Source organism: Paenibacillus taiwanensis DSM 18679 (assembly GCF_000425125.1).
Taxonomy (GTDB): domain Bacteria; phylum Bacillota; class Bacilli; order Paenibacillales; family Paenibacillaceae; genus Paenibacillus_B; species Paenibacillus_B taiwanensis.
The window spans coordinates 1-55,865 of sequence record NZ_AULE01000004.1; the positions used below are offsets into that span (position 1 = coordinate 1).

68 protein-coding genes, 1 rRNA gene, 1 pseudogene and 1 other annotated feature (1 of these 71 running past the window's edge) are annotated in these 55,865 nt (G+C 45.9%); of the genes and pseudogenes, 68 read left to right on the top strand and 2 right to left on the bottom strand.

The features are described 5' to 3' along the window. The 8 genes from rrf to pssA all read left to right on the top strand — a co-directional run. Positions 1 to 77: ribosomal RNA gene (gene rrf, locus H509_RS28710) — 5S ribosomal RNA — on the top strand; the annotation flags it as partial. A 699-nt stretch (positions 78 to 776) separates the two neighbouring features. Continuing rightward, positions 777 to 1,241 (top strand): CtsR family transcriptional regulator, encoded by a 465-nt coding sequence (locus tag H509_RS0101295; RefSeq protein WP_028543475.1) that lies wholly within the window; start codon positions 777 to 779, stop codon positions 1,239 to 1,241. 97 nt (positions 1,242 to 1,338) lie between these two features. Next, positions 1,339 to 1,893 (top strand): protein-arginine kinase activator protein McsA, encoded by a 555-nt coding sequence (mcsA, locus tag H509_RS0101300; protein WP_028543476.1) that lies wholly within the window; start codon positions 1,339 to 1,341, stop codon positions 1,891 to 1,893. A 50-nt stretch (positions 1,894 to 1,943) separates the two neighbouring features. Further along, on the top strand, positions 1,944 to 3,050 hold the full coding sequence (mcsB, locus tag H509_RS0101305; protein ID WP_028543477.1) for a protein-arginine kinase McsB: 1,107 nt from the start codon (positions 1,944 to 1,946) through the stop codon (positions 3,048 to 3,050). A 51-nt stretch (positions 3,051 to 3,101) separates the two neighbouring features. Next, positions 3,102 to 5,546 carry an ATP-dependent protease ATP-binding subunit ClpC gene (clpC, locus tag H509_RS0101310; protein ID WP_028543478.1) on the top strand — a complete coding sequence of 815 codons (2,445 nt, stop codon included), beginning with the start codon at positions 3,102 to 3,104 and terminating at the stop codon, positions 5,544 to 5,546. Positions 5,547 to 5,776: 230 nt separating this feature from the next. Beyond that, positions 5,777 to 7,144 (top strand): DNA repair protein RadA, encoded by a 1,368-nt coding sequence (radA, locus tag H509_RS0101315; protein ID WP_028543479.1) that lies wholly within the window; start codon positions 5,777 to 5,779, stop codon positions 7,142 to 7,144. Positions 7,145 to 7,160: 16 nt separating this feature from the next. Beyond that, positions 7,161 to 8,240, top strand: a complete 1,080-nt coding sequence (disA, locus tag H509_RS0101320; RefSeq protein WP_028543480.1) for a DNA integrity scanning diadenylate cyclase DisA — start codon at positions 7,161 to 7,163, stop codon at positions 8,238 to 8,240. Positions 8,241 to 8,290: 50 nt separating this feature from the next. Beyond that, positions 8,291 to 9,022, top strand: coding sequence for a CDP-diacylglycerol--serine O-phosphatidyltransferase (pssA, locus tag H509_RS0101325; RefSeq protein WP_028543481.1), 732 nt, complete (start codon positions 8,291 to 8,293; stop codon positions 9,020 to 9,022). 112 nt (positions 9,023 to 9,134) lie between these two features. On the opposite strand, the gene H509_RS0101330 is transcribed toward pssA, so the two are convergent. Then, positions 9,135 to 9,530 (bottom strand): nucleoside triphosphate pyrophosphohydrolase family protein, encoded by a 396-nt coding sequence (locus tag H509_RS0101330; protein ID WP_028543482.1) that lies wholly within the window; start codon positions 9,528 to 9,530, stop codon positions 9,135 to 9,137. A 220-nt stretch (positions 9,531 to 9,750) separates the two neighbouring features. Here H509_RS0101330 and H509_RS0101335 point away from each other — a divergent pair, with 220 nt between their 5' ends. The 4 genes from H509_RS0101335 to gltX all read left to right on the top strand — a co-directional run bounded on the left by H509_RS0101335 (position 9,751) and on the right by gltX (position 13,699). Further along, positions 9,751 to 10,836, top strand: a complete 1,086-nt coding sequence (locus H509_RS0101335) for a PIN/TRAM domain-containing protein (protein ID WP_028543483.1) — start codon at positions 9,751 to 9,753, stop codon at positions 10,834 to 10,836. Between the two features lie 43 nt (positions 10,837 to 10,879). Beyond that, on the top strand, positions 10,880 to 11,596 hold the full coding sequence (gene ispD, locus H509_RS0101340) for a 2-C-methyl-D-erythritol 4-phosphate cytidylyltransferase (RefSeq protein ID WP_028543484.1): 717 nt from the start codon (positions 10,880 to 10,882) through the stop codon (positions 11,594 to 11,596). Between the two features lie 98 nt (positions 11,597 to 11,694). Beyond that, entirely contained in the window at positions 11,695 to 12,177 is a 483-nt protein-coding gene (gene ispF, locus H509_RS0101345; RefSeq protein ID WP_028543485.1) for a 2-C-methyl-D-erythritol 2,4-cyclodiphosphate synthase, read from the top strand. 61 nt (positions 12,178 to 12,238) lie between these two features. Next, entirely contained in the window at positions 12,239 to 13,699 is a 1,461-nt protein-coding gene (gene gltX, locus H509_RS0101350; RefSeq protein WP_028543486.1) for a glutamate--tRNA ligase, read from the top strand. Positions 13,700 to 13,926: 227 nt separating this feature from the next. Here gltX and H509_RS28110 read toward each other — a convergent pair whose 3' ends face one another. Next, on the bottom strand, positions 13,927 to 14,070 hold the full coding sequence (locus H509_RS28110; RefSeq protein ID WP_211234294.1) for a hypothetical protein: 144 nt from the start codon (positions 14,068 to 14,070) through the stop codon (positions 13,927 to 13,929). A gap of 241 nt (positions 14,071 to 14,311) precedes the next feature. Between H509_RS28110 and cysE the strand changes: the two are divergent. The 56 genes and pseudogenes from cysE to rplM form a co-directional block, all read left to right on the top strand. Next, positions 14,312 to 14,953: pseudogene (gene cysE, locus H509_RS23955) on the top strand (serine O-acetyltransferase); the annotation flags it as partial. Positions 14,954 to 15,243: 290 nt separating this feature from the next. After that, positions 15,244 to 16,689 carry a cysteine--tRNA ligase gene (gene cysS / locus H509_RS0101365; RefSeq protein WP_028543487.1) on the top strand — a complete coding sequence of 482 codons (1,446 nt, stop codon included), beginning with the start codon at positions 15,244 to 15,246 and terminating at the stop codon, positions 16,687 to 16,689. Then, positions 16,686 to 17,150, top strand: a complete 465-nt coding sequence (locus H509_RS0101370) for a Mini-ribonuclease 3 (RefSeq protein ID WP_281169712.1) — start codon at positions 16,686 to 16,688, stop codon at positions 17,148 to 17,150. The genes cysS and H509_RS0101370 overlap by 4 nt, the downstream gene beginning before the upstream one ends. Before the next feature lie 103 nt (positions 17,151 to 17,253). Beyond that, positions 17,254 to 17,994: a 23S rRNA (guanosine(2251)-2'-O)-methyltransferase RlmB gene (gene rlmB / locus H509_RS0101375; RefSeq protein WP_028543489.1), complete on the top strand. Its 741-nt coding sequence runs from the start codon at positions 17,254 to 17,256 to the stop codon at positions 17,992 to 17,994. A 5-nt stretch (positions 17,995 to 17,999) separates the two neighbouring features. Then, positions 18,000 to 18,545 (top strand): NYN domain-containing protein, encoded by a 546-nt coding sequence (locus H509_RS0101380; protein WP_028543490.1) that lies wholly within the window; start codon positions 18,000 to 18,002, stop codon positions 18,543 to 18,545. A gap of 334 nt (positions 18,546 to 18,879) precedes the next feature. Beyond that, positions 18,880 to 19,536, top strand: coding sequence for an RNA polymerase sporulation sigma factor SigH (gene sigH, locus H509_RS0101385; RefSeq protein WP_028543491.1), 657 nt, complete (start codon positions 18,880 to 18,882; stop codon positions 19,534 to 19,536). A gap of 63 nt (positions 19,537 to 19,599) precedes the next feature. After that, positions 19,600 to 19,722, top strand: coding sequence for a hypothetical protein (locus H509_RS28520; protein WP_281169713.1), 123 nt, complete (start codon positions 19,600 to 19,602; stop codon positions 19,720 to 19,722). Positions 19,723 to 19,906: 184 nt separating this feature from the next. Beyond that, entirely contained in the window at positions 19,907 to 20,056 is a 150-nt protein-coding gene (gene rpmG, locus H509_RS0101390) for a 50S ribosomal protein L33 (protein WP_028543492.1), read from the top strand. A 38-nt stretch (positions 20,057 to 20,094) separates the two neighbouring features. After that, positions 20,095 to 20,286, top strand: a complete 192-nt coding sequence (gene secE, locus H509_RS0101395) for a preprotein translocase subunit SecE (protein WP_028543493.1) — start codon at positions 20,095 to 20,097, stop codon at positions 20,284 to 20,286. Between the two features lie 24 nt (positions 20,287 to 20,310). After that, positions 20,311 to 20,844: a transcription termination/antitermination protein NusG gene (nusG, locus tag H509_RS0101400; RefSeq protein WP_028543494.1), complete on the top strand. Its 534-nt coding sequence runs from the start codon at positions 20,311 to 20,313 to the stop codon at positions 20,842 to 20,844. A gap of 77 nt (positions 20,845 to 20,921) precedes the next feature. Next, a complete protein-coding gene (gene rplK, locus H509_RS0101405; protein WP_028543495.1) occupies positions 20,922 to 21,347 on the top strand; it encodes a 50S ribosomal protein L11 in 426 nt (141 codons plus the stop codon). 60 nt (positions 21,348 to 21,407) lie between these two features. Then, positions 21,408 to 22,100 carry a 50S ribosomal protein L1 gene (gene rplA, locus H509_RS0101410; RefSeq protein WP_028543496.1) on the top strand — a complete coding sequence of 231 codons (693 nt, stop codon included), beginning with the start codon at positions 21,408 to 21,410 and terminating at the stop codon, positions 22,098 to 22,100. Positions 22,101 to 22,192: 92 nt separating this feature from the next. Continuing rightward, positions 22,193 to 22,358: a sequence feature (ribosomal protein L10 leader region), on the top strand. Between the two features lie 55 nt (positions 22,359 to 22,413). Continuing rightward, the gene (rplJ, locus tag H509_RS0101415; RefSeq protein WP_028543497.1) at positions 22,414 to 22,917 is read left to right on the top strand and encodes a 50S ribosomal protein L10; all 504 of its coding nucleotides are present in this window, start codon (positions 22,414 to 22,416) and stop codon (positions 22,915 to 22,917) included. 68 nt (positions 22,918 to 22,985) lie between these two features. Next, a complete protein-coding gene (gene rplL / locus H509_RS0101420) occupies positions 22,986 to 23,348 on the top strand; it encodes a 50S ribosomal protein L7/L12 (protein ID WP_028543498.1) in 363 nt (120 codons plus the stop codon). A gap of 146 nt (positions 23,349 to 23,494) precedes the next feature. After that, complete coding sequence (locus H509_RS0101425) at positions 23,495 to 24,103, top strand: class I SAM-dependent methyltransferase (protein WP_028543499.1); 609 nt, start codon at positions 23,495 to 23,497, stop codon at positions 24,101 to 24,103. Positions 24,104 to 24,494: 391 nt separating this feature from the next. Further along, a complete protein-coding gene (gene rpoB, locus H509_RS0101430) occupies positions 24,495 to 28,055 on the top strand; it encodes a DNA-directed RNA polymerase subunit beta (protein WP_084159032.1) in 3,561 nt (1,186 codons plus the stop codon). Positions 28,056 to 28,246: 191 nt separating this feature from the next. Then, entirely contained in the window at positions 28,247 to 31,864 is a 3,618-nt protein-coding gene (rpoC, locus tag H509_RS0101435) for a DNA-directed RNA polymerase subunit beta' (protein WP_028543501.1), read from the top strand. 283 nt (positions 31,865 to 32,147) lie between these two features. Then, positions 32,148 to 32,399 (top strand): ribosomal L7Ae/L30e/S12e/Gadd45 family protein, encoded by a 252-nt coding sequence (locus H509_RS0101440; RefSeq protein ID WP_028543502.1) that lies wholly within the window; start codon positions 32,148 to 32,150, stop codon positions 32,397 to 32,399. Between the two features lie 142 nt (positions 32,400 to 32,541). Then, a complete protein-coding gene (gene rpsL / locus H509_RS0101445) occupies positions 32,542 to 32,961 on the top strand; it encodes a 30S ribosomal protein S12 (protein WP_028543503.1) in 420 nt (139 codons plus the stop codon). Positions 32,962 to 33,011: 50 nt separating this feature from the next. Next, positions 33,012 to 33,482, top strand: coding sequence for a 30S ribosomal protein S7 (rpsG, locus tag H509_RS0101450; RefSeq protein WP_028543504.1), 471 nt, complete (start codon positions 33,012 to 33,014; stop codon positions 33,480 to 33,482). 56 nt (positions 33,483 to 33,538) lie between these two features. Then, positions 33,539 to 35,617, top strand: a complete 2,079-nt coding sequence (gene fusA, locus H509_RS0101455; protein WP_028543505.1) for an elongation factor G — start codon at positions 33,539 to 33,541, stop codon at positions 35,615 to 35,617. A 107-nt stretch (positions 35,618 to 35,724) separates the two neighbouring features. Then, on the top strand, positions 35,725 to 36,915 hold the full coding sequence (tuf, locus tag H509_RS0101460; protein WP_028543506.1) for an elongation factor Tu: 1,191 nt from the start codon (positions 35,725 to 35,727) through the stop codon (positions 36,913 to 36,915). Positions 36,916 to 37,158: 243 nt separating this feature from the next. After that, positions 37,159 to 38,514, top strand: a complete 1,356-nt coding sequence (locus tag H509_RS28525) for a globin-coupled sensor protein (RefSeq protein ID WP_084159033.1) — start codon at positions 37,159 to 37,161, stop codon at positions 38,512 to 38,514. Between the two features lie 354 nt (positions 38,515 to 38,868). Next, a complete protein-coding gene (rpsJ, locus tag H509_RS0101470; RefSeq protein ID WP_005544556.1) occupies positions 38,869 to 39,177 on the top strand; it encodes a 30S ribosomal protein S10 in 309 nt (102 codons plus the stop codon). A 47-nt stretch (positions 39,178 to 39,224) separates the two neighbouring features. Further along, positions 39,225 to 39,848 carry a 50S ribosomal protein L3 gene (gene rplC / locus H509_RS0101475; RefSeq protein ID WP_028543508.1) on the top strand — a complete coding sequence of 208 codons (624 nt, stop codon included), beginning with the start codon at positions 39,225 to 39,227 and terminating at the stop codon, positions 39,846 to 39,848. A gap of 25 nt (positions 39,849 to 39,873) precedes the next feature. Beyond that, complete coding sequence (gene rplD / locus H509_RS0101480) at positions 39,874 to 40,497, top strand: 50S ribosomal protein L4 (RefSeq protein WP_028543509.1); 624 nt, start codon at positions 39,874 to 39,876, stop codon at positions 40,495 to 40,497. Beyond that, on the top strand, positions 40,497 to 40,787 hold the full coding sequence (gene rplW, locus H509_RS0101485) for a 50S ribosomal protein L23 (RefSeq protein ID WP_028543510.1): 291 nt from the start codon (positions 40,497 to 40,499) through the stop codon (positions 40,785 to 40,787). The genes rplD and rplW overlap by 1 nt, the downstream gene beginning before the upstream one ends. Positions 40,788 to 40,820: 33 nt before the next feature. Then, positions 40,821 to 41,651 (top strand): 50S ribosomal protein L2, encoded by an 831-nt coding sequence (gene rplB / locus H509_RS0101490; RefSeq protein WP_028543511.1) that lies wholly within the window; start codon positions 40,821 to 40,823, stop codon positions 41,649 to 41,651. A 72-nt stretch (positions 41,652 to 41,723) separates the two neighbouring features. Beyond that, entirely contained in the window at positions 41,724 to 42,002 is a 279-nt protein-coding gene (gene rpsS / locus H509_RS0101495) for a 30S ribosomal protein S19 (RefSeq protein ID WP_028543512.1), read from the top strand. Positions 42,003 to 42,035: 33 nt separating this feature from the next. Further along, positions 42,036 to 42,368 (top strand): 50S ribosomal protein L22, encoded by a 333-nt coding sequence (gene rplV / locus H509_RS0101500; RefSeq protein ID WP_028543513.1) that lies wholly within the window; start codon positions 42,036 to 42,038, stop codon positions 42,366 to 42,368. Positions 42,369 to 42,381: 13 nt separating this feature from the next. Then, positions 42,382 to 43,047, top strand: coding sequence for a 30S ribosomal protein S3 (gene rpsC, locus H509_RS0101505; protein WP_028543514.1), 666 nt, complete (start codon positions 42,382 to 42,384; stop codon positions 43,045 to 43,047). 2 nt (positions 43,048 to 43,049) lie between these two features. Next, positions 43,050 to 43,484 (top strand): 50S ribosomal protein L16, encoded by a 435-nt coding sequence (gene rplP / locus H509_RS0101510; protein ID WP_028543515.1) that lies wholly within the window; start codon positions 43,050 to 43,052, stop codon positions 43,482 to 43,484. Next, positions 43,474 to 43,674, top strand: coding sequence for a 50S ribosomal protein L29 (gene rpmC / locus H509_RS0101515; protein WP_028543516.1), 201 nt, complete (start codon positions 43,474 to 43,476; stop codon positions 43,672 to 43,674). Before rplP ends, rpmC begins: the two co-directional genes overlap by 11 nt. A 62-nt stretch (positions 43,675 to 43,736) precedes the next feature. Next, the gene (gene rpsQ, locus H509_RS0101520) at positions 43,737 to 44,003 is read left to right on the top strand and encodes a 30S ribosomal protein S17 (protein ID WP_028543517.1); all 267 of its coding nucleotides are present in this window, start codon (positions 43,737 to 43,739) and stop codon (positions 44,001 to 44,003) included. Between the two features lie 36 nt (positions 44,004 to 44,039). Next, a complete protein-coding gene (gene rplN, locus H509_RS0101525) occupies positions 44,040 to 44,408 on the top strand; it encodes a 50S ribosomal protein L14 (protein WP_028543518.1) in 369 nt (122 codons plus the stop codon). A gap of 38 nt (positions 44,409 to 44,446) precedes the next feature. Then, positions 44,447 to 44,800 (top strand): 50S ribosomal protein L24, encoded by a 354-nt coding sequence (gene rplX / locus H509_RS0101530; RefSeq protein WP_084159035.1) that lies wholly within the window; start codon positions 44,447 to 44,449, stop codon positions 44,798 to 44,800. Between the two features lie 26 nt (positions 44,801 to 44,826). Next, the gene (rplE, locus tag H509_RS0101535; protein WP_028543520.1) at positions 44,827 to 45,369 is read left to right on the top strand and encodes a 50S ribosomal protein L5; all 543 of its coding nucleotides are present in this window, start codon (positions 44,827 to 44,829) and stop codon (positions 45,367 to 45,369) included. Between the two features lie 101 nt (positions 45,370 to 45,470). Continuing rightward, entirely contained in the window at positions 45,471 to 45,656 is a 186-nt protein-coding gene (locus H509_RS0101540) for a type Z 30S ribosomal protein S14 (RefSeq protein ID WP_028543521.1), read from the top strand. Positions 45,657 to 45,688: 32 nt separating this feature from the next. Next, positions 45,689 to 46,087 (top strand): 30S ribosomal protein S8, encoded by a 399-nt coding sequence (gene rpsH / locus H509_RS0101545; RefSeq protein WP_028543522.1) that lies wholly within the window; start codon positions 45,689 to 45,691, stop codon positions 46,085 to 46,087. A 33-nt stretch (positions 46,088 to 46,120) separates the two neighbouring features. Continuing rightward, positions 46,121 to 46,663, top strand: coding sequence for a 50S ribosomal protein L6 (gene rplF, locus H509_RS0101550; RefSeq protein ID WP_028543523.1), 543 nt, complete (start codon positions 46,121 to 46,123; stop codon positions 46,661 to 46,663). Between the two features lie 62 nt (positions 46,664 to 46,725). Further along, the gene (rplR, locus tag H509_RS0101555) at positions 46,726 to 47,094 is read left to right on the top strand and encodes a 50S ribosomal protein L18 (RefSeq protein ID WP_028543524.1); all 369 of its coding nucleotides are present in this window, start codon (positions 46,726 to 46,728) and stop codon (positions 47,092 to 47,094) included. Between the two features lie 26 nt (positions 47,095 to 47,120). Next, positions 47,121 to 47,618 (top strand): 30S ribosomal protein S5, encoded by a 498-nt coding sequence (rpsE, locus tag H509_RS0101560; protein ID WP_028543525.1) that lies wholly within the window; start codon positions 47,121 to 47,123, stop codon positions 47,616 to 47,618. Between the two features lie 13 nt (positions 47,619 to 47,631). Continuing rightward, positions 47,632 to 47,817, top strand: coding sequence for a 50S ribosomal protein L30 (gene rpmD / locus H509_RS0101565; RefSeq protein WP_028543526.1), 186 nt, complete (start codon positions 47,632 to 47,634; stop codon positions 47,815 to 47,817). Positions 47,818 to 47,907: 90 nt separating this feature from the next. Beyond that, positions 47,908 to 48,348, top strand: a complete 441-nt coding sequence (gene rplO, locus H509_RS0101570; protein ID WP_028543527.1) for a 50S ribosomal protein L15 — start codon at positions 47,908 to 47,910, stop codon at positions 48,346 to 48,348. After that, positions 48,348 to 49,649: a preprotein translocase subunit SecY gene (secY, locus tag H509_RS0101575; RefSeq protein ID WP_028543528.1), complete on the top strand. Its 1,302-nt coding sequence runs from the start codon at positions 48,348 to 48,350 to the stop codon at positions 49,647 to 49,649. Before rplO ends, secY begins: the two co-directional genes overlap by 1 nt. Before the next feature lie 145 nt (positions 49,650 to 49,794). Next, positions 49,795 to 50,439, top strand: coding sequence for an adenylate kinase (locus H509_RS0101580; protein WP_028543529.1), 645 nt, complete (start codon positions 49,795 to 49,797; stop codon positions 50,437 to 50,439). A 5-nt stretch (positions 50,440 to 50,444) separates the two neighbouring features. Then, the gene (gene map, locus H509_RS0101585; protein WP_028543530.1) at positions 50,445 to 51,197 is read left to right on the top strand and encodes a type I methionyl aminopeptidase; all 753 of its coding nucleotides are present in this window, start codon (positions 50,445 to 50,447) and stop codon (positions 51,195 to 51,197) included. 9 nt (positions 51,198 to 51,206) lie between these two features. Continuing rightward, positions 51,207 to 51,518 carry a KOW domain-containing RNA-binding protein gene (locus tag H509_RS0101590; protein WP_028543531.1) on the top strand — a complete coding sequence of 104 codons (312 nt, stop codon included), beginning with the start codon at positions 51,207 to 51,209 and terminating at the stop codon, positions 51,516 to 51,518. A 2-nt stretch (positions 51,519 to 51,520) separates the two neighbouring features. Further along, complete coding sequence (gene infA, locus H509_RS0101595; RefSeq protein ID WP_006676514.1) at positions 51,521 to 51,736, top strand: translation initiation factor IF-1; 216 nt, start codon at positions 51,521 to 51,523, stop codon at positions 51,734 to 51,736. A 98-nt stretch (positions 51,737 to 51,834) separates the two neighbouring features. Beyond that, positions 51,835 to 51,948, top strand: a complete 114-nt coding sequence (gene rpmJ, locus H509_RS0101600) for a 50S ribosomal protein L36 (RefSeq protein ID WP_003333770.1) — start codon at positions 51,835 to 51,837, stop codon at positions 51,946 to 51,948. A gap of 18 nt (positions 51,949 to 51,966) precedes the next feature. Then, the gene (gene rpsM, locus H509_RS0101605) at positions 51,967 to 52,335 is read left to right on the top strand and encodes a 30S ribosomal protein S13 (RefSeq protein ID WP_028543532.1); all 369 of its coding nucleotides are present in this window, start codon (positions 51,967 to 51,969) and stop codon (positions 52,333 to 52,335) included. Between the two features lie 16 nt (positions 52,336 to 52,351). Next, a complete protein-coding gene (gene rpsK / locus H509_RS0101610; protein ID WP_028543533.1) occupies positions 52,352 to 52,747 on the top strand; it encodes a 30S ribosomal protein S11 in 396 nt (131 codons plus the stop codon). A 136-nt stretch (positions 52,748 to 52,883) separates the two neighbouring features. Further along, positions 52,884 to 53,828: a DNA-directed RNA polymerase subunit alpha gene (locus tag H509_RS0101615; RefSeq protein WP_028543534.1), complete on the top strand. Its 945-nt coding sequence runs from the start codon at positions 52,884 to 52,886 to the stop codon at positions 53,826 to 53,828. Positions 53,829 to 53,861: 33 nt separating this feature from the next. Further along, positions 53,862 to 54,227 (top strand): 50S ribosomal protein L17, encoded by a 366-nt coding sequence (gene rplQ, locus H509_RS0101620; protein ID WP_028543535.1) that lies wholly within the window; start codon positions 53,862 to 53,864, stop codon positions 54,225 to 54,227. Between the two features lie 183 nt (positions 54,228 to 54,410). Next, positions 54,411 to 55,187, top strand: a complete 777-nt coding sequence (truA, locus tag H509_RS0101625; protein ID WP_028543536.1) for a tRNA pseudouridine(38-40) synthase TruA — start codon at positions 54,411 to 54,413, stop codon at positions 55,185 to 55,187. Positions 55,188 to 55,445: 258 nt separating this feature from the next. Next, on the top strand, positions 55,446 to 55,865 hold the 5' portion of the coding sequence (gene rplM, locus H509_RS0101630) for a 50S ribosomal protein L13 (protein WP_028543537.1). 18 nt of this gene lie beyond the right edge of the window; only the first 420 of its 438 coding nucleotides appear in the window; it begins with the start codon at positions 55,446 to 55,448; its stop codon lies off the right edge, out of view.

Here is a 55,865-nt window from a genome sequence, read left to right on the forward strand (position 1 = left end):
CGAACACGACCGTTAAGCCCTCCAGCGCCGATGGTACTTGGACCGCAGGGTCCTGGGAGAGTAGGACGTTGCCAAGCAGTAAAGCCCATTGACTTATGTCGATGGGTTTTGTTTTCTCTATTTCAAATACTGTCTTCAGCAACGATGTGTATACCGCTGCTGAAGGATCGCAAGAACTGAATATAGAACGAGATATCCACTGTGTGAATAGTGGGTATTATTTGCGTTTTCATATGTTATCCACATGTGCATAACATATGAAATTTAACGTGTATATTCATTTTGCGGCTTTTAACGAGGATTTTATGCACATTGCTTCATTTTATAGTGCTTAATATTAACGTTATTAAGCTAGTTGTCCACTTTTTGTCCACTACTTGTGGAAATGTCATAGCTTGTTCACAATTTTATAAGCGGGGACTTTTTTTATTTGTCCCCATCCCCTTTTTTTATCCACATATATATTCGCCCTTTCATTAAGATCCCAAATTCTAAATGTAAATGTTACTAGCAAGTGTTATGTCACTTCATTCAGCTTTGCTTCATATGATTTAGAAAAGAATGCTGGATCGTAATGTATATAAGGTACCTCAAGCAGGTGTTCCTAACAAAAGAATGACTTCTAACAAAATTTATAATTGGCAAATGGGAATCGTTTTGATATAATAAATTCAAGGTCAAAGAAAGTCAAAGTCAATAAATGATTAACAAGTCCGAATAATAATACGTCAAAAATGGTTAAACCTAATATAGATGCATAGAAAGGAGGGAGTGAGTTGCGCAATATTTCGGATTTGATCGAACAGCATCTGAAAATTATGTTGTTGGACAGCCGCGAGGGCGCTGTGGAAATACAGCGTAACGATCTAGCTCAACAATTTGCTTGTGTGCCATCACAAATAAATTACGTGATTAGTACAAGGTTTACGTTAGAGAAGGGTTATGTTGTGGAGAGCAAGCGCGGTGGCGGTGGGTATATTCGTATTCAACGCATTGAACTTCCGGCTCAACATGCCATACATACGCACGTGTGTGACACGATTGGTGAATGTATTGGACAAGATCCGGCGGATGGTCTTATCTATCAACTGGAAGAAGCGAAGATTATCTCCCGACGAGAAGCAAGTTTGCTTCGTGCAGCTATGTCACGTGACAACTTAATGTTAAAGCTGCCTTATCGGGATGAGTTGCGTGCGCGGTTGCTGCGCGCAATGCTGGTTGCTTTGCTAGGGAAGTCATAGTTATGATGGTGACATGAAGGACACAGCGTTCATTTTTGCTAGCTCAAGTTTGAAGGTGTGTAAGTGAAGCATACACCTGATTAGGAGGAATGGGACTATGATGTGTCAACATTGCGGCCAGAAGCCCGCAACTTTACATTTTACGAAGATTATTAATGGGGAGAAGACGGAGTCTCATATTTGTGAGGGATGTGCCCGGGAGAAGGGAGAATTTAATGCTGATCCCGCGCATGAGTTTTCTATTCATAATTTACTTTCGGGACTGTTGGATTTTGACTTGTCAAACGGAACGGGCAATCTCAAAAATGGAGTATATGGATTTAAGGCAACACCTGAGGCGATGCGCTGCGACAACTGCGGCCTTACGTTTTCACAGTTCAGCAAGATGGGGAGGTTCGGCTGTGACGAGTGTTATAAATCATTCGGATCTCGACTTGATCCTTTGCTGAAGAGAGTTCATGGCAACATTATTCATGTTGGCAAAATTCCGAAGCGTAATGGTATTGTATTACAACGAAAGCGAGAATTGGATGATCTGCGTGAGAAGCTGCAAGAGAGTATTCGGATGGAGCAATTTGAGGAAGCAGCTCAATTACGTGATCACATTCGAATGCTGGAGAAAGAACTGACCGGCGGAGCAGAAGCGCAATAATATAGAGTGGTGTTAAGAAACGTTTAGACGGGTAAGGAGGAGTAAAGCTTATGTCCAATCATTCCTTTATGAAACAGCCTGTCAGCGATTGGATGCGTGGTACAGGGCCTGACTCGGATATTGTGATTAGCAGCCGAATTCGGATTGCTCGTAACTTGCATGGTATACCGTTTCCGCTTCTGGCGACGAACCAGCAATCGGCCGAATCGCTTACTCGCTTGACTGCTGTGGCTGAGTCGACTGATTTTGCGGATTTGGGTCACTTTTATGTAATGAAGCTGGTTGAGTTAAACGCGACGGAAAGACAGGTGCTTGTCGAGAAGCATCTTATTAGTCCTAATTTGGCTAATGAATCGCGTAATGGGGGACTTCTGCTGAAAGATGACGAATCGATTAGCATTATGTTAAACGAAGAGGACCATCTCCGTATTCAATGTTTGTATCCTGGTCTCCAAATACGGGAGGCGTGGGAGGCTGCCAGCCAACTCGATGATGTATTTGAAGCTAAAGTAGATTATGCTTTTGATGAGAAGCGAGGTTATTTGACCAGTTGTCCGACCAATGTAGGTACAGGGATTCGTGCTTCTGTGATGATGCATTTGCCAGCGCTTGTGTTAACACAGCAAATCAATCGTATTTTGCAAGCAGTCGCGCAAGTCGGACTTGCGGTTCGAGGTTTGTATGGGGAAGGCAGCGAGGCGATTGGCAATCTATTTCAAATATCCAATCAGATCACGCTTGGTCAATCGGAAGAAGAAATAATCGATAACTTGTATGGTGTTGTCAAACAAATTATCGAGCATGAGAAGGCCGCACGTGAGCAATTAAGACAAGAGAACATTACACGTCTCACAGATCGAGTATGTCGTTCCTACGGTATTTTGAAGCATGCCGCTATTATGGAGACGAAAGAAGCAGCACAACGTTTGTCTGATATTCGTTTAGGCGCAGATCTTGGATTGTTGAAGGATGTTTCGCCTACGATGTTGAATGAACTGATGGTAATGACTCAACCTGGATTTTTGCAGCATATTTATAATAAACAAATGAATGCGGAAGAACGCGATATTTATCGTGCCCGCCTCATTCGAGAGACGCTGGTCAGGAAACTGTCCGCACCACGTCAATCGGACAAAAGCAAGAAGTTGCAGGAATGAACCAAGTAATAACGAATTAACAAATAATGAATCATGTGGAGGTGCAAGTCGATGATGTTCGGTAGATTTACAGAACGAGCTCAGAAAGTATTGGCATTGGCTCAGGAAGAAGCCGTGCGCTTGGGACATAACAACATTGGAACAGAGCATATTTTGCTCGGACTGATCCGTGAAGGAGAAGGAATTGCTGCAAAAGCATTAGTCGCATTAGGTTTAGGCTTGGAGAAAATTCAAGACGAGGTCGAGTCCTTGATCGGACGCGGTCAAGAACAGCCGACTAACATTGCTTACACACCGCGTGCCAAAAAAGTTATCGAATTGTCCATGGATGAAGCACGTAAGCTTGGTCATACTTATGTGGGAACAGAACATATTTTGCTCGGCCTTATTCGTGAGGGTGAGGGTGTGGCGGCTCGTGTATTAAACAACCTGGGCATTAGTCTAAATAAAGCACGTCAGCAAGTGCTGCAATTGCTTGGCAGCAGTGAGGCGGTATCCAGTCATCATGGTACCCCGCAAAACGTAAGTACGCCAACGCTGGATGGCTTGGCACGCGATCTCACTTCGATCGCAAAAGAAGGCAACTTAGATCCTGTTATTGGACGCAGTAAAGAAATTGAGCGTGTTATTCAAGTGCTGAGCCGTCGCACGAAAAATAATCCGGTACTCATTGGCGAACCAGGTGTCGGTAAGACGGCTATCGCTGAAGGACTTGCGCAGAAAATTATTCATAATGAAATTCCGGAGACGTTAAGAGACAAACGAGTCATGACACTTGATATGGGTTCCGTCGTGGCAGGTACGAAATATCGTGGCGAATTCGAAGATCGACTGAAAAAAATTATGGATGAGATTCGTCAGGCCGGTAATATTATTCTCTTTATTGACGAGCTTCACACGCTGATTGGTGCAGGTGGTGCAGAAGGCGCAATTGATGCGTCTAACATTTTGAAGCCGGCACTTGCTCGTGGAGAACTGCAATGCATCGGAGCTACAACGCTTGATGAATATCGCAAATATATTGAGAAAGATGCAGCGCTTGAACGTCGTTTCCAACCGATCACGGTAGATCAGCCTACTCCAGAAGAAGCGATTCAGATTTTAAAAGGTTTGCGTGATCGTTACGAAGCGCATCATCGTGTAAAGATCACTGATGAATCGATTGAGCAAGCGGTTAAGCTCTCTGATCGTTATATTACGGATCGCTTCCTGCCAGATAAAGCAATCGATTTGATTGATGAGGCTAGTTCCAAGGTAAGGCTCCACACGTACACCGTACCGCCTAATCTGAAGGAGCTGGAACAGCGTCTTGAGGATATCCGCAAGGAGAAAGATGCGGCTGTGCAAAGCCAGGAGTTTGAAAAGGCGGCTGCGCTGCGCGATACTGAGCAGAAGATGCGTGAAGAGCTGGAGACGTTCCGCAATCAGTGGAAAGAGAAGCAAGGTCGTATGGATTCGGAAGTGACTCCAGAAGATATTGCACAAGTTGTGGCAAGCTGGACGGGTATCCCTGTCATCAAGCTCAAAGAGGAAGAGACGGAGCGCCTGTTGAAGATGGAGGAAATACTCCATGAGCGTGTAATCGGGCAGGATGAGGCGGTTAAGGCGGTCAGCCGCGCGATTCGCCGCGCACGTGCAGGGCTTAAAGATCCGAAACGTCCAATGGGCTCGTTTATATTCCTCGGTCCTACAGGTGTCGGTAAGACAGAGTTGGCGAGAGCACTTGCAGAATCGCTCTTTGGTGATGATAATGCTGTGATCCGTATTGATATGTCTGAGTACATGGAAAAGCATTCTACATCTCGATTGGTAGGAGCGCCTCCAGGTTATGTTGGTTATGAAGAAGGTGGTCAATTAACCGAGAAAGTTCGCCGTAAGCCATATTCGGTAGTACTGCTGGACGAAATTGAGAAGGCTCATCCCGAAGTATTTAACATTTTGCTGCAAGTGCTGGAGGATGGACGGCTTACAGATTCCAAAGGACGTGTTGTAGACTTCCGTAACACGCTGATCATCTTAACATCCAATGTGGGCGCTGAGGCGATTAAGCGTAATTCTACGCTTGGCTTTACGGCAGTAGACGACAATGCGCGCGACTACAACAACATGAAAGATAAAGTCATGGTTGAGCTTAAGAAGAGCTTCCGTCCAGAGTTCTTGAACCGGATCGATGAAATCATCGTGTTCCACTCATTGGATGAGAAGCATATTTCAGAAATTGTTAGCTTGATGGCTGACGATCTGCGCAAACGTCTGAACGAACAAGACATTCACTTCAGCTTAACAGATGAAGCGAAGAAATTTCTGGCGAAAGAAGGCTATGACCCAGCCTACGGAGCACGTCCGCTGCGTCGTGCGATCCAGAAGCATATCGAGGACCGCTTGTCTGAGGAACTGCTGAGAGGTCATATTAGTAAAGGTGACTATGTCACAATTGATGAGAAGGACGGCGGACTGGTCGTTCAGCTTAATACAGAACCAGCTGCAACCAATTAAGGTATGAGCGGAGAACGGGCCCTAATAAGGGCTCGTTTTTTTGTGGCCGCGCCTTTCCACGTCCCCTCAAAAATGGTAAACTTGAGAATATTGAGATTACGGGCAAAGTTGAGCCATCTTCTGCTACAGTCGACATCATCTGTAAACCTTATAAACAGAGCGATATGTCTCACAGCGAGAAGCAGATGAATTGCGTCCGCAGAATGAAAGGTTAGGAGTTGTCGGCTGGTATGGCCAAAGTAAAGACCAAGTTTTATTGCACGGAATGTGGTTATGAGTCACCTAAGTGGATGGGGAAATGTCCTGGCTGTAATGAGTGGAATACAATGGTTGAAGAGCGTGAGACGGTTGTGAAGACGGCTGGCGTACAATCATCGTTTCTTGTGACGAAAGAAAAGCCGCAACCGATCATACATATAGAGAGTGGGCGTGAACCACGACTTAGCACGACGATTTCTGAACTTAATCGTGTGCTTGGCGGGGGTGTAGTTCCAGGCTCCTTAATTCTGGTCGGTGGTGATCCAGGCATTGGCAAGTCAACGCTGCTGCTTCAGACCTCTAATGCGATTGCGGTTAGTGGTTTGAAGGTGTTATATGTATCTGGTGAAGAATCGATGCGTCAGACGAAGCTGCGTGCTGATCGTCTAGGGTCGTTGTCTGAACGGTTGTTTGTATTAAGTGAGACCAATTTGCTCCATATTGAAGAGGCAATCGAACAAATACAACCGGATTTCCTTGTCATAGATTCTATTCAGACAGTCTATCAACCATCGGTTGAATCAGCCCCGGGCAGCGTTGCTCAGGTTCGGGAGTGCACCAGTGCGTTTATGCGTGTAGCTAAAGGTAAAGGGATTGCGACGGTGCTTGTAGGCCATGTAACCAAGGAAGGGGCAATAGCAGGACCTCGGCTTTTGGAGCACATGGTAGACTGTGTACTTTATTTTGAAGGGGAGCGGCATCACTCCTATCGAATATTACGTGCAGTGAAGAATCGTTTTGGTTCAACGAACGAAATGGGCATCTTTGAGATGACCGAAGGTGGGTTAGTGGAAGTCAAGAACCCGTCTGAACTGTTTTTGCAGGAGCGTCCTCTAGGCGTATCAGGTTCTACTGTTGTAGCGAGCCTTGAGGGGACACGTCCCGTACTGGTGGAGATGCAGGCATTGGTCGCTGCCACGAATTTCCCTTCACCGCGCCGTACGGCGACAGGCATCGATCATCATCGTCTAGCTTTAATTATCGCTGTGCTTGAAAAGCGGATGGGGATGTTTTTGCAAAATCAAGATGCTTATGTCAATGTAGCGGGTGGCATGCGTCTCGATGAACCAGCGGTTGATCTGGCAATCGCGGTTGCCATTGCATCGAGCTTTCGGGATATGCCAACTCAGCCGTTTGATGTTGTCATTGGCGAAGTGGGATTGACAGGCGAGGTGCGGGCAGTATCCCGGGCGGAGCAGCGTGTCAAGGAAGCAGAGAAACTTGGTTTTAAGCGTATTATTATGCCTGAGAATAGTCTTCGAGGCTGGACACAGCCTAAACATATTGAGATCATTGGAGTTAATACAGTTGCGGAAGCATTAACAGCGGCGTTAGGTTAGGGGGCATAGATATAGAATGAAAGACGGTCAAAGTCAGCTCGATATTATGAATGATTTATTAAAGCTGGTTGCCCCGGGTACTGCTTTTCGCGAAGGCTTAGAGAACGTCCTTCGTGCGAAGACGGGAGCACTGCTCGTAGTAGGTTACAGTCCGGAAGTAATGGAGGTTGTGGACGGCGGATTCTCCATTAATTGTGATTTTACGCCAAGCTACTTATATGAACTAGCTAAGATGGACGGCGCCATTATTTTGAGCGAAGATATGAAGCGGATTTTGTATGCTAACACGCAGCTGATTCCAGATTCCTCGATTCCATCCATCGAGACCGGGATCAGGCACCGTACGGCGGAGCGAGTGGCGAAGCAGACGGGGAAGCTCGTCGTATCTATATCCCAGCGCCGGAATGTAATTACGCTTTATCAGGGTAGTCTAAGATATGCACTCAAAGAAATGGGTGTTATTTTGACCAAAGCCAATCAAGCCATTCAGACACTGGAGAAATACAAGGCGGTACTGGTTCAAGGTTTGACGAATTTAACAGCATCCGAGTTTGAGGAACTGGTCACATTAGTAGACGTTGTGAATGTTGTGCAACGTACAGAGATGGTATTACGTATTAAGTTAGAGATCAAACGGTATATTAATGAACTTGGAACCGAGGGGCGCTTAATTAGCATGCAGCTAGAAGAGCTCGTCAGCAATACGGAGGACGATGCATGGCTTCTGCTTAAAGACTATGCGCGCGACTCCAGTGACGAGAAGATCCGTGACATTCTTGCCCAACTGAAGAAGTGCACGGCTGATGAACTGCTGGATACACATCATCTGATTCGTATACTTGGATATCCGGCAACCAGCACGGCTCAAGATGAATCCATCTCGCCGCGTGGTTATCGTGTGCTGAACAAGCTCCCACGCTTGCCTAATATTGTCATCCATAATTTAGTTGATACTTTCAGTTCTTTGCCACAGGTTATGATGGCAACCATTGAGGAGCTGGATGAGGTGGATGGAATTGGAGAAGTTCGCGCCCGTACAATTAAAGAAGGCCTGAAGCGAATTCAGGAGCAAGTGTTCATTGACAGGCAGATTTAATGTACCTAAAATGAAAACACGTTGGGCATAGTAAAATTAGAGGTGAACCTATGATTACAAAGTCCATTCCGAACTTGTTTACCATTGGTAACTTGTTTCTCGGAATCATATCCATCATGCTTGCGTTTAACGACGAGGTCAACCTTGCTGCCCTTATGGTTATTATTGCAATGCTGTTGGATGGTTTAGATGGCAGTGTTGCTCGTGCGCTGAACGTACAGAGCGAATTCGGCAAGGAATTGGATTCATTATCGGATGTTATTTCGTTTGGAGTTGCCCCGGCATTTGTAATGTACGTATGTGCATTTAGTGAATTAAACCCTGCGCTTGCATGGGTCGTTACGGCTATTTTTCCGATCTGTGGCGCATTACGTCTTGCGCGGTTTAATGTTGTTGAAGGCATCCCTGGCTACTTTGTAGGTCTTCCCATTCCAGCGGCCGGTGGTGTAGTATGTACGCTTGCCTTGTTCCATAAGAGCATTGCTGCGCCATATTTAATTGTAGCGATGCTGCTCGTATCCTACTTGATGGTTAGTACCGTTCGTTATCCGAACTTCAAGAAGCACGGCATCCCGAAGAAAGCGATTTGGATTACACCTTTTGTTATTGCTGGTGCGGTCGCTATTGCTTTGTGGAAGCCGGAACAGACACCTAAGCTTATATTCGTGCCGCTCGTCTTATACGCGCTGCTCGGCTTAAAAAAAAACGTTAGAATGCTGAACCGCCGTCGCAAAAAGACGGTGGAGGTGGATGACTGGACGCAGCGCAAGCATTCTTCATAGGAACTTTGATGGATTTAACAACAATCTATAACAATTGCTAACTTAAAAAGCACCTGTTCCTCGGAACGGGTGCTTTTTGCATGTTAAGGCATGGAACTGCTATATAAGCGTATTAAGACAAGTTAAAAACGCCCAATGTTGAACATTTGCTGGACTCTTGCTTCACAACCTCATCCAATCGAATATCAAGCAGATTACATAACGCGGACATGTAGAACAGATGCTTGCCCAGTTCCGCGCGGATGACGTCTTTGCAATTCTCACATAGATGGCCTTGCAGATGGCTCTCTAAGCTGTGCTTGGCCTGATCAAGATCCATCTCGGGCTGATAGGGCTGGCGCTTCGCATGAACCTCCAAACATCCGCATTCTGTGATGGCTTTAGTGACGGCACGATTAACAGAAGAGTCCGACTGTCCGCATTTGGAGAGAACGTCTAACAGACTCCGATGTCTGAGTAACAGGTCGGCAACTTGGTCTTGAAACGTTTGCAAATTAGGAGTGCTCATTTCAAATCCACCTCTATTCTTGAAATGGTGCAGTGAAAATGTTCACCACACTTGAACGCTCTTCTTTAAAAATAACGACGTGCATCCGTATTCATTATAAAACTAATAATTCCCATATATCAACCTGAATGAAAAGGAAAAAACAGTTCTATACGGATTAGACCGTCACTCCTTGGGCCATAATTGTAAGGATAAGAAATAATCAAGGAGGTGGACGTTTATGTTCAAACGCGCATTTACGGTGCTGGCTGGTATTTTAGGGGCGTGGTGTGGAATGGAAATGCATGCTGCCCTATACGCCAGAACGATGGAATGGGCATCTGCCGTGAACGGTTGGACTTCAGGTCGGATATGGTGGGCTCTTGGAGGCGCTGTGGTAGCAATGGTACTATGTCATTCACTTGCTGCTCCGGCAGCAAAGCTATGGAACATATGGCGCACTCGAATTACGGAGATGTCCCCGGCACAACTCATTATACATACAAGTGGACTCTTAATCGGTCTTTGCTTTTCAGCGCTGCTTATGCCTTTATTAAGCCACTTTGGACTTATCGGTCAATTGGTAGCCGTTCTATGTACGATGGGGTGTGGCATTATAGGCATAAAGATTGCTGACTGGAAGCAGGATGAAGTGCTGGAGTGGATGCAAGCATGGAAGCGGCCTAAGGCAGAAGAAAACAACACAAGTTTAGGATTTGAAGAGCATAAAATTATGGACACCAGCGTCATTATTGACGGCCGTATTGCAGACATCTGTAAGACGGGATTTATTGAAGGCACTATCGTTATACCTGAGTTTGTGTTGGAAGAGCTACAGCATATCGCAGATTCCTCTGATTTGCTCAAGCGCAATCGCGGTCGTCGGGGACTGGATATATTAAATAAGATTCAAAAGGAGCTAGAAGTAAAAGTACTCATTTACGAAGGTGACTTTGATGAAATATCGGAAGTAGACAGCAAGCTGGTGAAGCTGGCCAAGCTGCTAAAGGGTAAAGTCGTCACAAACGATTATAACTTAAACAAAGTGTGTGAGCTACAAGGTGTATCTGTCTTAAATATTAACGATCTGGCTAACGCTGTCAAGCCGGTTGTACTACCAGGCGAAGAGATCGTAGTACAAGTGATCAAAGACGGCAAGGAGCATGGCCAGGGAGTAGCTTATTTGGATGACGGGACGATGATTGTTGTGGAAGGCGGTAGAGAGTACATCGGAACGACGATGGAAGTGCTTGTGACGAGCGTATTACAGACTTCCGCTGGACGTATGATATTTGCGAAACCGAAACTGTTGGAAAAAGCCCAATAAACAGGTATGATGGGTGTATTACCATCATGGAGGGTTAGCAAAGATGGAGCAGCAATTCGGTGTTATCGTTGTAGCGGCAGGTAAGGGGACTCGTATGGGAATGCAGGAAAGCAAGCAATACTTGCTGTTGCAGGACAAGCCCGTACTGATACATACGCTGGAACGATTTGAAGCTATGGAGCAATGCGCATCCATCGCCTTGGTAACAGGCAGGCACGATGTGGATCGCTGCCGCATTTGGGTGGAACAGTATCAATTAACGAAGGTGCTTGATATTGTGCCTGGCGGGGAAGAACGTCAGCATTCCGTATATGAAGGACTGAAGGCCATTCAGGCGCGCAACTTGAACATTGTGCTTATACATGATGGGGTTAGACCTTTTGTAGAGGCCGAACAAGTGCTTGCTGTAGGAGAAGCGGCAATTACATATGGAGCGGCCGTGCTAGCCGTACCCGTTAAAGATACGATCAAGCAAGTCAATGCGAATGGTGTCATTACAGCGACTCCTGACCGAAGCAGCTTGTGGGCGATTCAGACCCCACAGGCTTTTCGTCTTGAAGATGTGATGCGCGCCCACGATGAAGCGGGTAAAGCAGGACGCATCGGTACGGATGATGCTATGCTTGTGGAGCAGATGGGCATAGACGTGCATATCGTTGAAGGCAGCTATTCCAATATTAAGCTGACAACACCAGAAGATTTGGCATGGGCCGATTGGTGGCTGAGCAGGAGCAGTAATAATAACCCCGAACAAAGGTGATAGGGTATAATTTGAATGGGCAATAGAAGTTGAATACAATGATCACGTTGGTATGTTGGATATGGCAGTTTACTTAACAGATGGGAGCGGGGAACAACATGATACGAGTAGGGCAAGGATTTGACGTACACCAGTTGGTGGAGGGACGTCCATGTATTATTGGCGGCGTGACGATTCCATATGAGAAAGGGCTGCTGGGGCACTCTGATGCAGACGTGCTGATGCACACCATTAGTGATGCTGTCCTTGGTGCGCTTGGACTAGGTGATATTGGCAAGCACTTTCCGGATACAGATCCTGCTTTCAAAGACGCAGACAGTGTTAAACTGATGGCGCATGTATGGCAGATGGCTGCTGATCGAGGGTACAAGCTTGGTAATTTGGATTGTACGATTATTGCACAGCAGCCTAAGATGCTGCCACACATACCTGCGATGGTGGACAATATCGCACGTGTGTTGGATGCTGAAGCTTCCCAGATTAACGTCAAGGCGACAACGACAGAAAAGCTGGGCTTTACAGGTCGTGGCGAGGGAATTGCTGCACAAGCGGTTGTCTGCTTAATTCGTAATATGGTATGATAATGGGATGAATATAGGCTTATATAAGCCGATAAAAGGCATAGTTCGGAGGGACATAACGATGAGTAAAGACATCCGAGTACGGTATGCGCCAAGTCCAACAGGACATTTACATATTGGTAACGCGCGGACCGCGTTATTTAACTATTTATTTGCGCGTCACCATGGAGGAAAGTTTATCGTGCGTATTGAAGATACGGACGTAAAGCGTAATGTGGCAGGCGGTGAAGAGAGCCAGTTCAAATATATGAAATGGCTTGGCATCGAGTGGGATGAAAGTATTGATGTTGGGGGGGAGTTTGGACCCTACCGTCAGACAGAACGACTTGATATTTATAATGAGCATGCACAGGACCTGATGGATCGCGGGCTTGCTTATAAGTGCTATTGTACGGAAGCTGAGCTGGAGAAGGAGCGCGAGGAGCAGACGGAACGTGGTGAGACGCCTAAGTATGCGGGAACTTGCCGCCACCTGACACCAGAGCAGCAAGCAGCGAAAGCAGCGGAAGGTCGCCAGGCAAGCGTGCGGTTTCTTGTGCCAGCGGGACGTTCCTATACGTTTGATGATATCGTTAAAGGGGATATCACTTTTGAATCGGATACGACCGGTGATTGGGTCATCGTTAAAAAGGACGGAATTGCTACCTATAACTTCGCTGTAGTCATCGACGATTATTTGATGAAGATGTCGCATGTTCTGCGTGGCGAAGATCATATTACCAACACGTTGCGACAGCTAATGATTTATGAAGCGTTTGGCTGGGATGCGCCGAAGTTTGGACATATGACACTTATCGTTAACGAGAGTCGCAAGAAGCTAAGCAAACGGGATGAATCGATTATTCAATTTATCGAGCAGTATGATCAATTGGGTTATCTTCCTGAGGCGATGTGCAACTTTATTGCGCTGCTTGGCTGGTCGCCAGAAGGGGAAGAAGAGATGTTCTCCCGCGACGAGCTGATCCGCATTTTTGATGAGAATCGTTTGTCCAAGAGTCCTGCTGTATTTGATACGAATAAGCTGACTCATCTGAACAATTTGTATATGAAGAAAGCAGATCCTGAACGGATTGCGGCGATGTCCATCCCGCATTTGCAGAAGGCAGGCCGCTTGCCAGCCTCATTAAGCGACGAACAGCAAGCTTGGGCGTATGCTCTGGTTAAGCTGTATCAGGAGCAAATGAACTGTGCATCCGACATTGTAGAACTTTCGGATTTGTTCTTCCGTGAAGAGATAGTATTAGACGAGGAATCGTCAGCAATTGTAGCTGAAGAGCAAGTGCCTGCTGTATTAAGTGCGCTGCATACAAAGCTTGAAGCGGCTGCTGATTGGAATGTAGACACAGTTAAAGGTGCAATTAAAGAAGTGCAGAAGGAAACGGGCGCGAAAGGCAAAGCACTGTTTATGCCGATTCGTGTGGCAGTTTCAGGACAGATGCATGGTCGTGATTTAAATGAAACGATCGTTCTACTCGGGCGTGATACTGTGCTGCGTCGATTAAGTCATTACGTTCAAGCTTAACGTTCTTACTAGGATGGTCATCATGATCTTGTTGATCGTGATATGTTAAACCGTCTGACTATTTATTTTAGGATAGATGTATTATTGTCAATATCAGGGGTCTTCCAGTATACTGGTCATAACCAATGTAGATGGTGTGTGTGAGAAGAGAGTTTTCAAGTTTTCAACATCAGGTTCACATACAAGTAATTAGTACAATAGGCAACAGCGTTGAACGGGAGAGCGTATTACAGATAGGTATGCACAGAGAGGACTGCCGATGAAGCGGGTGCTACGACACCACTACTTCGGGGCTGCAAGTAGTCCCATGCCTCGCGATACGCACTGCGCCCGGAAGCTTCATTTTTGAGCGTGGAATATGCAGTCTGCATATTTTTCGGGTAGAGAATGACGAGTCGTTTACGTTATAGAACGATAAAGTGGAGCAATACGGCCATCATGTTGGGTCAAGCGGAGAGAAATTTTCTTAATGCATGGACTATGACATTGGCATTTGTATTGTTCAAGCAGAGTGGGACCGCGCATGGCGTCTCTGCAGCATATCGCTGCGGGGGCGTCATTTTTTGTCATGAGGCGGACTTTCAATTATGAATGGTTCGGGAGGAATTGGCCATGGGACGTATACTGCAACAGATGCGATCCGATATTCGAACAGTATTTGAAAATGATCCCGCGGCACGCAGTCGATTTGAAGTCATCTTTACCTATTCCGGCTTGCATGCGATATGGGGACATCGAGTTGCCCATTGGTTTTTCAAGCGGAAATGGTATACCGTAGCCCGCACAATAGCTCAAGTAAGTCGATTTATGACAGGTATCGAGATTCACCCTGGCGCCACAATAGGCCAACGCCTGTTTATTGATCATGGTATGGGGGTAGTCATTGGCGAGACTTGCGAAATTGGTGATGACGTTGTCATCTATCAAGGTGTTACCCTTGGAGGGACTGGTAAAGAGAAGGGCAAGCGGCACCCGACAATTGGCAATAACGTCGTCATTGCTTCTGGCGCTAAGGTGCTTGGTTCTTTTAGCATTGGAGATAATACAAGTATTGGAGCTAATTCAGTAGTGCTGCGTGAAGTGCCAGGCAATTGTACGGTTGTAGGTATTCCAGGCCGGATCGTGAAACAGGATGGTGTACGTATTGATCGTTTGAATCATGCGCAGCTCCCTGACCCAGTCGTCGATATGTTCCGTCAACTGCAAGGCCAGATCGATAAGCTTGAGCAGGAAGTTCAACACCTACGGTCGCAAACCATCGAGACAATCACTAACTCGTTAGATGAGGCGCGTAGTGATGGCGAAGCGAATAGGGATCAGGATAATGGCCAGCCAAAGGTAATAGACAGTCAAGATAAAGAAATCCGTACAGATCAAGGTAGCGATAAGGAAGATCATACCGGTTTTACACAAAATAGATTTAAAGAAGAACGACAAGACAAAACGGAAGACAAAAACAAAGGTAAAGATAGAGACAAAGATAAAGGTCAAGTTAAAGGTCAAGATAAGGATAAGGACAAAAACTCCAAGGAGGCTATGCGCGCATGACATTAACGATATATGACACAATGACACGCAAGAAGCAGCTTTTTACACCGCAGAAGCCGGGTGAAGTCAGCATGTACGTATGCGGTCCAACCGTATACGGTTATATTCATATTGGAAATGCCAGACCGGCAATCGTCTTTGACGTAGTTCGCCGTTATTTGGAAACAACAGGTTACGATGTTAACTATGTGATGAATTTTACCGATGTAGATGACAAACTGATCACGAAGGCGCGTGAGATGAACCTGTCCGTAGCGGAAGTGGCGGATATGTTTGTTGAAGCTTATTACGCAGATTGCGATGGGCTCGGTATTCGTCGTGCTTCCAATAATCCTCGTGTAACGGATAATATCGATGAAATTATAAGCTTTATTTCGACATTAGTGGAGCAAGACATTGCGTACCCGTCGGGTGGCGATGTGTATTTCCGAACGAAGAAGTTTGCAGACTACGGCAAATTGTCTCATCAGAATTTGGAGGAGCTCCAGTTCGGAATTAGAATTGAAGTGGATGCCCGCAAGGAAGCCGCGGAAGACTTTGTGCTCTGGAAAGGAGCAAAGCCAGGTGAAATTGCTTGGGCAAGTCCGTGGGGTGAAGGGCGACCGGGCTGGCACATTGAGTGCTCTGCTATGGCGCGTAAGTATTTGGGTGATACACTAGACATTCATGGTGGTGGCCAAGATTTAACGTTCCCACATCATGAATGTGAATTGGCGCAATCGGAAGCGGTGACAGGCAAGCCATTGTCGCAAATTTGGATGCATAACGGTTATATTAATATTAACAATGAAAAAATGTCTAAATCTCTTGGGAATGGTGTGCTTGTCAAAGACTTGCTCACACATTACAACCCGGGTGCTATTCGTTACTTTATGCTGTCCACACATTATCGTAATCCGCTTAACTTTACGGATGAGGCGATGCAGCAGGCTGTTAATTCAACAGAACGATTGACGAATGCGATCTTGAATGTGAAGCATGCTTTAAAGGCAGCAGACGTGTCATTGGACGAAGCGGTGCAGGCTGCCTCTACTTTCGGTGAGCCTAATGAAGCACTGCAAGTCAAGCTGGCTGGCATCTTAGAAACGTTTGACACCAAGATGCAAGATGACTTTAACACGGCTGATGCGATTACGGCGATGTTCGATTGGGCGAGTGAAGCAAATGTGTACGTACAGCAGGGGAATAGTGCTGGAACTTTGCGACCTGCCGACCTGCTTGCGTTACTTGATGCATTTGAAGCGATGAATGATGTACTAGGCATTGTAATTGAGCAAGAAGCAGAGCTTCTGGATGAGGAGATCGATCAATTGATCCAGGAACGAACGGAAGCGCGTCAATCGCGCAATTGGGCCCGTGCTGATGAAATTCGTGATTTGCTTACGGAAAAAGGGATCGTATTAGAGGATACACCGCAAGGTGTTCGTTGGAAGCGGGCGTGAAAGGGGCAGAACTCATAACAGTGGCTGAAGAACGTGATAGAAAGAAAGAGGATTGGCTGTTCGACTTTGCGCCTGCGAAAGGAACGAAGTTCTTAAATCCGATAGCGCTTGCCTATATGGGAGATGCTATATATGAGATTGCTGTGCGGCAATATGTTATCTCACAGCCGAATCACCGTCCTCACCATATGCATCAAGAGACAATTAAATATGTATCTGCTAAAGCGCAGGCCAAGTTTCTAAACAAGTTAGCGCCTATATTGACAGAAGAGGAAGCAGACGTGGTTCGGCAAGGACGCAATGCCAAATCTACTGTCCCAAAGAGTGCCAACGTTCAGGAGTATAGACATGCTACGGCACTAGAGGCATTGTTCGGTTATTTATACTTTGAGAAGCAGTTGGACCGCTTGCAGGAACTGGTTCATCTTATGCTGCAAGAAGGCGGGAATGAAGAGGGATGATGGCTGCAATACGGCAGTAGATGTGTCATTTAATATCGGACACAGGCATTTAATACCGATAACATAAAGGGAATTATAGAGCAACTAGGAGGTACTTTATTATATGCAAGAAGAAATGATTGCTGGCAAGCACTCTGTTATGGAGGCACTGCGTTCTGGTCGAACAATTAACAAAATATGGATCGCTGAACAGGCGCAAAAACACTTGACCCTGCCGATTATCGCCGAAGCTAAAAAGGCTGGTATTATCGTTCAATCGGCAGATAAACGCAAGCTGGATCAGATGGTAGAAGGTATTCAGCATCAAGGTGTTGTTGCACAGGTGGCGGCCTATGATTATGTGGAAGTTGATGATATTTTGGCGCTTGCTGAGCAGAAAGGGGAAAAACCGTTTATTCTGGTGCTGGATGAGATTGAAGATCCACACAATCTGGGATCAATGCTTCGGACTGCAGATTGTACGGGGGTACATGGTGTTATTATCCCAAAACGTCGTTCAGTTGGCTTAACGGCAACTGTATCCAAAATATCCGCGGGGGCTGTTGAATACGTGCCCGTTGCACGTGTGTCGAACCTTGCTCAAACCATTGATCAGCTAAAAGAACGAGGGGTATGGGTAGTAGGAACCGATGTCACGGCAGAACAGGAAGTATATGACGCTACTATTTTGGATTCCCCAGTTGCCATTGTGATCGGGAATGAAAATAAAGGAATGGGCAGGCTCATCCGTGAATCGTGTGATGTATTATTAAAGCTGCCAATGGCGGGGCGTATTAATTCCCTGAATGCATCGGTGGCAGCGGGCATCGTCATGTATGAGGTTGTACGCCGTCGTAGAGGCTAATCGCGATGCAACAACAGGCAGATTGGCGCGACGTGCTACTGGTAGACGGATATAACATGATCGGCGCATGGTCTGAACTGAAGAAGCTGGCGGATACGAAGCTGGAGGAGGCGCGTGATCGTCTGTTGGATATGCTTACGGATTATCAGGCCTATTCTGGCAGACGTGTCATTGCCGTATTCGATGCTTATCGCGTTCCGGGCATTGGAGCAACTTACAAGCAAGGTGACGTGACGGTTAGTTTCACAAAGGAGAAGGAAACGGCGGATGAATGCATCGAAAGACTCGTGCGCGAGCTGAAGCATCGCCGCCGCACCATCTATGTGGCCACGTCAGATATGACGGAGCAAAATGTCATTTTTGCACTGGGCGCGCTACGTGTATCGGCGCGTGAACTTCGAATCGTCATCGAGCAGGCGCGACGTGAGGTGGAAGTGCAGATTAAGGAGCAAGCGCTGCGGCCAATCAAGCGTAATCCGCTCGAGGACAAATTAAGTCTCGACGTAATGCTGAAGCTGGAGCGTCTGCGGAGGGGCGATAAAATAGAGTAGCTTTGCACAGACTAGCACTTTTTTACTGAAACGTATGTTGTTTCTTAAGTTGCCAAAAGTGTTCATACGTTCAAAAGCCCTCTTTTTCTTGTAGTGTCCAGTATTCTCGCGGTTGACGCTTGGGAAGCTATTCATATATACTGAATCTATCATTTTGTCGGATTAGCTATTTCAACAGTTTTGGAAACGATAGTCAGTTTGAAGGACTACCGATTCTATCAACAGAACAGACCCAATGCTTATTAGCCTGATGTTCATGTACATACAGAACAATATGCGAAGCGGGGTATCTTATGTAACGGGTGGATTGCGTTGCAGGCCGGAGGGATTGCTAGTGAGTGTTGACCTCAAAGAAATAAGCACGTTTCCATACGATAAGTTGACAGATGAACAGCTTGTAGACGCGGTTCGCGAAGGTGACGGCGATGCACTGGAATATCTGATTAACAAATATCGGAATTTTGTACGTGCGAAGGCACGCTCCTATTTTCTGATCGGCGCTGACCGGGAGGACATTGTGCAGGAAGGTATGATTGGACTGTACAAGTCTATACGAGATTTTAAGGGAGACAAGCTCGCATCGTTCAAAGCATTTGCTGAACTCTGTATTACGAGACAGATCATAACTGCGATTAAGACTGCTACGCGACAGAAGCACATTCCACTTAATTCTTACGTCTCCTTGGACAAACCCATTTACGACGAGGATTCCGACCGGACACTATTGGACGTTATCGGAGGTTCTCGTGTATCAGACCCTGAAGAGCTTATTATTAATCAAGAAGAATTTGTTGGCCTTGAAGACAAGATGTCTGAAATATTAAGCGACCTTGAACGAAAGGTGCTTATGCTATATTTGGACGGCAGATCCTATCAGGAGATTGCAGTGGATCTCGACCGACATGTGAAGTCTATAGACAATGCCCTACAGCGTGTGAAGCGGAAGCTAGAAAGATATTTGGAAGTGCGCGATGGTGGAGAATCGATATAATGGAAGTGTTCAGGACACGTGATAACACGCAGTCATCGGGCACTTTCTTTTTTTTGAACCGACATGTTGATTATCAGAAATGACAAGTTCACGCCTGCTGATCAGGTGAAGTTAACCATGTGGGGTTTAACTCAAACCGCTTTATACCATAATGGGAAAGAGACGATTGGAAAAGCGAACCTTTGAGTTATATTCCAGCATTGTATATGATAGAGCAAGGGGCAGAACACCTATTGCGTCAATATCTTTTCATTGACATGAAATACCCTATGTGATAAAGTGTTTTGGGTAGCCCTAAATATGCGTACGTTTTTAGGAATATATTCCGACGCTTCTTTATCTAAAAAGGTGTCTTCAGGAGGTGTACAACATGCGGGTAATTGTTACGATGGCTTGCACTGGCTGCAAACAACGCAACTATACAACTACGAAGAACAAACGTAATCACCCAGACCGCATCGAGTTGAAGAAATTCTGCAAGTTCTGCAACGAGCATACTTCTCATCGCGAAACAAGATAAGTCAGGTGGAGGTGTAGTCCGTGGCTTTCTTAGGAAATGTGAAACGTAGTTTTGGTTCTATGTTTTCCTTCTTTGCCGACAGCTGGGGCGAATTAAAGAAGGTTCGCTGGCCCAACCGTAAAGAGTTGACAAGCTATACGATCGTCGTATTGTCCACGGTCATCTTTGTTACGCTCTATTTTTGGGTCCTGGACATCGGGATCTCTGCGATCGTCGAAGCGATTATTTAATAAAAGTCCCAAGGTGGCTTCAGTATGGAAAAAAGATGGTACGTTGTCCATACCTATTCAGGGTATGAAAACAAAGTCAAAGCCAATTTGGAAAAGCGCGTCGAATCCATGGGCATGGAAGACAAGATATTCCGCGTTCTTGTTCCGATGGAAGAAGAGCTGGTAAACAAAGACGGTAAGAAGAAGACTGTCATGCGTAAAGTTTACCCAGGTTATGTTCTTGTTGAAATGGTTCAAACGGATGAGTCTTGGTACGTTGTGCGTAATACGCCAGGCGTAACTGGATTTGTCGGTTCCACAGGCTCGGGTTCCAAGCCGACTGCATTGCTTCCAGAAGAAGTTGAACAGATTCTGAAAACAATGGGCATGGAAGAACCGAGAATGACGGTTGAGTTCGAACTGAAAGAATCAGTGCGCATCAAAGTTGGTCCTTTTGCGAACTTTGTTGGTACAGTCGAAGAAATCGTGACCGAGAAGCAGAAGCTTAAGGTTCACGTAAACATGTTTGGTCGAGAAACCCCGCTTGAGTTGGATTACCACCAAGTGGAGAAGATTTAATAGATCTTATCGGTTTCTGTTGCGGATAAGCACGTTTGTGCCGAAGACCGCATAACTAGCGCAAGGAGGTGTTCCACGTGGCAAAGAAAGTCATTAAAGTGGTCAAGTTGCAAATTCCAGCGGGTAAGGCGAATCCTGCACCTCCTGTAGGTCCAGCATTGGGTCAAGCAGGGGTTAACATCATGGCGTTCACAAAGGAATTTAATGCGAGAACAGCAGATCAAGTTGGTTTGATTATTCCAGTTGAGATTTCTGTATTCGAAGACCGTTCCTTTACGTTCATCACTAAAACTCCACCGGCTGCTGTTTTGTTGAAAGTAGCAACTAAGGTAGAGAAAGGTTCCGGCGAACCTAACAAGAAAAAAGTAGCAACTGTTAAGCGCGACGTAGTTCGTCAAATCGCTGAACAGAAAATGGCTGACCTGAATGCAGCTTCCGTTGAAGCAGCAATGCGTATGGTTGAAGGTACAGCTCGCAGCATGGGTATCGTAGTAGAAGACTAATTCCCGTCTTCGTACGCAGTGGGAGGTTAATCCGTTACTACCACAAAGGAGGAAAAGAACATGGCATCTCATGGTAAAAAATATGTTGAAGCTGCAAAGTTGATCGACAAAGAAGCAACTTATGAAGCTTCTGAAGCCATTGAATTGGTGAAGAAAGCAGCAGCAGCGAAATTTGACGAAACAGTTGAAGTGGCTGTTCGTTTGGGTGTAGACCCTCGTAAACAAGATCAGGCTGTTCGTGGTGTAGTTGTATTGCCACACGGTACTGGTAAAACTAAACGCGTTCTCGTGTTTGCAAAAGGCGAGAAAGTGAAAGAAGCAGAAGCAGCTGGTGCGGATTATGTTGGCGACCAAGAGCTCATCAACAAAATTCAACAAGGTTGGTTCGACTTCGATGTCTGCGTAGCAACACCAGACATGATGAGTGAAGTAGGTAAATTGGGACGTATCCTTGGTGGTAAAGGTCTCATGCCTAACCCTAAAGCCGGTACGGTTACTTTTGATGTTACTAAAGCTGTTCAAGAAATTAAAGCTGGTAAAATCGAGTATCGTCTGGATAAAGCAGGCCAAATTCACGCACCTATCGGTAAAGTATCTTTCAGTGCTGAACAGTTGAATGACAACTTGAAAGCTTTGATCGATGCATTGAACCGTGCTAAGCCGGCAGCGGCTAAAGGTGTATACATGAAAAACATCGCGATCTCTTCGACGATGGGCCCTGCAGCTCGCGTTAACACTGCAACTTATCGTTAAGATAAATGCTGCTCAATTGGTAAGTAACGGATACGGTTGACATGGTTCGACTGGACGTGTTACTCTAATAGAGTTGTTAATGACGACGTAAATAACATTGAATAATCGTACCGTAGACAGTAGGTGCCGAGAGGCTTAATCCCCTACCGAGGTGTTCGAATAGACTGAGTGCGAAGGTGTGCGTTGTATACGTACCTCGTACACCAATCGCTTCGTAATGCCTCTGTAGTTAGCTACAGAGGCTTTTCTCATGCTCGGGTAGGAAGAACGGATGTAATACGGTTGATCATGAAATATGTAGGAGGTGTATCGAGTGGCAAACGCGAAAGTGATTGAATCCAAACAACAAGCTGTTACCGAGATTGCTGGTAAATTGCGTGATAGCGTGACAACAGTTGTTGCTGACTACCGTGGTTTGAGCGTTGCGCAAGTGACAGAACTTCGTAAGCAACTTCGTGAAGCTGGTATCGAGTTCCAAGTATTGAAAAATACATTGGTTCGTCGTGCTACTGCTGCAGCTGAGTTGACTGAACTTGACGAAGCATTGACTGGTCCTACAGCAATCGCATTCAGCCGTGAAGACGCAGTTGCTCCTGCGAAAATCTTGAACGATTTCGCAAAGAAAAACGAAGCCCTTGAAATCAAAGGTGGTATAGTAGAAGGTCGCGTTGTAGACGTTGACCAAATCAAAGCGTTGGCAGCATTGCCTTCCCGCGATGGTTTGTTGTCCATGTTGCTCAGCGTGCTCCAAGCTCCTGTGCGCAACTTTGCATTGGCAGTCAAAGCAGTCGCAGAGAAGAACGAAGCCGAAGCGTAAGCAACGCCTTCTATTGGAATCTAGCGGCAGTATCATAAAATATGAAAACATTGATGGAGGTTACTATAATGAGCAAAGAGCAAATCTTGGAAGCCATTAAAGGCATGTCCGTATTGGAATTGAATGATCTTGTTAAAGCAATCGAAGAAGAATTCGGCGTAACAGCAGCTGCTCCAGTAGCAGTTGTAGCTGGTGGCGGAGCAGAAGCAGCAGCAGAGCAATCCGAATTCGACGTAATCTTGACTAGCGCTGGCGCTGGTAAGATCAACGTTATCAAAGTAGTTCGCGAAATCACTGGTCTTGGCTTGAAAGAAGCTAAAGAAGTAGTAGACAACGCTCCTAAAGCAATCAAAGAAAAAGTAAGCAAAGAAGACGCTGAAGCTATCAAAGCTAAGCTTGAAGAAGCAGGCGCATCTGTAGAAGTGAAGTAATAACCACTTCTGTAAGTACAAACCCCTTGAAGAATCTTCAAGGGGTTTGTTGTCTAGGATACGAAAGAGAAGTCTTGGTAATCCTCGTAGTTATGACGCGCCCTAGACAATGAACGCACGTGCTTACCGATGATGGAGGTGGACATATGGCACACTATTATAGCAAGCATCAGGAAGTTGGTCATGATCGCAAGCAACTGCAATTTACATTGCGGGGCTACCCGCTGAGATTTGTGTCCGATGCTGGCGTATTTTCAAAAGATAGCATTGATTATGGTAGTAGAGTATTAATCGAACAGTTAGATATACCATCGAATGCGAAGGTGCTTGATGTTGGTTGTGGTTATGGGCCTATCGGGTTAACGGCAGCTAAATTGGCTTCTGAAGGCCATGTTGTGATGGTGGACGTAAATGATCGGGCGTTGGCGTTAGCGCGCGAGAATGCAGCTGCGAACGGGATCTCTAATGTAACGATTCAAGCAAGCGATGGTTTAACAGCATTGGGTGAGCTTCGCTTTGATGTTATTATAACGAATCCGCCAATTCGAGCAGGCAAAGAGGTAGTGCATCGCATTTTTGAGGAATCTTATGAGCATTTGAACGCAGGTGGGTGCTTATGGATTGTTATTCAGAAGAAGCAAGGGGCTCCCTCAGCTGAGGCGAAGCTGCTGACGCTCTTTGGTGAAGGGCAAGTAACGGAAGTTGTTAAGGACAAAGGGTACCGTGTATTTAGGGCGACAAAAGAACTGGGATGAATTACAATATGAAAATAAGTATGAAAATCTCAATTCTAAGTTGACTGCGCATGCCCAATGTGGTATTATTATAAAATGTCAGTATTAGGATGGACTTCATGTCTTTACTTTGCTAAAATGTCAAGCCTTTTTTTGAAAAGGATGCATACATTTTCGTTATATGACGTATAATGTTTACATTTTGGGTAAATCTATCGATATGAAGTGTAGTGAGACAACCCAGAAACGACGGCACGGAGAAACGGCGTCCATCGCAACTTGCGTTTTGTCGTGAACGTGCGTTTTTCTTTTTGTCCCTCTTTTTCCATTTTATCACGTTTTCTGAGTCTCTTTCGTGGACTTTATTATAAAGGATATCGAAAAGGATTCGCAATCCATTTTTTAAGTAGACATGAGGGGTGAGTATAAGTTGGCAGGACATCTTGTTCATTATGGACGACGCACTCGGCGCAGCTATGCGCGCATCAAAGAGGTTCTCGAAGTTCCGAACTTGATTGAAATCCAACAGAAATCGTACCAATGGTTTTTGGATGAAGGATTGCGAGAGATGTTCCAAGACATATCTCCGATTCAGGATTTCACAGGTAATCTCGTTCTGGAGTTTATCGATTACAGCTTAGGTGAACCGAAATATTCGGTCGATGATTCTAAGGAACGCGATGTAACATATGCGGCACCACTCCGTGTGAAGGTGCGACTTCTCAACAAAGACACCGGCGAAGTGAAGGAACAAGAAGTATTTATGGGTGATTTCCCACTCATGACGGAAACAGGAACGTTCATCATCAACGGTGCGGAACGTGTCATTGTCAGCCAGTTAGTTCGTTCCCCGAGTGTCTATTTCAGTACGAAGGTTGACAAGAACGGTAAGAAGACATACACAGCTACGGTTATTCCTAACCGCGGTGCGTGGCTTGAACTTGAAACCGACGCAAAAGACATCATTTACGTTCGTATCGACCGCACACGTAAAATTCCGGTAACTGTGCTGCTTCGCGCACTTGGTTTTGGAACTGACGAGCAAATTTTAGAATTGCTCGGTCACGACGAATATATTCGTAATACGCTGGACAAAGACAACACGGATTCAACGGAGAAAGCGCTCATTGAAATTTACGAGCGGCTTCGTCCAGGTGAGCCTCCTACGTTGGAAAACGCTAGAAGCTTGCTGATTGCCCGTTTCTTTGATCCGAAGCGTTACGATCTGGCGAATGTCGGTCGTTACAAAATAAATAAAAAGCTTCACATTAAAAACCGACTCTTCAATCAAAAGTTAGCACAAACACTTGTTGATCCAGATACGGGAGAGATCGTTGCAGAAGCAGGTCAAATGATTGACCGTCGTTTGCTGGACGAAATTTTACCGCGTCTTGAGAGCAATGTCGGCTTTAAGACTTATCAGGTTGCCGGCGGTGTGTTGGATTCGGATGATATTCCGCTCCAATGTATTGATGTATACTCTCCAATTGAAGACGGAAAAATCGTGAAAGTTATTGCCAACGGCTTGATTGACAAGTCCGTTAAACATATTACGCCTGCGGATATTATCGCATCGATTAACTACTTTATCGATTTGCTGCATGGCATCGGCAGCACGGACGACATCGACCATCTCGGTAATCGTCGTTTGCGCTCAGTAGGTGAATTGTTGCAGAACCAATTCCGTATCGGATTGTCTCGTATGGAACGTGTTGTGCGCGAGCGGATGTCCATTCAGGATGCTAATGTGATCACGCCGCAAGCATTGATCAACATTCGCCCAGTAATTGCTTCGATTAAGGAGTTCTTCGGAAGCTCCCAGTTGTCGCAGTTTATGGATCAGACGAACCCACTGGCTGAATTAACACACAAACGTCGTCTATCTGCACTCGGACCTGGTGGTCTGACGCGTGAGCGCGCGGGCTTTGAAGTTCGTGACGTCCATCCGTCGCACTATGGACGTATGTGTCCGATCGAGACCCCAGAGGGACCGAACATCGGTTTGATCAACTCCTTGTCCACGTTTGCACGTGTGAACGAGTATGGCTTCATTGAGGCACCGTATCGTTGGGTAGATCCGAAGACTGGTCGTGTAACCGATCATATCGATTACATGACAGCAGACGAAGAAGACAACTATGTTGTTGCCCAAGCGAATGCGCCATTAAATGATGATGGTACATTCCGTGATGAGACAGCGATTGTTCGTTACAACAAACAATCAGACAACATTTTGACGATGCCTACCGATCGTGTAGATTACATGGATGTATCTCCTAAGCAGGTTGTGTCAGTTGCGACAGCGCTCATTCCGTTCCTCGAGAACGATGACTCCAACCGTGCGCTCATGGGATCAAACATGCAACGCCAGGCGGTACCGCTTCTGATACCGCAAGCGCCGTTCGTAGGTACGGGAATGGAACACAAATCCGCTAAGGACTCCGGTGTGTGCATCGTGTCCAAAATTAACGGGATTGTGGAACGTGTCAGCTCCAATGAGATCAATGTTCGTCATATTGAAGTAATTGACGGCCGCGAGGTTCGCGGTGATCTTGTTAAACATAAGTTACAGAAATTTATGCGTTCTAACCAAGGAACGTGCATCAACCAACGTCCGCTTGCTCGTAAAGGCGATATTGTCAAAGTTGGCGATATTTTGGCGGATGGACCTTCCACTGAAATGGGCGAATTGGCGCTTGGACGTAACGTTGTCGTTGCGTTTATGACGTGGGAAGGTTACAACTACGAGGATGCGATTCTTCTCTCCGAGAAGCTTGTGAAAGAAGACGTATATACTTCGATTCATATCGAAGAATATGAGTCTGAAGCACGTGATACGAAGCTCGGACCGGAAGAAATTACGCGTGATATTCCAAACGTAGGGGAAGAAGCGTTGAAAAATCTCGACGAGCGCGGAATTATCCGTGTCGGCGCAGAGATCAAAGCAGGGGACATTCTCGTTGGTAAAGTAACCCCTAAAGGTGTTACAGAACTGACAGCAGAAGAACGCCTCTTGCATGCTATTTTTGGTGAGAAAGCACGTGAAGTACGTGATACATCACTCCGCGTACCACATGGTACTGACGGTATCGTTGTTGACGTTAAAGTGTTTACTCGTGAAAATGGCGATGAGCTGCCGCCGGGTGTTAATCAACTCGTACGTGTATACATCGCTCAAAAACGTAAAATCTCTGAAGGCGATAAGATGGCGGGACGTCACGGTAACAAGGGTGTCATCGCTCGTATCTTGCCAGAAGAAGATATGCCATTCCTGCCAGATGGAACACCAGTTCAAGTTGTATTGAACCCGTTGGGCGTTCCTTCCCGTATGAATATCGGTCAGGTACTCGAGGTTCACTTGGGTATGGCTGCTCGATATCTTGGCTTCCATGCTGCGACACCGGTATTTGACGGTGCAACAGAGTATGACGTGTTTGATACGATGGAAGAAGCAGGTATGCAACGTAATGGTAAGACTGTCTTGTATGATGGTCGAACCGGAGAATCGTTCGAACGTGAAGTTACCGTCGGTGTCATGTACATGATCAAACTGGCACACATGGTTGACGATAAGATTCATGCTCGTTCTACTGGACCATATTCACTCGTTACGCAGCAGCCGCTTGGTGGTAAAGCACAGTTCGGTGGACAGCGCTTCGGTGAGATGGAAGTATGGGCACTTGAAGCATATGGTGCGGCATATACATTGCAAGAAATTCTTACAGTCAAGTCTGATGACGTAGTCGGCCGCGTGAAGACTTACGAATCCATCGTTAAAGGTGAGAATGTACCGGAGCCAGGCGTTCCTGAATCATTCAAAGTTTTGATTAAAGAGCTGCAAAGCTTAGGTATGGACGTTAAGATCTTGACTGAAAACGAAGAAGAAATCGAAATGCGTGAATTCGATGAGGATGAAGAAGCGCCTCAAGACAAGCTGAACTTGGGCTTGGAAGATGACTACGCAATCGAATAATAGTAATACTCGTGCTAACGATGGTAGACAGCAAGATGCTGACTGCCATCGTTACACGATATTGGCCGTCTATTCTGGAAATCACTGATTTCCGGGTCAAGACGCTCTCTCGAAATAGACCGAAGTTCACTAGGCCGTCTATTTCAAGTAGACGGTGATCTCAAGTACAGATTAAGGAGGGTCGCTCCTAGATGGACGTCAACAATTTTGAATTTATGAAGATCGGGCTCGCCTCTCCCGAGAAGATTCGCTCATGGTCCCGCGGCGAGGTCAAGAAGCCAGAGACGATTAACTATCGTACGCTCAAGCCAGAGAAAGAGGGCTTGTTCTGTGAAAAGATTTTTGGACCGACGAAAGACTGGGAATGTCACTGTGGTAAGTACAAACGTGTTCGTTATAAAGGTGTAGTCTGTGACCGTTGCGGTGTTGAAGTAACACGTCAAAAGGTACGCCGCGAGCGTATGGGTCATATTGAATTGGCAGCTCCTGTATCACATATCTGGTATTTCAAAGGTATCCCATCCCGCATGGGCTTGGCGCTTGATATGTCTCCACGTTCCTTGGAAGAGATCATTTATTTCGCTTCCTACGTAGTTACAGATCAAGGTGATACTCCTTTGGAGAAGAAACAACTCTTGTCCGAGAAGGAATATCGCAGCTACCGTGAAAAGTATGGACATGCGTTCCATGCCGGAATGGGAGCAGAAGCGGTTAAGAAGTTGTTGCAGGATCTCGATCTGGATAAAGAACTCGAAATGCTGAGAGAAGAGCTGCGTACGGCTCAAGGTCAACGCCGTAACCGTGCGATTAAGCGTCTCGAAGTAATCGAAGCTTTCCGAAACTCGGGTAACTGCCCGGATTGGATGATTCTTGACGTTTTGCCAGTTATTCCGCCTGAATTACGTCCGATGGTTCAATTGGATGGTGGTCGTTTTGCGACTTCCGACTTAAATGATCTGTACCGTCGTGTTATTAACCGGAACAACCGTTTGAAACGTTTGTTGGATCTTGGCGCTCCAGACATCATCGTACAGAATGAGAAGCGTATGCTTCAAGAAGCTGTAGATGCTCTGATCGACAACGGTCGTCGTGGCCGTCCTGTTACGGGCCCTGGTAACCGTCCTTTGAAATCGTTGAGCCACATGCTCAAAGGTAAACAAGGTCGTTTCCGTCAGAACTTGCTCGGTAAACGTGTTGACTACTCAGGTCGTTCCGTTATCGTTGTAGGACCTAGCCTTAAGATGTATCAATGTGGTCTGCCTAAAGAAATGGCCTTGGAATTGTTCAAGCCGTTTGTTATGAAAGAACTCGTGAACAAAGGCTTGGCTCACAATATTAAGAGTGCAAAGCGTAAAGTAGAACGCGTAAGCCCAGAAGTATGGGACGTTCTGGAGCAAGTTATCCGTGAACATCCAGTACTCTTGAACCGCGCTCCTACCCTTCATAGACTCGGTATTCAAGCATTTGAACCGATTCTGGTTGAAGGACGTGCAATTAAGCTTCATCCACTCGTATGTACAGCATACAATGCGGACTTTGACGGTGACCAAATGGCTGTTCACGTACCATTGTCTGCAGAAGCGCAAGCGGAAGCTCGCTTGTTGATGCTCGCATCCGGTAACATCTTGAACCCTAAAGACGGTAAACCTGTCGTTACGCCATCTCAGGATATGGTCCTTGGATCTCACTTCTTGACGATGGATAACAAAGAGGCTAAAGGTTCAGGTATGATCATCTCTCATGTGAATGAAGCCGTATCCGCATACCAACGGGGTACAGCATCCTTGCATGCGCGTGTAGCCATTCCGGTTAAGGCGCTTGGCAAGACTAACTTCACAGAGAAACAACAAAATGCGTTCATGATTACGACGATTGGACGTATTATCTTTAACGAAATCTTCCCGGCTGATTTCCCTTACATCAATGAGCCAACTAAGCGCAACTTGTTCGAGGGAACACCGGATCATTACTTTGTATACGATAAAGGTGCGAACATCCGTGAGTACATGATGGAAGTTCCACAGACCGGAGCAGTTGGTAAAGACTACTTGGGTCAAATTATTGCCCGTTGCTTCGAAATCTTCCATACAACCAAAACGGCTGTTATTTTGGATGATATCAAGCAGCTTGGATTCACTTACTCTACACGTGCTGGTATTTCCATCGCGGTGTCGGACGTTATCGTTCCGCCAGAGAAAGTTGAAATTCTGAAAGAATCCGAAGAGAAAGTCAAAGTCATTACGAACCAATATCGTCGTGGTCTGATCACGAATGATGAGCGTTATGACCGTGTTATCGAAGTTTGGTCCAAAACAAAAGACCAAATTACTGATATTTTGATGAAATCGATGGATCGTTACAATTCGATTATGCTCATGGTGGACTCCAAAGCCCGCGGTAACAAATCGCAGATCACACAGCTCGGCGGTATGCGTGGTTTGATGGCGAATCCATCGGGTCGTATTATCGAATTGCCAATTAAGTCGAACTTCCGTGAAGGCCTTACGGTCTTGGAATACTTTATCTCGACGCATGGTGCGCGTAAAGGTTTGGCGGATACGGCGCTTCGTACAGCGGATTCGGGTTACTTGACCCGTCGTCTCGTTGACGTTGCCCAAGACGTTATCGTACGCGAAGACGATTGCGGAACAGATAAAGGCTTCTTGGTAAGCGACATCTCTGACGGCAAAGAGGTTATCGAAGGATTGTATGACCGTATCGAAGGGCGTTACTCCTTCCAAACGATCAAGCATCCTGAGACAGGTGAGATCATTGTTAACCGCAATGAACTGATCGATTCCGACAAAGCCGAAGAGATCGTGAAGTCTGGCGTGAAGAAACTGCAAATTCGTTCCGTACTTAGCTGCCGCGCTCGTCATGGCGTATGTAAGATTTGTTACGGCCGTAACTTGGCAACAGGTAAGCATGTAGAGATCGGGGAAGCAGTTGGCATAATCGCTGCTCAATCTATCGGTGAACCAGGAACACAGTTGACGATGCGTACGTTCCATACCGGCGGTGTTGCCGGTGATGATATTACACAAGGTTTGCCGCGTATCCAGGAGTTGTTCGAGGCCCGTAATCCTAAAGGTCAAGCAACTATTTCCGAAATTGATGGTGTAATCAAAGAAATCCGCGAAACGAAAGACCGTCGCGAAGTGGAAGTCCAAGGTGAAGCAGAGACTAAAGTCTATGCTGCAAGCTATGGCTCTCGTATTCGTGTACATGAAGGTCAGACGATCGAGGCGGGCGACGAGATTACAGAAGGTTCGATTGACCCTAAAGAGATGCTGCGCATCAAAGGTATCCGAGGCGTTCAGAACTATATCCTTCAGGAAGTTCAACGCGTATACCGGAACCAAGGGGTTGAAATCAACGATAAGCACGTTGAGGTTATGATTCGACAAATGCTTCGCAAAATTCGTATCATCGATAATGGGGACACGGTTCTGTTACCTGGCGCCTTCGTTGATATGCATGAATACGAGTCTGCTAACAAAGATGCTATCTTGTCTGATAAAGAACCGGCTGTTGCTAAACCCGTATTGCTTGGGATTACAAAAGCTTCCTTGGAGACAGATTCCTTCTTGTCCGCGGCTTCCTTCCAAGAGACTACTCGTGTCTTGACGGATGCTGCTATCAAAGGTAAAGTCGACCAATTGCTCGGTCTGAAAGAGAACGTTATTATCGGTAAGCTGATCCCTGCTGGTACAGGTATGAACCGTTACCGCAGTGTTAAGCTGATCAACCCTTTGGATGAGCAAACGGAAGAAACGCTTGAGCATGCAGGTGTAGGCGCAACTGAATAAGTTCAGCCTAATGATAAAGAAGACGTCCGATTACTGTTGCGTCTAAGTAACAGTAATCGGCGGCTTTTTCATGTATGAAGCACAGCGATATGTAATCATTTTATTTATTACTTGTTTAATATTTTACTCGACATAGGGGCCGATTCTTGATAGAATGCTTTTTGTGCCCAAATATTAAACGATTAGCATTAGAAGAGAAAGTGCTTGACAGCATAATCTCAAAATGCTAAAATGTCGTAGTGTGCCCAAGACGGATGCCTGTACTTTTGGAGGATTAAGATTCATGTCTAATGAAAAGAGTCTACAGGATGCTAAAGTTAAGATTGGGAGCAAGCAGACACTTAAGATGGTTGAACAAGGTTTTGCCACTGAAGTGTATGTTGCACTAGATGCCGATACGAAGCTTCTTAATAAGATCGTATCCCTTTGCCGCAAGAGAAACATTAAGCTTATTGAAATAAGCTCAATGGTGGAACTGGGCAAGATGTGTGGCATTGAAGTTGGAGCTGCTATGGCAGCGATAGTCGAAGAGTAAGTAACCGATGTTTTTGTTAAGGATGACGGAATAGTTTCCGAGGCAAAAACTTTTCATTTGCTCATTTATGAACCGCCTGGATCTGTGGACTTAAAAGAGTGAATTGTTAAAGGTGTTAATAACATGGGAAGGGGGTGGCAACATGCCAACTATTAACCAATTAGTTCGCAAAGGCCGCAAAGCTAAAGTAACAAAATCCAAATCCCCAGCATTGCAAAAAGGGTTTAACGCCCTGAAACGTGCTGAGACTGATTTGAGCGCGCCTCAAAAACGTGGTGTATGTACTCGTGTAGGTACAATGACTCCGAAAAAACCGAACTCCGCACTTCGTAAATATGCTCGTGTTCGCTTGACGAACCGTGTAGAGGTAACGGCGTATATCGGCGGTATCGGACATAACCTGCAAGAGCATAGTGTCGTGCTCGTGCGCGGTGGCCGTGTTAAGGACCTTCCGGGTGTTCGCTACCACATCGTTCGCGGTGCATTGGACACTGCTGGTGTGAACAACCGTATGCAAGCTCGTTCCAAATACGGTACGAAGCGTCCTAAAGTTAAAAAATAATTAATAGTTTCATGATATATTCATGAACTCACGTGGAAAGGGGGATACACATGCCACGCAAAGGACCAGTTACTAAGCGCGACGTGTTGCCAGATCCGGTATACAACAGCAAGTTGGTTACTCGCCTAATCAATCGTGTTATGATCGATGGTAAACGTGGTGTTGCTCAAACTATTCTGTATGATGCTTTCAAGTCCATTGAAGAGCGTACGGGTAAAGACCCTATGGAAGTGTTTGAAGCAGCAATCAAGAACATCATGCCGGTTCTGGAAGTTAAAGCTCGCCGTGTAGGCGGATCTAACTATCAAGTACCAGTAGAAGTTAAGCCAGAACGCCGTACATCCTTGGGATTACGTTGGTTGGTTAACTACTCGCGTAACCGCGGTGAAAAAACAATGCAAGAGCGTTTGGCAGCAGAGATTATCGATGCTTCCAACAACACTGGAGCAGCTGTTAAGAAACGCGAAGATACGCACAAAATGGCTGAAGCGAACAAAGCATTTGCTCACTACCGTTGGTAGGATTGAGTTAAAGCTATTCGCATTTAACCAACTCATATTTGAAGGGAGATCCAACCATGGCAAGACAGTTCTCCTTGGCAAATACGCGTAACATCGGGATCATGGCTCACATCGATGCTGGTAAGACAACAACAACGGAGCGTATCTTGTATTACACAGGCCGTACTCACAAGATTGGTGAGGTGCACGAAGGTGCAGCAACAATGGACTGGATGGAACAAGAACAAGAACGTGGTATCACGATCACTTCCGCTGCGACTACAGCGCAGTGGAAAGGCCATCGTGTTAATATCATCGATACTCCGGGTCACGTTGACTTCACAGTAGAGGTTGAGCGTTCCCTTCGCGTATTGGACGGAGCCGTAGGCGTATTCTCTGCAAAAGAAGGCGTAGAGCCGCAATCCGAGACGGTATGGCGTCAAGCTGACCGTTACGGTGTACCTCGTATTGCTTACGTTAACAAAATGGACATCATTGGCGCTGATTACCTCAACGTTATCGAGTCCATGAAAGATCGTTTGCAAGCGAACGCTGTTGCGATTCAATTGCCTATCGGCGCTGAGAATGATTTTGTTGGTATCATTGACTTGGTAGAGCAAGTTGCTCACATCTTCAAAGATGACCTCGGTCGTGATGTCGAAATTACAGAAATTCCTGCTGAGTTCAAAGAGCAAGTGGCTGAACTTCGTATGGAATTAGTTGAGAAGGTTGCAGAACTCGACGAAGAATTGATGATGAAATACCTCGAAGGTGAAGAGCCAACGGTTGAAGAAATTAAGGCTGCTCTCCGTAAAGGTGTTTGTTCCGTTCAAATCTTCCCAGTAGTATGTGGTTCTTCTTACAGAAACAAAGGCGTTCAATTGATGATTGACGCAGTTGTTGACTACTTGCCATCCCCACTTGATGTACCTGATATTAAAGGTCATCTTGAAGATGGTGAAGAAGCGATCCGTCATTCTTCTGACGAAGAGCCGTTCTCGGCGCTTGCGTTTAAGATTATGACTGACCCTTATGTTGGTAAACTTACGTTCTTCCGTGTGTATTCAGGCGTATTGAGCTCCGGTTCTTATGTGTTGAATGCTACAAAAGGCAAACGTGAGCGTATCGGCCGTATCCTTCAAATGCACGCTAACAGCCGTGAAGAAATCGACGTAGTATACTCCGGCGATATCGCAGCTGCGGTAGGCTTGAAAGATACAGGTACAGGCGATACACTTTGTGATGAGAAGAACCCGGTAATCTTGGAATCCATGAACTTCCCTGATCCGGTAATCGAAATCGCAGTAGAGCCTAAAACCAAAGCTGACCAAGATAAAATGGGTGTTGCTTTGAGCAAATTGACAGAGGAAGATCCAACTCTGCGTGCACATACAGATGAAGAGACTGGCCAAACTATTTTGGCTGGTATGGGTGAGCTTCACTTGGAGATCATCGTTGACCGTATGCGTCGTGAGTTTAAGGTTGACACGAATGTTGGTAAACCACAAGTTGCTTACCGTGAAACATTCAAAACTGGCGCTAAAGTCGAAGGTAAGTTTGTACGCCAATCTGGTGGTCGCGGTCAATACGGACACGTATGGATCGAGTTCGCACCACAAGAGCCGGGCGCAGGCTTTGAATTCGAAAATAAAGTTGTCGGTGGTGTCGTTCCTCGTGAATACATCGCTCCAGTTCAAGCTGGTATCGAAGAGTCGATGAAGAACGGTGTACTTGCCGGCTTCCCACTCGTTGATATTAAAGCAACTATTTTCGACGGATCTTATCATGATGTTGACTCCAGTGAAATGGCGTTTAAGATTGCCGGTTCGATGGCGCTTAAAGCCGCTAAAGACAAGTGTAATCCTGTCTTGCTTGAGCCAATCATGAAAGTTGAAGTTACTGTTCCTGAAGAGTACATGGGCGACGTTATGGGGATGTTGAATTCCCGTCGTGGTCGTATCGAAGGTATGGATACTCGTTCAGGAGCTCAAATTATTCGTGCTAAGGTACCTCTCGCTGAGATGTTTGGATATTCCACAACTCTCCGTTCTGGTACACAAGGCCGTGGCGTATTCTCCATGGAGCTTTCGCACTATGAAGAAGTTCCACGCAGCATTTCGGAAGAGATTATTTCGAAGCATAAAGGCACGGAGTAATTTAACTGCTTAATCCAAGTTTACACAAGGTCGGGGAGTTGATTTAATCTTCATACTCGACCTTCAATCCCATATATTATTCCACTATTAAGGAGGAATTGTTCAAAATGGCAAAGGCAAAATTTGAACGTAATAAACCGCATGTTAACATCGGTACTATCGGTCACGTTGACCACGGTAAAACAACTTTGACAGCTGCAATCACTACAGTATTGTCCAAACGTTATGGCGGTGCTGCAGTAGCATTTGATCAAATCGATAAAGCTCCAGAGGAGCGCGAGCGCGGTATCACAATCTCTACAGCACACGTAGAGTACGAAACTCCAGCTCGTCACTATGCACACGTTGACTGCCCAGGTCACGCGGACTACGTTAAAAACATGATCACTGGTGCTGCTCAAATGGACGGCGCGATCTTGGTTGTATCCGCAGCTGACGGTCCAATGCCACAAACACGTGAGCACATCTTGTTGTCTCGCCAAGTAGGCGTACCTTACATCGTTGTATTCTTGAACAAATGCGACATGGTAGAAGACGAAGAGTTGCTTGAATTGGTTGAAATGGAAGTTCGCGACTTGTTGAACGAATATGAGTTCCCAGGCGACGACACTCCAATCATCCGTGGTTCCGCTCGTGAAGCTCTTCAAAACCCAGATGGTGAGTGGGCTGATAAAGTTGTTGAATTGTTCGAACAAATCGACACTTACATTCCACAACCAGAGCGCGAAACTGACAAACCTTTCTTGATGCCTGTCGAGGACGTATTCTCCATCACTGGCCGTGGTACTGTTGCTACTGGTCGTGTAGAGCGTGGTACTGTTAAAGTAGGCGAAGAGATCGAAATCGTTGGTATCCAAGAAGAAACTCGCAAATCAGTAGTTACGGGCGTAGAAATGTTCCGTAAACTTCTTGATTCCGCTCAAGCTGGTGACAACATCGGCGCATTGCTTCGTGGTGTAGACCGCAGCAACATCGAGCGCGGACAAGTATTGGTTAAACCAGGTACGGTTAAACCACATACAGAGTTCACTTCCCAAATCTACGTGTTGACTAAAGAAGAGGGTGGCCGTCACAAGCCTTTCTTTACTGGCTACCGTCCACAGTTCTACTTCCGTACAACTGACGTAACAGGTATCATTGAATTGCCAGAAGGCACTGAAATGGTTATGCCTGGTGACAACATCACAGTTACTGTTAAATTGATCAGCCCAATCGCAATCGAAGAAGGAACACGCTTCGCGATTCGTGAAGGCGGACGTACAGTAGGTGCCGGTGCGGTTGCATCCATCCAAAAATAATGAATGCTCGGCATTAGCCGACATTGATTACGACAATCCCTTTCTATATGGAAAGGGATTGTTTTTTTATATATGTGGATAAGTTCAAAATATTCTAATACAATATTCACAGCTTGGATATATAGGATGCCTATACGGGACTATTTACCGAGACTATAATAGGAGTAATGTCCTATTCGGCTTAGACATGTGGATAATTTTTGCGGGACAGAGTGTACACTTCTTAGGGAAGGATGCATCCTGATGAATTTTATTACAAAATGGTTTTCCGATAACGCAACACCGTTTGGGCATTACAACAAAGTAAAAAAGGACTTAGCATCTATTTGGAATATAGATGATCAGCAATTAAATGAGGCGTCAGGAAAAATTAATTTACCAGATGAACATCCTCTATGGAAGCAACTAAACATGATCGACCTGACGGAGATGGATCTGAAGTTGCTAAGCTGTTTAAAGCCTTATATTTCTATGGAACTAGAGGCATTAACAACTCAATTTTATAGCACAATTATTAGTGTGGTTCAATTGGACAGGTTGATTCGAGATCACAGTTCTGTCGATAAGTTGAAGTCTACGCTCCGCGTCCATATAGAAGAAATGTTTAATGGTGTAATTGACAGTCCATACATTATAAAACGTATAAAAATTGCTGCTGTCCATCAGCATATTGGACTTGAGACGAAATGGTATATGGGAGCATTCCAAAATTTGCAGGCCATCATCACGGATCTTGTGCTGCGGCGTATACCAGATAAAGAGAGGGCAATACATTGCATTCATGCACTTAATAAAATATTTAATCTGGAGCAACAGTTGGTGTTGGATGCTTACGAAGAACGTTTTCATTTAGAAAAGGCTCAACAATATGAACGGGTTAAAGCAGAGTTAAAGCAAAATATAAGTCAGCTAAGTGAAAAGCTTGCCACACTGGCAGCTGAAACGAACGATACGATCTCTAAACTTAGTCATAAAGGGGTGAAACTTAATAAAAGTGTCCATGCAGCCGCACAATCAACAAACTTGACACAAGAGATGGCCAGATCAGGAGAACAATTAATGACTGGAGTGGCGGAAAGTATTCAGCGGATTAATGACCATGCCTATGAGATGCAAAATCGGATTATGAAGTTAAAAGACACGTCTACACGAATAAGAACGATTGTTGGAGCTGTAAGGGAGATTGCAGATCAAACAAACTTGTTATCCTTAAATGCTTCCATTGAGGCGGCGCGTGCAGGTGAACAAGGGTTAGGATTTGCTGTTGTAGCCAAAGAAGTTAATAAGTTAGCTGATCACACGAAGCAAACCGTCTCGGATATTGAAGAATTGATAGGGAACTCAACTTTGGTCAACAACTCTGTGGTCCATATTATCAATGAGGTGCGTGCTAGTGTGGCATCTGTTAAGGAACAATCAGAAGAAACGAGTGGGGCATTCCTAGATATTGTTGAAAAAGTAGAAGCAAGCAGACATTCTATGGATAACATACAAGGTGAATTTGAGTTACTAATTGAAATGATTGCAGGGATAGGTCAAGCAACACGGCAGGTGGCTGCATCCGCCGAGCAATTAAATGATACGACGCTGAAGCTCTAAGCGTATCTCTTCTTATATAGAAGAAACTTGCGTCAACTGGTATGGATTACCGTAGCATTAGATGAATTCTTCATTATATAATGGCCTAGCAGCCGACTTTGAGATGAACTGACGACACTACCAAGTTGCTTGGTATACCGTAATACTTCTCTTATTTTAAATGTATAAACGAATTTGCTACAAATGCTTGCAATTATCGGGACATTTATATATAATAGTGAATGTTGTTCGTCGACGTTGCGATGAAGTGAGAGGTTACCGACACACCCGGCCCCTTTGCCATGGACGGTGTGCACGGAAAATTTTCACGGAGTATGTCCGATGCAAAATTGGGCGATTAAAGGAGGGAATAAAATGGCAAAGCAAAAAATTCGTATTCGCTTGAAAGCATACGACCACAGAATTCTTGATCAATCAGCTGAGAAGATCGTTGAAACGGCTAAGCGTTCCGGTGCAGGAGTATCCGGTCCAATCCCGTTGCCAACAGAGAAGCAAATCATCACCATTCTTCGTGCGGTGCATAAGTACAAGGATTCTCGCGAGCAGTTCGAAATGCGCACTCATAAGCGTTTGATCGACATCGTGAACCCAACGCCGCAAACTGTTGATGCGTTGATGCGACTGGACCTGCCGTCCGGTGTAGATATCGAAATCAAGCTGTAAGCACAGCTTAAGTATGAACGGAATATGGAAGGAAAAGAGGTGTCAACATGAAAGGTATCTTAGGAAAAAAACTCGGCATGACTCAAGTATTTACTCCAGAGGGTAATGTTGTGCCAGTAACAGTTATCGAGGCTGGACCTTGTGTCGTTCTTCAAAAGAAAGATCTTGAGAACGATGGTTACGAAGCAATTCAAGTCGGATTTGCTGACAAGAAAGAAAAGCGTGCCAACAAGCCAGAAATCGGACATGCTAAAAAAGCTAACACAACGCCTAAGCGCTACATTAAGGAATACCGTGGTATCGATCTTTCGCAATACGAAGTTGGCCAGGAGTTGAAAGCTGACTTGTTCACTGAAGGTGAATTCGTAGACGTTACAGGTATTTCTAAAGGTAAAGGTTTCTCCGGCGTTATCCAACGTTGGGGTCAAAGCCGCGGACCTATGTCCCACGGTTCCCGTTACCATCGTGGCCCTGGTTCCATGGGTTCTATCCAAGCGAACCGCGTTCCTAAAGGCAAACGTCTTCCAGGACATATGGGTAGCGTAACAATTACAATTCAAAACCTTGAGGTTGTTAAAGTGGATACGGAACGTAACGTAATCCTCGTTAAAGGCTCCATCCCAGGACCTAAAAACAGCTTCATTAACGTTAAATCTGCGATTAAAAAGTAATGTGTGAGGAAAGGAGGAGCTCAGAATGCCTAAAGTAGCATTGTACAACATTTCCGGTACGCAAGTTGGCGAGATTGAATTGGCTGACAGTGTATTCGGGATTGAGCCTAACAAACATGTACTTCATGATGCAGTTGTGATGCAGCTTGCATCGTTGCGTCAAGGTACGCACAAAGTTAAAGGTCGTTCCGAGGTTCGCGGCGGTGGCCGTAAGCCATGGAAACAAAAAGGAACTGGCCGCGCACGTCAAGGTTCGATTCGTTCGCCACAATGGAAAGGCGGCGGCGTAGTATTCGGACCAACACCACGCAGCTATGCATATAAGCTTCCTAAAAAAGTTCGTCGTTTGGCGATCAAATCCGCACTTTCTTCTAAAGTGTTGGAAAATAAAATTATCGTACTTGACGAGTTGAGCTTGAACGCGCCGAAAACGAAAGAATTCCAAGCGATCTTGAACAACTTGAAAGTGGAACGCAAAGCGCTTGTTGTAGTACCTGAGTACAACGACAACGTGGCGCTCTCCGCTCGCAACATCCCATCCGTGAAATTGGTTGCGGCTGATGGAGTTAACGTTTATGACGTGCTTCGCCACCAGAACCTCATCATCACGAAGGATGCTGTTTCGAAGGTAGAGGAGGTGTTCGCGTAATGAAAGATCCTCGTGATATCATTAAGCGTCCTATCATCACTGAGCGTACTGCTGAGATGATGGATGGCCTTAAATACGTATTTGAGGTTGACATTCGTGCCAACAAAACAGAAGTCAAGAGTGCTATCGAGCAAATCTTCAAAGTGAAAGTAGCGAGCGTGAACACGTTGCGTGTTCCAGCTAAGCCTAAGCGTTATGGCCGCTACAATGGCTACACTTCCGAATGGAAGAAAGCTTTCGTAACTTTGACAGCTGACAGCAAACCGCTTGAGTTCTTTGAAACGGTATAAATAAACAAGTCTTAAAGTAAGGAGGGAAAACAAGTGCCAATCAAAAAGTATAAACCGACATCCCCGGCTCGTCGTGGTATGAGCGTTTCGACGTTCGAAGAAATCACAACAAGCACGCCGGAGAAATCGTTGCTTGCGCCTCTTAGCAAAAAAGCTGGCCGCAACAACCAAGGTAAAATTACGACTCGCCATCAAGGCGGTGGTCACAAACGTAAGTATCGTATTATCGATTTCAAACGTAACAAAGATGGCATTCAAGGCCGCGTTGCTACAGTTGAGTACGATCCAAACCGTACTTCTAACATTGCATTGATTCACTATGCTGATGGTGAGAAACGTTACATTATCGCACCAAAAGGCTTGAAAGTCGGCGATGTTGTTATGTCCGGAGCTGGTGCTGATATCAAGATCGGTAACGCAATGCCGCTTGAGAACATTCCAGTAGGTACAGTTATCCACAACATCGAGTTGAAACCAGGTAAAGGTGCTCAGTTGGTACGTGCAGCTGGTACGGAAGCTCAATTGCTTGGTAAAGAGGATCGTTATGTAACAGTACGCTTGTCCTCTGGTGAAGTTCGTAAAGTCTTGAAAGTTTGCCGCGCTACTATCGGTTCCGTTGGTAACCAAGACCATGAACTTATTAAGATCGGTAAAGCAGGTCGTAACCGTTGGTTGGGTAAACGTCCAACTGTCCGCGGGGTAGTAATGAACCCGGTTGATCACCCACATGGTGGTGGTGAAGGTCGCGCTCCAATCGGTCGTAAATCACCATTGTCTCCATGGGGCAAACCTACGCTCGGTTACAAAACGCGTAAAAAAGGCAAACATTCCGATAAATATATTGTTCGTCGTCGCACGAAATAATATTTGTTCGGTTCGATACGTGAGCAACGTAACAAGCGAAACAAACAGGTCTCGTGAAGGGAGGATTCACACATGGGTCGCAGTTTGAAAAAAGGACCATTCATTGATGGTCACCTTTTGAAGAAAGTTGAAGATTTGAACGAAGGAAGCAAAAAAGTTGTAATTAAGACTTGGTCCCGTCGTTCCACAATTTTTCCTCAATTCATCGGTCACACAATTGCAGTATATGATGGCCGCAAACATGTACCAGTTTACGTTACAGAAGATATGGTAGGACACAAGTTCGGAGAGTTCGCACCTACTCGTACGTACAAAGGTCATGATGATGACAAGAAAACGGGCAAACGATAATACAGAACTTAGCATTTGAGGGGAGGTACTAACATGCAAGCGAAAGCTCATGCAAATAGTGTTCGCATCGCTCCCCGCAAAGTCAAGCTCGTTATCGACTTGATCCGCGGAAAGCAAGTAGGCGAAGCAATTGCAATTTTGCGCCACACGCCAAAATCGGCGTCCCCAGTGGTTGAAAAATTGTTGAACTCTGCTATTGCCAATGCAGAACATAACTATCAATTGGACGTGAATAAGCTCGTAATCGAGCAAGTATTCGTGAACGAAGGTCCAACATTGAAACGTTTCCGTCCTCGCGCAATGGGACGTGCAAGCCGTATCAATAAGAGAACTAGCCACATCACGCTTGTGGTATCCGAGAAATAAGGAGGGAAAACGTGTGGGTCAAAAGGTAAATCCCGTCGGACTTCGAGTAGGTATTATCCGTGATTGGGAATCTAAATGGTACGCTGAGAAAGACTTCGGCGCATTGCTGATTGAAGACGTTAAGGTTCGTGAGTACCTTAAAAATAAACTTAAAGACGCAGCTGTGTCTAAAATCGAAATCGAACGTGCAGCTAACCGCGTGAACGTTACGATTCACACCGCTAAACCAGGTATGGTAATTGGTAAAGGCGGTTCCGAGGTTGAAGCTCTTCGTCGCGACGTAACTAAAATTGCTGGCGGCAAAAAAGTGCACATCAACATTTCGGAAATCAAAACTCCAGACTTGGATGCAATTCTCGTTGCTGAGAGCATTGCACAACAACTGGAGCGCCGCGTTTCTTTCCGTCGCGCGCTGAAACAAGCAATTCAACGTTCTATGCGTTCAGGTGCAAAAGGAATTAAAACAGCGGTAAGCGGTCGTCTGGGCGGTGCTGAAATCGCTCGTTCTGAAGGATACAGCGAAGGAACTGTACCACTTCATACGCTTCGCGCCGACATCGATTATGGCACGGCAGAAGCTCATACAACTTACGGCCGTATCGGCGTAAAAGTATGGATCTATCGTGGAGAGGTACTTCCTACGGCTAAGAAAAAGGCTGTTGAGGAAGGAGGCAACTAATCATGTTGGTACCTAAACGTGTCAAACATCGTAAACAACAACGCGGTAGCTTGAAAGGTCGCGCTAAAGGCGGTACAACTGTAAACTTCGGTGAATACGGTTTACAAGCTCTTGAACCTACATGGATCACTAACCGTCAAATCGAGGCAGCTCGTATTGCGATGACTCGTTACATTAAACGTGGCGGTAAAGTATGGATCAAAATCTTCCCGGATAAGCCAATCACGCAAAAGCCTCTTGAGGTACGGATGGGTTCCGGTAAAGGTAACGTTGAGAAATGGGTAGCTGTTGTTAAGCCTGGTAAGATCATGTTCGAACTTTCTGGTGTTCCTGAGGAAGTCGCGCGTGAAGCAATGCGCCTCGCTGCACACAAACTCCCTATCAAGACGAAGTTTGTGAAACGCGAAGAAATGGGTGGTGAAGCAAATGAAAGCTAGTGAATTCCGCAACTTGACCACTGCTGAACTTGAACAAAAGATTGTCGGATTCAAGGAAGAACTTTTCAACCTCCGTTTCCAATTGGCTACTGGACAGCTTGACAACCCAACTCGCATCCGTGACGTACGTAAAGCAATTGCTCGTGCTAAAACGGTATTGCGTGAAAGAGAACTTGGGATTACTAGCTAATTTAGCGTCAAGATCTTGACTATAAATAGACATCCTGTACTCAGGAAGGAGGCAACACACTCATGAGTGAACAACGCAACGCTCGTAAAGTGCAAGTTGGTAAAGTGGTCAGCGACAAAATGGACAAAACAATCGTAATCGCGGTTGAAACGTACAAAAAGCATGACTTGTACCACAAACGCATTAAATATACGAAAAAGTTCAAAGCTCACGACGAGAACAACGAAGCTAAGATCGGCGATACTGTAAAAGTCATGGAAACGCGTCCGCTGTCGAAAGACAAACGCTGGAGACTGGTAGAGATCGTTGAGAAAGCAGTAATCGTTTAATGCTCGGTTAGTTTTAACCGGAAGGAGGAAAACAGAATGATTCAACCATTTACACGTTTAGCTGTAGCAGACAACTCTGGTGCAAAAGAACTGATGTGTATTCGTGTCTTGGGTGGTACGGGACGTCGCGTAGGCCACATTGGAGACTTGATCATCTGCTCTGTAAAACAAGCAACACCAGGCGGCGTTGTCAAAAAGGGTGACGTTGTAAAAGCAGTTATCGTTCGTACGAAGCGTTCCGTTCGTCGTAAAGACGGTTCTTACATCGCATTTGATGAGAACGCAGCGGTAATTGTTAAAGACGATAAAGGCCCACGTGGAACACGTATTTTCGGACCAGTTGCTCGCGAACTTCGCGATAAAGACTTCATGAAAATCGTTTCCTTGGCACCGGAAGTTATTTAATCAACTTGCCTGCAAGCAAGGTTCAGGAGGTGTGACACATGCCACGAATGAAGAAAGTACTGGAGTCGCATAACAACAAATTGCACGTGAAAAAAGATGACACTGTCATCGTTATCACTGGTAAAGACAAAGGTAAAAAAGGCCGCGTTATCGCAGCTTTCCCACGTCAAAACCGTGTTCTTATTGAAGGTGTAAACATGGTGAAAAAACACCAAAAGCCTAACCAAAAGAACCCGCAAGGCGGTATCGTTGAGCAAGAAGCTCCAATTCACGTATCGAACGTAATGCACGTGGATCCTAAGTCGGGCAAAGTAACACGTATTGGTTACAAAGTGTTGGAGAACGGTAAAAAAGTACGTGTTGCAAAACGCTCCGGCGAAATCATCGACTAATCGCTAGGAAAGGAGGTCCATTTTACATGGCAGCTCGCATGAAAGAACGTTATTTGAACGAAATAACTCCTGCTCTGATGCAGAAGTTCAACTATACAACGGTAATGCAAGTACCAAAAGTAGAAAAAGTCGTCATCAACATGGGTATGGGTGAGGCAGTTTCGAACTCCAAGGTCTTGGATACAGCTGTTGCCGAATTGCAATTGATCTCTGGTCAGAAGCCAGTTATCACTCGCGCTAAGAAATCCATCGCAGGCTTTAAGCTTCGTGAAGGAATGCCGATCGGTGTGAAGGTGACACTACGTGGTGAGCGTATGTATCACTTCCTGGACAAATTGTTCAACGTCACGCTTCCACGTGTCCGCGACTTCCGCGGTATCTCTAACAAAGCGTTTGACGGCCGCGGTAACTACACGCTCGGTCTGAAAGAGCAAATCATTTTCCCTGAGATCGAGTACGATAAAATCGATAAAGTACGCGGTATGGACATCGTTATCGTAACTACAGCGAAAACGGACGAAGAGTCCCGTGAATTGTTGACGCAACTCGGCATGCCTTTCACGAAATAAATCTTCAAAATCGAAAGAGTCATCTATCGATTAACAAGTATTAAGGACAATGAGTTTGTTCGTGACCTTGGTCCAACAAATATCATAGGAGGTGTCAACACGTGGCAAAAACTTCGATGCTGGTAAAACAACAACGCAAACCGAAGTTCAAAGTGCAAGGATACACTCGTTGTGAGCGTTGTGGTCGTCCGCATTCTGTATTACGTAAATTCAAAATTTGCAGAATTTGTTTCCGCGAATTGGCATATAAAGGCCAGATTCCTGGCGTTAAAAAAGCAAGCTGGTAATCAACCCTGTTGCGGGAAGGAGGTTTACACTAATGGTTATGTCTGATCCAATTGCTGATATGCTTACACGCATTCGCAATGCTAACACAGTACGTCATGAAACGGTGGAAATGCCTGCTTCTACTATGAAGAAGCAAATCGCTGAGATCCTCAAGCGTGAAGGTTTTATCCGTGATGCAGAATATATCGATGACAACAAACAAGGGATCATCCGTATCTTCTTGAAGTACGGTGCTAACAATGAGCGTGTCATCACAGGCTTGAAACGTATTTCCAAGCCAGGATTGCGTGTATACTCTAAATCGAACGAGGTACCTCGTGTACTCGGCGGTCTTGGTATCGCGATCATCTCGACGTCTAAGGGCGTTGTTACGGATAAAGAAGCTCGTCAATCCAAATCTGGCGGCGAGGTAGTCTGCTACGTTTGGTAATTAATCGCATAATGATTGGAGGTGCAACAACACATGTCTCGTATTGGTCGCAAACCAATTGACGTTCCAGGTGGCGTAACAGTTACTTTGGACAATAGCGTGATTACGGTTAAAGGACCGAAAGGAACGTTGTCTCGTGAACTTCATAAAGATATGCAAGTATCTGTAGAAGAGAACGTAATTAACGTTGTTCGTCCTTCTGATAATAAACTTCACCGTTCCCTGCACGGAACAACTCGTAGCGTAATTAGCAACATGGTTAATGGTGTAACTGAAGGTTACTCCAAAACTTTGGAGCTGGTTGGCGTAGGTTACCGTGCTAACAAAGCTGGGGACAAACTCGTATTAAACGTTGGTTATTCTCATCCGGTAGAAATTACTCCGGAAGCAGGCATCGAGTTCGACGTTCCTGCACAAACGAAAATCATCGTTAAAGGTATCGACAAAGAGCGCGTTGGTGCTTATGCAGCTAAAATTCGTTCCGTACGTGAGCCAGAGCCGTATAAAGGTAAAGGTATCAAGTATGAAGGCGAACGCATTCTGCGTAAAGAAGGTAAAGCTGGCAAGAAGAAGTAAGATCTTGCCTAGCTCGCTTACCCGTGTAGCTTAATGGCTAAACTGAAGGGAGTGAAACAATCGTGATTACGAAAGGCGATAAGAACAAAGCTCGTTTGAAACGTCACCTTCGTGTGCGTAAGAAAATTGAAGGAACGACAGCACGTCCGCGTTTAAACGTATTCCGTTCCTCTAAACATATCTACGCTCAACTCATCGATGATGTTAAGGGCGTAACAATCGCAGCAGCTTCCACTATGGATAAAGAGGTCGCAGCAAGCATCTCTAACGGCGGTAACGTCGAATCCGCTCGCAAAGTTGGCGAGTTGGTAGCGAAGCGTGCGAAAGATGCAGGCGTAACTGAAGTGGTATTTGACCGTGGCGGTTACTTGTATCATGGACGTATCCAAGCATTGGCAGACGCAGCTCGTGAAGCTGGTCTTGAGTTCTAAGAATTTAACAAAAGGAGGTTAACGACTTGCGAGTTGATCCAAACACGTTAGAACTGTCTGAAAAAGTTGTTCAAATCAATCGTGTGTCTAAAGTCGTAAAAGGCGGACGTCGCTTTAGCTTTAGTGCACTCGTTGTTGTCGGAGACGGCAAAGGCTGGGTAGGCGCTGGCATCGGTAAAGCTTCCGAGGTTCCTGACGCTATCCGCAAAGGCATTGACGATGCTAAGAAAAATCTCATTCATGTTCCTTTCGTCAATACGACAATCCCTCACTTGGTAACTGGTAGCTTTGGCGCTGGTAAAGTGCTCTTGAAACCAGCATCTGAAGGTACTGGGGTTATCGCTGGCGGTCCGGTTCGTGCCGTGTTGGAGTTGGCAGGTGTAGGCGATATCTTGACGAAATCGCTTGGTTCTTCTAACTCAATGAACATGGTAAATGCTACGCTTGAAGGTCTGTCCCGTCTGAAAACGGCAGAACAAGTAGCGAAGTTGCGTGGCAAATCCGTTGAGGAACTGTTAGGATAAGGAGGGGACTACGATGGCAAAATTGCAGATTACCCTCGTTCGCAGTCTGATCGGTCGTCCAGAGAATCAGCGTAAGACGGTGAACACTTTGGGCCTGCGTAAGATGAATCAGACGGTTGTTCAAAATGACAACCCTGCGATTCGTGGTATGGTTAATCAAGTGACTCACTTGGTTAAAGTAGAAGAAATTGAAGGCTAAGCCAATCTGCTTAGCTTCAACTTGTTCAACCACAATGAATCAACTTATAGTACATTAACGGCATAAATAATTAAGGAGGTGCGACGAACGATGAAGTTACATGAACTTTCTCCAGCACCTGGTTCCCGTGAAGAGCGTTACCGCAAAGGACGCGGTATTGCTTCTGGTAACGGTAAAACTGCAGGTCGCGGTCACAAAGGTCAAAATGCTCGTTCCGGCGGTGGTGTTCGTCCGGGCTTTGAAGGCGGTCAAAACCCACTGTACCGTCGTCTGCCTAAACGCGGATTCATCAACCCTACTCGTAAAGAGTATGCGGTATTGAACGTAGCTGACTTGAACAGCTTTGCAGCTGGAACAGAAGTTACTCCGGAATTGCTCATGGAACAAGGCATCATCAAAAACCCATTGAGCGGTATTAAGATTTTGGGTAACGGTGATCTGTCTGTTCAACTTACGGTTAAGGCTAATAAGTTCTCTCAAGCTGCGGTAGAGAAGATCGAGGCTGCCGGCGGCAAATCCGAGGTGATCTAATGTTTAAGACCGTATCGAATATATGGCGGGTCGAAGATCTTAGACGTAAGATATTATTTACGCTTATGATCTTGATCGTCTATCGCGTTGGGTCATTTATTCCAGTTCCCGGCGTCGATAAATCGGTCTTTGAGGCAACCAATAACCAAGGTAGTGACTTGTTCAGTCTCATGAACACGTTCTCCGGGGGAGCGTTATTCAAATTCTCTATCTTCGCACTAGGAATCATGCCGTATATTACGGCATCGATTATTGTGCAGCTTCTATCGATGGATGTCGTGCCGAGGTTTGCACAGTGGGCGAAGGAAGGTGAAGTCGGTAAACGCAAGTTAGCTCAAATTACTCGTTATGGAACGATAATTTTGGGTCTGATTCAAGCATTCGGTACAGCGATTGGTTTCAACCGCTTGTACGGGTTGCAAATGGTTCCGAACGCGACTTTAACAGATTACATTGTAATCGCCATTGTTCTAACGGCCGGAACTGCGTTTCTGATGTGGCTTGGTGAACAAATTACGGAGAAAGGTGTCGGCAACGGCATCTCGATCTTAATCTTTGCCGGTATCGTGGCAGCAATACCAACGCATATCGGTGAGATTTATCAATCGCAATTTGTCAATGGCGACGGATCGCTCTTCCTGAACATTGTCAAAATGCTTGTTATTGCGCTATTCATCGTATTTATTATCGTAGGGGTTATCTACATTCAACAAGGTAACCGCAAGATTCCGGTGCAATACGCAAAACGTGTCGTCGGCAATAAAATGTACGGCGGCCAAAATACACACATTCCGCTTAAAGTGAATGGTGCTGGTGTAATTCCGGTCATCTTTGCAGTTTCGCTATTGATGTTCCCAATTACAATCGCTCAGTTCTGGACAGGTAAAGCATGGGCTAACTGGGTGATTAACAATATGTACTACGACAAGCCGCTTGGCATGGTGCTGTACGTGCTGTTAATCGTCGGTTTCACATTCTTCTACACGTTCGTTCAAATGAACCCTCAGCAAATGGCGGATCAATTGAAAAAGAATGGCGGCTATATTCCAGGCATTCGTCCGGGTAAAGCTACAGCAACATACTTGACGCGTGTAATGTCTCGTATTACGCTTGCAGGTGCAATCTTCTTGGCTGTCGTATCTGTAATTCCAGTGTTCTTCGGAGCATTGGCTGGATTGCCACGCTCGGTGCAAATCGGCGGTACATCTTTGCTCATCGTGGTCGGCGTAGCGCTTGATACGATGAAACAGATCGAAAGCCAGTTGATCAAACGCCATTACAAAGGTTTTATCAACAAATAGTCAATAGGTTCTGATAGAGCCGTTAAGGCTCATCGGCACCTATTGTGCTGTTTCTTGTAGAGCAGAGGCTTAACGAATGCCATCGAAAGATTAACACTTCCGACGAAAGTTAAGCCTGTGCTTACCAAAAAGGGAGTGACATTCGATGAACATTCTATTCATGGGGCCTCCTGGGGCAGGTAAAGGAACACAGGCTGAACGTATTGTTACGGAATTCAGCGTTCCTCATATCTCCACAGGCGATGCATTCCGCGCAGCAATGCGAGAAGGAACGCCTATCGGTCTAAAGGCAAAGGAATACATTGATCAAGGTCTACTCGTTCCAGATGACGTTACGGTTGGTGTCGTTCGTGAACGACTCGCGCAACCGGATTGTGAACAAGGCTTCCTGTTGGACGGTTTCCCTCGTACTTTGGCACAAGCGGAAGCACTAGACGACATGCTCGAAGCTATGGGACGTAAGCTTGATCATGTCATCGACCTGAGCGTTGACCGTAATTTATTGCTGGCACGTCTCACAGGCAGACGTATTTGCAAGTCTTGCGGCGCGACGTACCATGTCATTTTTAACCCGCCACAACAAGAGGGCGTATGTGATAAATGCCAAGGCGAGTTGTACCAGCGTTCGGATGATTCCGAAGAGAAGGTTGGAACACGCCTTGACGAATATATCAACAAGACGGCTCCTTTGCTTTCATACTATGGAGACAAAGGCTTGTTGCGTCAGGTTGACGGTGAGAAGGAAATCGATACGGTGACGTCTGAGATCGTATCTTTACTGCGAGGTTAAAACGAATGATCATTTGTAAGTCCGAAGTGGAATTAGGCTTCATGAGGGAAGCAGGGCGAATTGTTGCGGAAACGCACCGTCTCATGGCCAACTCCGTCAAGCCGGGTATTACAACTCGGGAACTTGACGCCATCGCTGACAAATTCATTCGCAGTCAGGGGGCAACCCCTTCTTTCAAAGGCTACAACGGATTTTCCGGCAGCATTTGCGCATCAGTGAATGAAGAGCTGGTGCATGGCATTCCCGGCGATCGGATTTTAAACGAAGGCGACATCATTAGCATCGACATCGGTGCGCAGTATCGCGGATACCACGGTGACTCTGCTTGGACGTATGGAGTTGGCAAGATTTCGGACACCGCTCAGCGGCTGCTCGACGTCACGGAGCGTTCGCTCTATGCCGGACTTGAACTTATCAAGCCGGATGTTCGCCTATATACGATATCCCATGCGATTGAACGCGTGATCGAGGATGCAGGTTTTTCCGTTGTACGTGAGTACGTTGGTCACGGGGTAGGTGCGGATCTTCATGAAGAACCGCAAATTCCGAACTACGGCACTCCGGATCGCGGACCTCGTCTCAAACCGGGCATGACGCTCGCCATTGAGCCGATGGTCGTTATCGGGGAACGTTATGTGCAGACGCTCGCGGATAACTGGACGGTTGTAACGGTGGACGGAACATGGTGCGCTCACTTTGAGCATACAGTGGCTGTAACACCGGACGGTTGTGAAATCTTAACGACATTAGAGAAGTAGGTGATTGGGATGAGCAGCATTCCGAAACCGCAGCTCGGCCAGTTCGTTAAGGTGCTTCAGGGCCGCGGTGAAGGCAAGTTTGCCATCATTGTTGGTGTGGAGCCTTCGCGATACGTTAACATAGCGGATGGGGACAAGCGAAAGTTTGACCAGCCGAAACGTAAAAACTTGCTTCATTTGGAGTTGCACGAGGCGATAAGCCATGAAGTTGTCGATAGTTTAAAGGAAAGCGGACGGGTCACAAACAGTAAGCTGCGCTATGTTATTGCAAAATACACGGAGCAACTGGCCGCTGCAAATGGTAATCAGAAAGGAGAATGACGTTGGCTAAAGAAGATGTGATTGAGGTTGAAGGTACGGTAATTGAGCCGTTGCCAAATGCGACGTTTAGAGTTGAACTTGAAAATGGACACCAAATTCTTGCCCATGTTTCCGGAAAGCTGCGGATGCATTTCATCCGTATCCTTACTGGGGACAAAGTGGTCGTACAGCTGTCGCCATACGATTTGAGCAAAGGTCGCATCACTTATCGAAAATAGCACTCGGAACTCGAAGGGCGCTTGCAATGCCTTGCAAACCGTCCGGTATATCGAAAGCGGTTTGACGTGTGCAACTTTAGGACTGGGAGGTATTCAGCATGAAGGTAAGACCTTCTGTTAAACCTATCTGCGAAAAATGCAAAGTTATTCGCCGCAAAGGTAACGTTATGGTAATCTGTGAAAATCCGAAACACAAACAAAAACAAGGATAAGAAGGGGGTGTAGCGTTAATGGCTCGTATAGCTGGTGTAGACTTGCCACGTGATAAACGCGTTGAGATCGCCTTAACATACATTTTTGGTATTGGGAAGACTACTTCTCAAAAAATCATCGCGGAAACTGGCGTAAACAAAGATACTCGTGTTCGTGACTTGACGGAAGAAGAAGTTAACGCAATCCGTGAAGCAATCGACAAAAAGGTAAAGGTTGAAGGTGACCTTCGCCGTGAAATTTCTTTGAACATCAAGCGTTTGGTTGAGATTGGATGCTATCGTGGTATCCGTCATCGCCGTGGCTTGCCTGTTCGCGGACAACGTACTAAGACTAATGCTCGTACACGCAAAGGTCCTCGTCGTACGGTAGCTAATAAGAAGAAGTAAGGAGGGATAAGTAGCAATGGCTAAACCGAAAAAAGCAGTACGTACTAAACGTCGTGATCGCAAAAATATTGACACTGGTGTGGCACATATCCGTTCCACGTTTAACAACACGATTGTAACAATTACGGATACACACGGTAACGCAATTTCTTGGGCGACTTCAGGTGGATCGGGCTTCAAAGGCTCACGTAAATCTACTCCGTTCGCCGCTCAATTGGCTGCAGAAACAGCTGCGAAAGCAGCTATGGAACATGGCATGAAGACGGTAGAAGTAATGGTTAAAGGCCCAGGCGCAGGCCGTGAAGCTGCCATCCGTTCCTTGCAAGCTGCAGGTTTGGAAGTTAGCTCCATTAAAGACGTAACTCCAATCCCGCACAACGGCTGCCGTCCGCCAAAACGTCGTCGCGTATAGTTATACGCACGACTCAAATGTCGTATATAACTTACGCCTGTTGGTAATAATGGTTGTTTAGGCATACTGCATGAATCGACCGACCTTAGGTGTTTCTAAGTTAACGCCAGCGACGTTTTGAAGGAGGGTTATACAAGTGATTGAGATCGAAAAGCCGAAAATCGAAACCGTTGATGTCAATGAGGAAGGCACTTACGGCAAGTTTGTGGTGGAGCCGCTTGAACGCGGCTACGGCACAACGCTAGGGAACTCCCTGCGCCGTATTTTGCTGTCCTCTTTGCCAGGCGCTGCAGTAACTTCCGTCCAAATCGACGGTGTACTGCACGAGTTCTCGACGATTCCAGGCGTCTATGAAGACGTAACGGAAATTATCTTGAACTTGAAATCCCTGTCGCTTAAAATCCACTCAGATGAAGAGAAAATTCTCGAAATCGATGCGGATGGCGAAGGGGTTGTAACGGCTGGTGACATCCGTGCGGACAGCGATGTGGAAATTTTGAACCCGGATCTCCGCATTGCAACACTCGCTCAAGGTTCCAGACTCCACATGCGCATTTATGCGAATCGTGGACGTGGCTTCGTGCTTGCGGACCGCAACAAGAATGAAGATCAACCGATCGGTGTCATTCCTGTTGACTCCATTTACACGCCTATCTCCCGCGTTAATTATAGCGTAGAGAACACGCGTGTAGGCCAAGTAACGAACTACGACAAGCTTACGCTTGAAGTATGGACCGATGGCAGCATTCGCCCTGAAGAAGCGGTAAGCCTCGGCGCGAAGATCTTAACAGAGCATCTGATGCTCTTCGTAGGTCTGACTGACGAAGCGAAAGACGCTGAAATTATGGTGGAAAAAGAGGAAGATAAGAAAGAAAAAGTGCTTGAGATGACTATCGAAGAGCTTGATCTTTCTGTTCGTTCTTATAACTGCTTGAAGCGTGCAGGCATCAATACCGTTCAAGAGCTGATTACGAAAACAGAAGAAGACATGATGAAGGTCCGCAACTTGGGCCGCAAGTCTTTGGAAGAAGTTCAAGAAAAGCTCGAAGAACTTGGTTTGGGCCTGAGAATGGAAGACTAAACGGGACTTGTCTTAGAAGGAGGGGAAACTACAATGGCATATCAAAAATTGGGTCGTGATTCCAGCGCGCGTAAAGCGTTATTCCGTGACTTGGTAACCGACTTGTTCTTGTATGAGCGCATTCAAACAACTGAAGCTAAAGCGAAAGAAGTTCGTTCGCTTGCTGAAAAGTTGATCACTAAAGCGAAGCGCGGTGACTTGCACGCACGTCGTCAAGTGGCAGCATTCGTACGTCGTGAAACAGTTGATGGGGAGAAAGACGCTATCCAAAAGCTGTTCTCGGAGCTTGCACCTCGTTATGCAGAGCGTCCGGGCGGATATACGCGTATCTTGAAACTTGGTCCTCGCCGTGGCGATTCAGCGCCTATGGTATACTTGGAACTCGTTGACCGCGCGTAATTTCGACACGGTACACACGATATAACACTGTGTGAACAGTGTGGAAGAAGGCTCCCCTTGAGGAGCTTTTCTTTTTGTCGGGGTTTTGCGGTTACGCCAATAAAGCTCGACATACTACTGTTTACCGTCTGAGATGGCAAGAGCTCTGCTGGAGTTCTTCCATCGTACGTTACGGAGGTTAGCATGCGAAATATAGGGATGACCGTTGCTTATGACGGAACTGCGTACTGCGGCTTTCAGTCGCAGCCAGAATTGGATACCATTCAAGGACGTATTGAAAAAGCGATTGCTATGCTGACTGAACAAGAGGTTGTCATTACGGCTTCAGGCCGTACAGATGCCGGTGTTCATGCGCAAGGGCAAGTGTTTAATTTTATTACGACCTCCGCGATCCCAATTGAGCGGTGGGCCTTGGCGATGAATTCCAGACTACCTCGAGACATAGTCATTAAGGATGCCTGGGAAGCGCCGATGGACTTTCATGCCCGTTACTCGGCTAAACGAAAGACGTATCGTTACTCCATTCTGTCAGAACGTATTCCGGATCTGTTCCAACGTCATTATGAGTTTCATCATCCGGGACGCCTTCAACTGGAACCGATGCGTGCAGCTCTTAAGCATTTGGAAGGAGAGCATGACTTTACGTCTTTCGCTTCGCCGAAATCGACAAAGCAGATTCACGTACGCACGATTTATCAGGCGTGGATGGAGTATGAGCCGAGCCCGAGTGGTGAGCCCGGACGCGGCAGATATCATTTATTTGTAACAGGCAATGGGTTTCTTTATAATATGGTGCGCATTATTGCAGGTACTTTACTCGTAGTGGGCAGAGGTAAGATATTACCGGATGCAATTCCGGGTATTTTAGCGGCATGTGATCGTGGAGCAGCAGGTCCAACTGCAATGTCTCATGGTCTTATGTTATGGAGTATTGATTACGGCGGGGAAGAGCGTCTGTAGCGTTTCTTTTTTCGAAAAACAACTTGCGTAAAAGCCCTTATTATTGTACAATAACAATTGTGTTTCTTTATGGCTTCCCACGGCCCCCAATAAAGAAATTACATTACTGTTTTGAACCTAATGATCACATGTAACATATGACTTGAACGACATATACAGCATTGCGAATACCGCAGTTTGAAAGTGCACTAGTGTCATTACACATGATGCTGAGTTGACCTTTTCAGATGCAGCATATTCACCAGAGGAGGAAGTTTCATGCGTACCACTTACATGGCGAAACCAGCTGATGTTGAGCGCAAATGGTTCGTTATCGATGCAGAAGGCAAGACGCTTGGTCGTCTCGCTTCCGAAGCTGCGGCACTTATCCGCGGCAAACACAAGCCTACTTTCACACCACACGTTGACGGCGGTGACTTTGTAGTCATCATCAACGCTGATAAAGTTGTGTTAACAGGTAAGAAATTGCAAAACAAAATGTACTACCGTCACTCGATGTATCCAGGTGGTTTGAAAGTGACAAGCGCTCAAGAAATGTTGAACAACAAACCTGAGCGTATGGTTGAACTCGCTGTTCAAGGCATGTTGCCTAAGACACGCATGGGCAACAGAATGAAGCTTCGTGTTAAAGCTTATGCAGGCGCAGTACATCCACATCAAGCACAACAACCTGAAGTT

Excerpts from the sequence above, each read along its gene's own strand:
- rpsM (WP_028543532.1), top strand. The coding sequence starts at position 51,967 with ATGGCTCGTATAGCTGGTGTAGACTTGCCACGTGATAAACGCGTTGAG.
- H509_RS0101590 (WP_028543531.1), top strand. The coding sequence starts at position 51,207 with ATGAGCAGCATTCCGAAACCGCAGCTCGGCCAGTTCGTTAAGGTGCTT.
- ispD (WP_028543484.1), top strand. The coding sequence starts at position 10,880 with ATGGAGCAGCAATTCGGTGTTATCGTTGTAGCGGCAGGTAAGGGGACT.
- H509_RS0101335 (WP_028543483.1), top strand. The coding sequence starts at position 9,751 with ATGTTCAAACGCGCATTTACGGTGCTGGCTGGTATTTTAGGGGCGTGG.
- secY (WP_028543528.1), top strand. The coding sequence starts at position 48,348 with ATGTTTAAGACCGTATCGAATATATGGCGGGTCGAAGATCTTAGACGT.
- rpmJ (WP_003333770.1), top strand. The coding sequence starts at position 51,835 with ATGAAGGTAAGACCTTCTGTTAAACCTATCTGCGAAAAATGCAAAGTT.
- H509_RS0101425 (WP_028543499.1), top strand. The coding sequence starts at position 23,495 with ATGGCACACTATTATAGCAAGCATCAGGAAGTTGGTCATGATCGCAAG.
- rplQ (WP_028543535.1), top strand. The coding sequence starts at position 53,862 with ATGGCATATCAAAAATTGGGTCGTGATTCCAGCGCGCGTAAAGCGTTA.
- H509_RS0101440 (WP_028543502.1), top strand. The coding sequence starts at position 32,148 with ATGTCTAATGAAAAGAGTCTACAGGATGCTAAAGTTAAGATTGGGAGC.
- rpoB (WP_084159032.1), top strand. The coding sequence starts at position 24,495 with ATGAGGGGTGAGTATAAGTTGGCAGGACATCTTGTTCATTATGGACGA.
- rpmC (WP_028543516.1), top strand. The coding sequence starts at position 43,474 with ATGAAAGCTAGTGAATTCCGCAACTTGACCACTGCTGAACTTGAACAA.
- rplC (WP_028543508.1), top strand. The coding sequence starts at position 39,225 with ATGAAAGGTATCTTAGGAAAAAAACTCGGCATGACTCAAGTATTTACT.
- rplX (WP_084159035.1), top strand. The coding sequence starts at position 44,447 with ATGCCACGAATGAAGAAAGTACTGGAGTCGCATAACAACAAATTGCAC.
- map (WP_028543530.1), top strand. The coding sequence starts at position 50,445 with ATGATCATTTGTAAGTCCGAAGTGGAATTAGGCTTCATGAGGGAAGCA.
- H509_RS0101380 (WP_028543490.1), top strand. The coding sequence starts at position 18,000 with ATGCAACAACAGGCAGATTGGCGCGACGTGCTACTGGTAGACGGATAT.
- rpmD (WP_028543526.1), top strand. The coding sequence starts at position 47,632 with ATGGCAAAATTGCAGATTACCCTCGTTCGCAGTCTGATCGGTCGTCCA.
- ispF (WP_028543485.1), top strand. The coding sequence starts at position 11,695 with ATGATACGAGTAGGGCAAGGATTTGACGTACACCAGTTGGTGGAGGGA.
- rpoC (WP_028543501.1), top strand. The coding sequence starts at position 28,247 with ATGGACGTCAACAATTTTGAATTTATGAAGATCGGGCTCGCCTCTCCC.
- H509_RS0101580 (WP_028543529.1), top strand. The coding sequence starts at position 49,795 with ATGAACATTCTATTCATGGGGCCTCCTGGGGCAGGTAAAGGAACACAG.
- H509_RS0101330 (WP_028543482.1), bottom strand. The coding sequence starts at position 9,530 with ATGAGCACTCCTAATTTGCAAACGTTTCAAGACCAAGTTGCCGACCTG.
- rplL (WP_028543498.1), top strand. The coding sequence starts at position 22,986 with ATGAGCAAAGAGCAAATCTTGGAAGCCATTAAAGGCATGTCCGTATTG.
- rpmG (WP_028543492.1), top strand. The coding sequence starts at position 19,907 with ATGCGGGTAATTGTTACGATGGCTTGCACTGGCTGCAAACAACGCAAC.
- rlmB (WP_028543489.1), top strand. The coding sequence starts at position 17,254 with ATGCAAGAAGAAATGATTGCTGGCAAGCACTCTGTTATGGAGGCACTG.
- cysS (WP_028543487.1), top strand. The coding sequence starts at position 15,244 with ATGACATTAACGATATATGACACAATGACACGCAAGAAGCAGCTTTTT.
- mcsB (WP_028543477.1), top strand. The coding sequence starts at position 1,944 with ATGTCCAATCATTCCTTTATGAAACAGCCTGTCAGCGATTGGATGCGT.
- clpC (WP_028543478.1), top strand. The coding sequence starts at position 3,102 with ATGATGTTCGGTAGATTTACAGAACGAGCTCAGAAAGTATTGGCATTG.
- radA (WP_028543479.1), top strand. The coding sequence starts at position 5,777 with ATGGCCAAAGTAAAGACCAAGTTTTATTGCACGGAATGTGGTTATGAG.
- rpsQ (WP_028543517.1), top strand. The coding sequence starts at position 43,737 with ATGAGTGAACAACGCAACGCTCGTAAAGTGCAAGTTGGTAAAGTGGTC.
- truA (WP_028543536.1), top strand. The coding sequence starts at position 54,411 with ATGCGAAATATAGGGATGACCGTTGCTTATGACGGAACTGCGTACTGC.
- pssA (WP_028543481.1), top strand. The coding sequence starts at position 8,291 with ATGATTACAAAGTCCATTCCGAACTTGTTTACCATTGGTAACTTGTTT.
- nusG (WP_028543494.1), top strand. The coding sequence starts at position 20,311 with ATGGAAAAAAGATGGTACGTTGTCCATACCTATTCAGGGTATGAAAAC.
- disA (WP_028543480.1), top strand. The coding sequence starts at position 7,161 with ATGAAAGACGGTCAAAGTCAGCTCGATATTATGAATGATTTATTAAAG.
- H509_RS28520 (WP_281169713.1), top strand. The coding sequence starts at position 19,600 with ATGTTGATTATCAGAAATGACAAGTTCACGCCTGCTGATCAGGTGAAG.
- rplV (WP_028543513.1), top strand. The coding sequence starts at position 42,036 with ATGCAAGCGAAAGCTCATGCAAATAGTGTTCGCATCGCTCCCCGCAAA.
- rpsH (WP_028543522.1), top strand. The coding sequence starts at position 45,689 with ATGGTTATGTCTGATCCAATTGCTGATATGCTTACACGCATTCGCAAT.
- H509_RS28110 (WP_211234294.1), bottom strand. The coding sequence starts at position 14,070 with ATGCAGACTGCATATTCCACGCTCAAAAATGAAGCTTCCGGGCGCAGT.
- rplF (WP_028543523.1), top strand. The coding sequence starts at position 46,121 with ATGTCTCGTATTGGTCGCAAACCAATTGACGTTCCAGGTGGCGTAACA.
- rplN (WP_028543518.1), top strand. The coding sequence starts at position 44,040 with ATGATTCAACCATTTACACGTTTAGCTGTAGCAGACAACTCTGGTGCA.
- rpsS (WP_028543512.1), top strand. The coding sequence starts at position 41,724 with ATGGGTCGCAGTTTGAAAAAAGGACCATTCATTGATGGTCACCTTTTG.
- rpsG (WP_028543504.1), top strand. The coding sequence starts at position 33,012 with ATGCCACGCAAAGGACCAGTTACTAAGCGCGACGTGTTGCCAGATCCG.
- rpsJ (WP_005544556.1), top strand. The coding sequence starts at position 38,869 with ATGGCAAAGCAAAAAATTCGTATTCGCTTGAAAGCATACGACCACAGA.
- rplD (WP_028543509.1), top strand. The coding sequence starts at position 39,874 with ATGCCTAAAGTAGCATTGTACAACATTTCCGGTACGCAAGTTGGCGAG.
- rplE (WP_028543520.1), top strand. The coding sequence starts at position 44,827 with ATGGCAGCTCGCATGAAAGAACGTTATTTGAACGAAATAACTCCTGCT.
- rplO (WP_028543527.1), top strand. The coding sequence starts at position 47,908 with ATGAAGTTACATGAACTTTCTCCAGCACCTGGTTCCCGTGAAGAGCGT.
- tuf (WP_028543506.1), top strand. The coding sequence starts at position 35,725 with ATGGCAAAGGCAAAATTTGAACGTAATAAACCGCATGTTAACATCGGT.
- rplW (WP_028543510.1), top strand. The coding sequence starts at position 40,497 with ATGAAAGATCCTCGTGATATCATTAAGCGTCCTATCATCACTGAGCGT.
- H509_RS28525 (WP_084159033.1), top strand. The coding sequence starts at position 37,159 with ATGAATTTTATTACAAAATGGTTTTCCGATAACGCAACACCGTTTGGG.
- rplA (WP_028543496.1), top strand. The coding sequence starts at position 21,408 with ATGGCATCTCATGGTAAAAAATATGTTGAAGCTGCAAAGTTGATCGAC.
- rpsK (WP_028543533.1), top strand. The coding sequence starts at position 52,352 with ATGGCTAAACCGAAAAAAGCAGTACGTACTAAACGTCGTGATCGCAAA.
- fusA (WP_028543505.1), top strand. The coding sequence starts at position 33,539 with ATGGCAAGACAGTTCTCCTTGGCAAATACGCGTAACATCGGGATCATG.
- rplP (WP_028543515.1), top strand. The coding sequence starts at position 43,050 with ATGTTGGTACCTAAACGTGTCAAACATCGTAAACAACAACGCGGTAGC.
- mcsA (WP_028543476.1), top strand. The coding sequence starts at position 1,339 with ATGATGTGTCAACATTGCGGCCAGAAGCCCGCAACTTTACATTTTACG.
- rpsL (WP_028543503.1), top strand. The coding sequence starts at position 32,542 with ATGCCAACTATTAACCAATTAGTTCGCAAAGGCCGCAAAGCTAAAGTA.
- gltX (WP_028543486.1), top strand. The coding sequence starts at position 12,239 with ATGAGTAAAGACATCCGAGTACGGTATGCGCCAAGTCCAACAGGACAT.